We start from the raw sequence: 57671 nt of genomic DNA, 5'->3' as shown, positions 1-57671 counted from the left end.
GCTCTGCTTTCGCTACACAAAACAATTGTAGCTGCCGCTGCGCTTTCATTTGCTGAAAGAAGTTATATAAATATCATACACCTAACAGAAATTGTTAGAAAAGTAAAATGTATAAGTTTATTTGGTTATAGTTCATTTCATCATCAATATGTGGAGTTGATTTCCGTTCCAACTGAGTGTTTTCTAGGCTTGCGCTTTCGGTTGCGTACTTTTAGTGTAGAAAAAAATTGCCAACATTTTCATAGATTGATAAAATAAAATTGTAATTTTCTGAATTTTTGGAGTAATTACACATGGTGTGATGGTAATGAATATGAAAGATTTGGGGGGCTTATGATGACGATGTTAATGACTGACATTCTACAAAACTATGCTATGCAGCAACCAAATGGGATTGCAACGGTATACGATGGGACAAAGCTAAACTATAGCGAGTTTTACAAAAGTGCAGAAAAATTCGCAGCGTACTTACAAGAGCAAGGTTTTGAAAAAGATGATGTAATTGCACTTTATACACTCAATTCGGATCTATTTTTAATCGCTTATATAGGTGTTCAGTTAGCGGGCTATGTTGTCATGCCTATTAATACAAAACTAGCTGCTCCAGAGGTCGAATTTATTTTTAATCATTCCGAAGCTAAGGGACTTATTTATGATGAAAGGTTAGAGGATATACTTGCAACTATTACATTCTCATTTCAACATATTGTAGGGCTCAAAGAAATGAAAGACATCATTACAAACTATCCAGGTCAAAGAAAAGCTGTCAAATTGGACCCTCATGATACAGCCGTTGTTATGTATACTTCTGGAACGACTGGAAAACCAAAAGGAGTAATGCTAACACATAAAAATGTTGTATCAACTGCAAAAATATGGTCGTCATCAATGGGAATGACCAATGAGGATAGAATGTTTGTTTGTACGCCATTATTTCATTGTGCAGGTCTTCATGTATTTGCAATGCCGATGTTTTATAAAGGCGGTACGATCATTATAGAAGAGGCTTTTTCTTCGACCAAGACATTAGAGCAGCTTGCTGCTACAGCCGCCACAATTTTCTTTGGCGTTCCATCAATGTATACAATTATTTTAAACACACCTAACTTTAAGGAACATACATTTAAAAATTTACGTTTATTATGTTACGGGGCGGCACCGATGCCTTATGAGCTTGTTAAGCAAGTGAAAGAGGTATTCCCTAATGTGAAAGTACAAAACCTGTATGGACAAACTGAAAATTCTCCTGCGGCCACCTCTCTTTTAGATGCTGATGCATTGACAAAAATTGGATCTGTAGGAAAGCCACTAGCACAAACAGACGTCCGTGTGGTTGATAGCTTTGGTGAAACGGTGCCAGCAGGCGAAGTCGGAGAAATTTGTGTCAAAGGACCCCAAGTCATGAAAGGTTATTTACGTAATCCTGAAGAAACAGCTAGAACAATAAAAGATGGCTGGCTCTACTCAGGAGATTTAGGACGATTTGACGAAGAAGGATACCTCTATATTGTAGATCGTAAAAAAGATATGATCATTCGAGGTGGCGAAAATATTTATCCTATCGAGATTGAAGAAGTTTTATATCAACTGCCGGAAGTTTTAGAGGCAGCCGTTGTAGGTTTACCTCATGAAGTGTATGGCGAAGTCCCTAAAGCATTTGTCGTATTGAAGGAAAGCCAGTCTTTCGATGAAGAGGCGATTCTGGCTTATTGTCGAACGCAGCTTGCCAAATATAAAGTGCCACATGAAATTGAATTTTTAACGGAATTGCCACGTAATGCTTCGGGTAAAGTTTTGAAGCATACATTACGTCCAAAAGTTAGTACGTCATAACCTAAAATGAGTAAAACGGTTTGATGAAACTCGAAAGTAGCAAATGTAGTAAACCTTAAATCGGATGTGCACCGTGTGTGATTTTTTGGTTGCATACCTGAGGTCCTCTATTTAGTTAGATGTTTGGACAATCGCGGCAAGAAGTTAAAATAGGAACGTCTATGAAATTAGCGTATAATAGAGTCTGCGTTAAATTGAAATAATAGAATTGAAGTTATTGTCTTCAAACAAGATAGGAGCGGAATTTGTCTTGTGGACGAGGTATAAACGCCTTTTACTAATAGGTATGATGATAGTCATGCTACTTTCGAGTTGTAATCCGTTTTCTCAGCAGGATACGCAAAAAAATGGATTAACTGTACTAACGGTAGAGTTTAATAGTGGTGCACCCATACCTAATCTTTTTATAACTGCTACAGATGTAGAGAAAGGTGAGATAGTGGAGGATGCGATTGGCTCTGAAGAGGGTGAAGCAACATTTTCGAAACTTATAGAGGGACGCAAATATGCGATCGCTGCAACTACGCTTGAAAATAGTACAAAGAACGATGGTTATACGACAATCGAAAATTTTACATATGATGCGACAAAACCGTATTATCGATTAGAGACACATTTTTCAAGGGACGACCAAGAGCTGGATGTACCAGTGGTTATGCAAAATCCTGAATTACCACATGGCTGTGAAATAACATCATTAACAGCTGTATTAAATTATTATGGATTAGATGTTACGAAGCTAGAAATGGCTGATAACTATTTACCGAAGCAAAAAATTAGAGCTGAAGGTGGACAACGCTATGGCCCAAATCCGAATCAGGCTTTTGCAGGTAATCCTCGTGATAAATCCCACGGTATGTATGTCTTTGCGGCTCCTATTGTCAAAGCAGCACAGGCAGTACTAGCAGATAAAAAGGCAAACTTACGGGTGACAAATAAGAGCGGTGCCACGCAGGACGAAATTTTACAGCTTGTTCGGGAGGGAGTCCCAGTTGTGACATGGGTTACATTGGATTTATCAGAGCCCAAAAAAAGTCTAAAAAAGGGTTGGATTTATGAAGGTGAAACAGTACAGCATGAAGCGTTTATGAACTTACATGCTGTTGTTTTAACAGGACATTTAGGTGATAAAGTTGTTGTCATGGACCCATTAAAAGGCTTTGTCACTTATAATGTGGATCAGTTTTTTAAAAGCTATAGAGAGTTAGGTAAACAAGCTGTAGCCGTTCATAAATGATTCAAAGAGAGTTATAAGGAGTACAAGGAAGGTATGTTACACTTATAAAAAGGTTTATCACTAACATTTTAGGATGAAACCTTGTTATGATGAAAGTCTAAAAAAAGCTAAAGTGAGTTGAGTAGAATGGCTATTGAGCACGCTTTTTTACCGGTTTTATTAGGAGATGAAATGAATGCTTACGGCATGGCTAGAGCATTTTACGAGTCCTATGGCGTTAAACCACTTGCATTAAATCATACGAATATGGAGAAAATACATCAGAGTGATTTGTTAATATTTCGTGAAGTTCCAAGACTCCATATTGAAGAACGTTTTGTCGTTGCGTTACAGGCAATTGCAGAGGAATTTGCAGGTAAAAAATTGCTTTTATTAGCCTGCGATGAATTTTACGTAAAAAAAATTGTACAACATAAAGAGGAATTAGCGCAGTATTTTTTAGTTCCTTATGTGGATGCAAATCTTGCTGACGAGCTATTAACGCGTGAGAGCATGTATGCACTCTGTGAGAAGTTCGGCTTTCATTATCCGGCAATGCATGTTTGTACCGTCAATGACTATGAGGAATTTGACATTCCTTTTGAATACCCAGTAGTCATTAAACCTATGAATATGACAAAGTATGCTACATGTATTTTTCCAGGTAAGAAGAAAGTGTATATCGCAAAAGATAACGATGAAAAGGATGCTATTTTCCATGCCATTTATAAGGAATCGGCGTACCGAGATGACTTAATGGTTCAGCAATATATTCCTGGCGAAGATGCTCATATGCGCGTCGTCAATGCCTATGTTGGGCAAGATAGAAAGGTAAAACTGCTATCTGTAGGTAACCCAATTTTAGAAGAGCATTCTCCCGAGGGGATTGGTCGCTATGTAGCCATCATGACAGCATACGATAAAGACTTAATGGACCGCGTGAAATTGTTTTTGGAGGAAATAAGCTTCCAAGGCTTTGCCGCGTTTGATATGAAGTATGATGAACGTGACGGTCAATATAAGTTATTGAGTATTGAATTACATAATGAACTTTCAAATTATTATGTGACAGCTAGTGGCTATAATTTAATGCAATATGTTGCGGATGATTTTATCCGTGGAAGCAAACAACAGTTAACGTATGTTAAGAACAAGCATCTTTGGACAATTGTGCCGAATGGTGTACTCTTTAAATATGTGCAAAATGAACAGCTTGTGATGGAAGCAAAGAGCCTTATTCGCCAAGGAATGGCTACGGATTCCATCTTTAATTATAAGGATATGAATGCGAAGCGTTGGTTAAATATAACGCTAGATAATTTAAGTTTTTATCGCCAATATAAGAAATATTTTAACAACAAAGGTCTGTCAAACTAATGAAAAAACAAACTTTAGGTATAATTGGTGGCGTTGGTCCACTTGCAACGATGTTTATCGGTGAAATGATTGTAAGACGTACGAAGGCAACGAAGGATCAGGAGCATTTACATACAATCATTGATAATGATACAAATATTCCTGATCGTACGGCCTTTATTTTAGATAGTACAAAGGAAAACCCTGTACCCGTGATAGTCGCAGATGCTAAAAAGCTTGCTTCTGTTGGAGCAGACATAATTGCTATTCCATGTAATACGGCACATACCTTTTATGATGAGATTGTTGAAGGTTCCCCAGTTCCTGTGTTACATATGATCAGAGAAACAGCAAAGCGTGCCTCTGACTTAGGGGCAAAGCGTGTAGGGATTTTAGCGACAACGGGTACATTAACCTCAGGTATGTATCAAGATGCTTTAGAGGAATTTGGTATAACACCAGTTGTTCCAGACGATATGACGAAAGAAAAAGTCATGTCTATTATTTACGATTATGTAAAGGCTGGAAAAGATGTCTCACAGAAGGATTGGCAGCCGATAGAAGAGGCGATGCTTGCCCTTAATTGTGATCGTATCGTGTTAGGATGTACAGAATTATCCATCGTCAATCGAGATTTAAAATTAAGTGACAAATATCTCGACTCATTAATCGTTTTAGCAGAACGTGCTATTTTAGCATGTGGTTATGAAATTAATTAACATTGAATGAACGAAATAAAAATCTGTTCGCTTTTCGCAGGTAAGTTGTCAGCCTTCCAAGAAGCTCATGAGGGCTTAAAGACTGACAACCCCCCTTGCATTAGTCGTGCAGTTTTTTTTATCCGCAAAGACGGAGGGCAGGAAGATGCTCATCTCTAAAAATTGAAAAAGCTTCATTATTGAAACGTTTATATAAGGGTTTACGTACATATGAAGTAGGAACGTGATTAGTGTGTTAAACTAGTGTCAAGCAGATAGAAGGTGGGAAATTACATGTCAGTAATAAATTTATTAAATGAAGATTTACAAGCAAAATGGAAATTTGAAGAGCCGATGAAAATTCAAGAAGAAATGGTTCCAGCAATGCTTGAGGGCAAAGATATTGTGGCCGAATCGCCAACGGGATCCGGGAAGACTTTAGCATACGTACTTCCTTTACTGAATAAAGTAAACGGTTCAAAAAAACAAACACAAGGACTTATCGTAGCACCGTCTCAGGAGCTAGCAATGCAAATTGTAGAGGTTATCCGTGAATGGACAGCAGGTTCAGATATTACGGTTCAACAACTAATTGGTGGCGCAAACTCTGCACGTCAAATCGAGAAGTTAAAGAAAAAACCGACGATTGTTGTAGGAACACCAGGCCGTTTAAATGAATTAGCACGCGCTGGAAAATTAAAGCTAAAAGAAATTGAAACGGTTATTTTAGATGAGTGTGATCAGTTACTTAGTCGTGAATATCGTGTCGTAGTAAAATCTTTTATCGAAGGTTCAGCTTATGGGCGACAAGTAGTTGTTGTATCGGCAACAATTACCGAGGAAATTGAATTAGTGGCAAGTCGCATGATGTTTGAGCCAGTACGCTTCAAAATTAAACCGGAGGATATGTTGAAGGTTGGTAAAGTTGTACACTCTTTCGTGAAAGTCGAGGAGCGAGATAAAACTGATTTCCTACGCCGACTATCACATACGGAAGGTTTACGTGGATTGGCTTTCGTCAACAATATAGACCAATTGCTAATGAAGGAAACGAAATTACAATATCGTACGGCGCCGATTGTGACATTACATTCTGACATGAAGAAGGAAGAACGTAAAAAGGCTTTAGATGCTTTCCGTAAAGGAGAGGCGCGTATTTTAATTGCTACAGATATTGCTGCGCGTGGTTTAGATATTGCAGGTTTAACACATGTTATTCATGTCGATGTCCCAAGAACAATTGAACAGTATTTGCATCGTTCTGGTCGTACAGGTCGTGCTGGGGCGGATGGTGAAGTATTAACGTTATTATCTTATCGTGATGAAAAAACGTATAAAAAATGGACAAGAGAAATTTCTGGGAAACCAGTACAGAAAGTTTGGCATGAAGGTAAGTTAGTGGAGGGAAATTCAAAAACAATTGGACAAAAGCGAGGTAAATAATATGACGTTTGAAGAAAAATTACAAGCATATGCAGAACTTGCGGTAAAAGTCGGTGTCAATATTCAACCAGGGCAATACTTATTAGTGAATACATCCTTGGATGCATTAGATTTCGCCCGTTTAGTCGTAAAAGAGGCTTATAAAGCTGGGGCAGGACGTGTTCATGTTAATTTTTCAGATGATGAAATAGATCGAGCTTATTTTGAGTATGCCTCAGATGAGGAATTTAATCGTTTCCCAGAATGGGTAGTTAAAATGCGTGATGAGGTAATCGAACGTAAAGGAGCACTATTATGGATTGATGCTGCGGACCCTGATAAATTAACAGGGATTTCGGCAGACCGTCTAGCTACCCATCAAAAGGTATCGGGAGCTGCTCTGAAAAACTATCGCAACGCTGTAATGAAAGATTTAATCGCTTGGTCAATCGTTGCGGTCCCTTCGCCAAAGTGGGCATCGAAAGTATTCCCGAACTTAGCAGCTGAGGAACAAGTACCAGCATTATGGGAAGCTATTTTTAAAACTGTTCGTATCGGTGAAGGCAATGCTGTTGAAAACTGGCGTGATCACGTAGTGAATTTAGAATCTCGTGCGGACCTATTGAACAAGAAAAAATATGCGAAACTTCACTACACAGCACCAGGTACTGATTTAACAATTGCCTTAGCACCACAACATAAATGGCTTACTGGGGGTAGTAAAACGCCAGATGATACTATCTTTATTGCTAATATGCCGACAGAAGAGGTTTATACATTACCGATGAAACAAGGTGTTAATGGCTATGTAAGCAATACAAAACCATTAGTTTATCAAGGCAATATTATCGATGGCTTTAAACTAACATTTGAAGAAGGAAAAATTGTTAAAGCTGAAGCACAGGTAGGACATGATTTATTACAGGAGCTTATTCATGTGGATGAAGGCTCTTGCTATTTAGGTGAGGTAGCACTTGTACCGCATGAATCACCAATTTCCGCATCGGGAATTTTATATTTTAATACTTTGTTTGATGAAAATGCATCGAACCATCTAGCGATTGGCGAAGCTTATCCAACTTGCTTAGAAGGCGGAAGAGATTTAGAAAACGGTCAGCTTGAAGCGTTAGGTGCAAATATTTCAGTAACACATGAGGACTTTATGATTGGTAGCGGTGAGATGGACATTGACGGGATCTTACCTGATGGAACTGTCGAGCCAATTTTCCGTAAAGGTAGCTGGGCATTTTAAGCTCCCAATAAGAAAGGAGTAGGGCAGATGAAACAATTACTCGGCTTAATTGGTACAGTTATACTCATGATGGCGTTTAGTGTTTCATCTGCTTTTGCTCAGACTGAAAACTATTTGTCAATTGGAGATTCCTTGGCCGCTGGGCAAACACCTTATCAACAGATTGATACAGGCTACAGTGATTTAATCGCCATGAAATTGGGGATGACAGGGCAACTGAGTTCCTATACGAAGGAGCTCGCTTTCCCAGGCTTTACAACAGCTGATGTCTTAAAACGAGTACAATCAGAGGAAGCAAATGACTTACTAGCGAATGCCACACTTATTACCGTTTCGGCAGGTGCTAACGATTTACTGCGGCTAGTCCAGGTCAATCCTGCTGCCGGTACATTATCCTTTTCGCAGCTCCAAACGGATTTCGCATTAAACGTTGCCAGAAAAAATATGGTGGAGATTTTAGAGGAGTTAAAAGTGCGAGCCCCTAAAGCAAAGGTCTATGTAATGGGCTATTATTTTGCTTATCCAAACGCTCACGCTACGCAAAAGGTAGGCACAGATGCACAACTTGTAAAGCTAAATAAGATTTTACAGCTACAGGCAGAGCATGCTGGGGCAGTTTATGTAGACGTCTATGATGCTTTTGGGTTAAACGCTGCAAACCTTTTACCCAATACTTCTGACGTACATCCAAATTTTGAAGGCTATCGTCAAATGGCCAATGCATTTTTGCGAGAATACACTGGCAATAAAGCTTTAGCCATTTCTTCAAACGAATTGCCTAAGCCGAACCCTATTTCATTTGAACAGATTTTAGAGCAACAGAAAAAGGTACAGCAGAAACAAGAAGAACAAGAAGTAGAAAAAGAACAGTCAACTCCAACTGCACGCGTCATTCAAGGTTTTATTGGCTATACTTCTTTTCTAGAGAAGGCGAGAGCTATTAAAGAACATTTTAAATATTTGTAACAGGGCATCGGCGATGATGCTCTTTTTTATATTGAATATCTATAAAAATATAAGCGACGGATAGAATTGTCGGAGTGACGGAAAGGAATCCGGAGCAACGGATAGAATTGCCGAAGCGACGGAAAGAACCCTCAGAGCGACGGATAGCCCGCCCCGTCAGTTCCCCACGTTGGGATGAGGAACCTTTATCAAACTAATAAAAGGAAAAACAATCAATCCATCAGCCATGATAAAATGAAATAGACAGGAGGCGCAAAGAATGAAAATATTTCATACAGCAGATTGGCATTTAGGAAAGCTTGTACAAGGCGTCTATATGACCGAGGATCAACATTATATTTTACAGCAGTTTATGCTAGCCATTGATGAGGAAAAACCAGATGTTATCGTTATCGCAGGTGATTTATATGACCGTTCGATGCCCCCGATTGAGGCAGTGAATTTACTAAATGATATTTTGGCGGAAATAGTGCTCGATAAAAAAATCCCTGTGTTAGCGGTTGCAGGGAACCACGATAGTGCAGGTCGATTGAATTTTGGCAGTAGTTTAATGAGTGATAGTGGTTTACATATTAAAGGCCAATTTACGAAAGAACATGCACCGGTAGTTTTACATGATAAGTATGGAGAAGTACATTTTCATCTTGTACCTTATGCAGAACCGGCTTCAGTACGGACAATTTTAGAGGATGATTCCATTCGTTCTCATCAAGATGCGATGGAAAGAATTATTGAGCATATTGGGCAAAGTATAGATACTACAAAGCGTAATGTTTTTATTGGACATGCCTTTGTGACGAAGTATGGAGAAGAGGAAGCGAATACGAGTGATTCTGAGCGACCTTTATCAATAGGCGGCTCGGATTGCATAAATGCAGCGTTATTTAAGCCTTTTAATTACACAGCGCTTGGACATTTGCATAAAGCGCATTTTGTGTTGAATGAAACGATACGATACGCTGGCTCTCCATTGAAGTATTCATTATCTGAGCACTTACATGAGAAGGGTTTTTTAATAGTTGAACTAGATGAGCAGGGAGAAGTTAACGTCACAAAGCGAAAGCTTATAGCAAGACGGGATTTACGTGTGGTGGAGGGCTTAATGGATGATATATTGCAGCTGCCGCCAAGTGATGATTATGTATTTGTACGCTTAACAGATACAACGTCAGTAACTTCGCCGATGGAACGTATTCGTACAGTGTTTCCTCATGCGATGCATGTTGAGCGTAAAGTAATACGCCAAGAGGTACCGCATGAAATTCAGGCGCTTGAGACAGAGAAGGTAGAAGACATCGATTTATTTAGATCATTTTTTACAGATATCATTGGCGTACAGCCAGATCAAGATACAGAGCGTCTATTTACAGAGATGCTACAAGAATTATTAGATGAGGAGCGGGAGACAGTAAAATGAAGCCTTTAAAGTTAACAATTACTGCATTCGGTCCATATAAAAATACAGAGGTTATTGATTTTCAACAGCTTGGTGAACATCGCCTATTTGCGATTTCCGGAAAAACAGGTGCCGGGAAAACGACGATTTTTGATGCTATATGCTATGCACTTTACGGATCCGGTAGCGGTGAAGATCGTCAGGATACTGCTATGCTTCGAAGTGGGTTTGCGGACGATGATGTGTATACGGCTGTAGAGCTCGTTTTTGAAATGCATGATAGAGTCTATCAAATTTTACGTCAGCCAGGTCATATTAAAGCAAAAAACAAAAGTGTTACGGGTAAGAAAATTGAGCTGGCTGAAATCAAAGGAGACACGCTTGATTATAGTATTGTAGAAAAGCAGCAAACGCTAGAGGTAGATAAAAAGCTTCAGGACATAATAGGCCTTACAAAGGATCAGTTTAGTCAAATTGTTATGCTACCACAAGGAGAATTTCGTAAGCTACTAACCTCAGATTCTACGAATAAAGAAGTGATTTTGCGCAAAATTTTTAAAACAGACCGCTTTGGTGCCATGACTAAAAGACTTGATGCAAAACGAAAAGAAGCGGAAAGTGATTTATTGCGTGCTAAACAATTAAAGGAGCATCTCCTTGGCCAAATTGCTGGGGCTTTACCACAGCGTTCATCATCTTTATTTACTTGCATTACGAATAATACTGAAAATATGCATCAGTTGAAGAAGGCTTTGGAAGAGGAGCAAACTTATTATACGGAATGTATACAATTGGAGCAGCAGCGCTATAAAGAAGCTTATGCGCATCATCAAAAAGAGCAAGAATTTTATAGTATAGCAAAAACATTAAATGAACAATTTGATGAGCAAGCTAATCGTCAGAAACGCCTACAAGCATTGCTGGAAGAACAAGCTTTATATAGCGCAAAAGAACGTGAAATTGCTTTAGCAGAGAAAGCACAACGACTTGTCGCACTTGAGCAACAATGCATCGATTTACGTGCCGAGCAAAATCGTAAAGAACAATCCTATCAGCAAGCTATCACAGAGCAACAAAACGCAGAAGCTCAGTTAAAAATAGCACAAGAAAAGTTTAATGTTGAAGAGGCGAAAGAACCTGAACGTCAGCAAATTCTACAACATGAAATACAGTTGCAAGTATTATTACCAACATTCGAGGCATATGAAAATAATTTGCAGCAAATGCGAATAGCTGAACAATATGTTGCAACTGCAAATCTAGCAGTAGAAGATAATCGTAAAATCGTAGAAGCTGGACAAAAGCAAGTTCAGCAACTAACAAAAACAATTGAACAGTATGAAAAACAACTGGAGCCATATGAAAGTTATTTAGAACAGCTACCAAAGCTTAAAGAGCAAGTATCATTATTAGCGCAAGTTGAGAAATATACTAGAGCAGTTGAAACAGCGGAGCAGGAAGTAGTCACTACTAATGTCCATTATCAAGAAAGTAGGCAAGCTCTTCAAAAGTTGGAGCAGCAATGGATTGCGAGTCAGGCAAGTATTTTAGCACAGCAACTGAAGGACGGAGATCCTTGCCCAGTATGCGGTAGTACAACACATCTCGAAACACATCGTGAACAATTAGAGATGATCGAATTAGCGCAAGTAGAAGATTTACGAGGACAGGCAAGTACTGATGAGCGCAAGTTTATAGAGAAAGAAGCTTTATTAAATTCTACAAAGCATCTTCTACAAGAAGCACTCGGACAGTTAAAAATGAATGAGATTGAACAATCCAATCAAGCACAAATTGTAGCTTCCTTGCAAAACGTAGAACAACAAATAACAATCTTAAAAGTAGTGAACAATCAATTGTCTGATGTACGTATGCAACAAAAGGATCATCGTGCACGAATGGAACAACAACAAGAAAAGCAAATAAAACTAGAGCAATATTTAGCTGAGAAGACGAAGGAATTAACGAAACAACAAGCAATTGTGGAAGAGCAGCAAAAGCATATCCCAGAAAACCTTACGACGTTACAAGCATTAAAGCAGGAAATTGCGAATATAGGTTCACAAAAGATTGCCTTACAAACTGCCTGGAATCTCAGTCAACAAAACTTACAATCTGCCAAGGAAGCGGCGAATAATGCTAGAATGACCGTAGAAATAGCAAAACAAGCTTTTGAGGAATTAAAGCTGAAAATGGATGAAAAGCGCGAGCAATTTTCAGTAAGTATGGCCGAAGCAGGCTTTGAAAGCTATGAAGAATTTGCTACTGGGAAGCGAAGCGTGTTGCAAATAGAAGCTTTAAGGAAGGCTTGCAATGAGTATGCACTACAAATCCATACATTACAGGTACAAATTACTGAGGGAGAGAAGCATCTAAAAGGCCAAGAGAAACAAGATTTAATGGCAATGGAAGAAAAGTTAGAGATGCTTCGTGTAACCTATGAAGAAGCCTTTAAAGTATTGCAACAAATGGAAAGATTTGCGAAGGCTTGTGCGGACTTTATCGAAAAAGTTGAGGAGACCGAACAGGAGATTCGTTTACTTGAAAAAGAGGCGGGACAAGTTAAGGAACTGTATGCAATGCTAAATGGGCAAAATGTGAAAAAACTATCCTTTGAGCGTTATATTCAAATCAATTATTTAGATAAAATTACAGAGGCAGCAAATGTCCGGCTTTATCATTTATCTAACGGTCAATTTGAGCTACGGCGTTCAGATCGCTTAGAAAAGCATGCTAAGCAAAGTGGGCTTGGACTAGATGTGTATGATGCTTATACGGATCAATTACGAGATGTTAAAACATTATCAGGGGGAGAGAAGTTTAATGCATCATTAAGTCTTGCCCTTGGGATGGCAGATGTCATTCAAAGTTTTCAAGGTAATATTCGCATTGAAACGATGTTTATTGATGAGGGCTTTGGTTCTCTTGATGAAGAAGCGTTAAATAAGGCGATTGATACGCTTATTGATTTACAAGATTCCGGACGTATGATTGGAGTCATCTCACACGTTGCGGAATTAAAAGCTACAATGCCTGCTGTGTTGCATGTTGAAAAAGCAATGAACGGTCATAGTCAAACATATTTTGAAGTGAAATAACAAAGAGGCGTGTTTCCATTGTGTGGAAAAACGCCTCTTTATCATTTTTTAGTTACGTTAGGATTAGTTCTTTTCTTTGCAGCGATTACTTTTTTTACAATTGGGATAGCGATAGGTGCTAATTTTACGGCGACTTTAACAACTTTAGATACTTTCACAAAATAACAGCTCCTTTAGTACTTTCCGTTCAAGGTGAGATTGGAATGAAACTTATCGGACAACGCGAACAGCTTGTATAATGTTCCAGATGACAACTCCTATTGAAACAAGAAAGTAAATTCCGAATGAAACTAACCAAATGATAAGAAACTTATTACTACCTAAATCAGGGTCAAGATTGTTGAATGTTAAAGTTGAGAAGATAAAGACGGCAAATAAAATAATTCCGAAAGCGACTGGGATTAAATGTGATATTAGTGCTCGAATAGAGTGACTCTTTACATCGCTATCTTTTGCAACAAAGTAAACGATTAATGGCACAATAAACGGTGCGAATAAAATACTGAGATAACTAAAGGCAGATAAAATTTTTTGGTTCTCCATAGTAGTACCTCCTTTTTTAATATTTACGCATGAAAAACAGTAAAGTTTCAAAAAATTTTGTGGAAGAGGTTGTAATCATAACAGTGTTTGCGTACAATGAGGTTGTTCAACTAAATTAAGATGTAACGACCACAAGGGGGGCTGATGATGTCAGCTGAGACTGGGCACGTGATGCCTTGACTCTTTGAACCTGTAAGTTAACGCTTGCGTAGGGATGTGGATAGAAACCGACACTATTACGATGTGAGGCTCTGTCCTGGCATCGTTTTTTTATCTTTATTGATGCCAGGTAGGGACATATTTGCCAACTGATTTCTATTCCTGCTCTTGTATCCTACATCGGAACAAAGGAGAGAATATTTTTGGACAGTAAAAAACTTTTAATGCTAGTGGAGATTGCGATATTCGCAGCGATTGGTCTTGTGCTAGATCAGGTTTCCTTTAAAGTATGGGCACAAGGAGGCTCTGTTAGTCTAGTGATGGTGCCAATAATTTTAATAGCATTCCGATGGGGCCTTATTCCAGGCATGACAACGGGTTTACTCATTGGTGTAATGCAAACAATGTTTGGTGCTACAATAGTGCATTGGCTTCAAGGAACGCTAGATTATGGCATTGCCTTTACAGTAGTAGGCTTAGCGGCCGTTGTGCGTCGACCGGTGCTTGAGGCTGCAAAAGATTTAAACAAAAAGAAAATGGCGCTTTATATTATTTTAGGGACTGTATTAGCAGGCTTTTTACGTTATGCAGCACATACTATTGGAGGCGCTGTATTTTTCAAAGAGTATGCTGGTGATCAAAATGCGTGGATTTATTCAATTATCTATAATGGAACATATATGCTACCAGCAACGATTTTAACAGCAGTTGTCGGCGTCCTGTTATTTACAGCAGCACCTCAATTAATGCAACGAAAATCATAACTATTTTGCCCTTCACATGAGTGGAGGGCTTTATTTTTATTGAATTGAATGAAAGATTGTTGCTTTTTTAGCTAGTTAGGACTTGCATATATTAAAATGTATGTCATGTAAATAAGTTGATTGGAGTGGAGGCTGGGCGACTCCTTGGGGATTAGCGATATAGAGGAACGAAGGCTAAAAGCATCACGTCCTGTGATAACGCCTTCGTGACCAACATCCTGTTGCCCCGACGCCCCCAGGAAGCCCTGCTCTGTGCGAAAGCGAAGCGACAGCAACAATGTTTTATCTGTAGCGAAAGCGAAGCGTCAGCTACAAAGCGCCCAGCCGGAACGGAAATCAACTCCACGTTATGGAGATAAGCCTGTTTTCAGCACTTTACAATTTATGACGGCATATAATATTTAAAGCGTTTAGCGTTTTATGTATAAAAAGTTATGTTATATTAAATAGAGATATTAGATGAAAGGGACGTTAAAAATGATTGTAAAAACGCAAGAAGAGATTGAAGCCTTTAAAAAAATTGGCCGTATTTGTGCTGAAATTCGTGAGGCAATGAAGGCTGCTACAAAACCAGGTGTAACAACTCTTGAATTAGATGAAATCGCTGGCCGAATGTTTGCTGAGGCAGGAGCGGTTTCTGGACCTAAAGGGGAGTATGATTTCCCAGGATACACTTGCATTAGTGTTAATGAGGAAGTTGCACATGGTATTCCTGGTCAACGAGTGATTAAAGAAGGAGATATCGTCAATATTGACGTATCTGGTTCATTAAATGGTTACTTTGCTGATACGGGAATTTCATTTGTAGTAGGTGAAGGCTATGAGGATAAAGAAAAGCTATGTCGCGTAGCCAAAAGTGCTTTCGATCGTGCGATGACAAAAGTAAAAGCCGGATCAAAATTAAACCAAATCGGTAAAGCTGTTGAACGTGAAGCATATGCAAATGATTTAACAGTGATTATGAATCTAACAGGTCATGGTTTAGGTCGTTCATTACACGATGAGCCAAACCACATTTTAAACTATTATGATGCATGGGATTCTACAATTATGAAAGAGGGCATGGTGCTTGCAGTCGAGCCATTTATCTCAGCGAAAGCGGAGCATATTGTAGAAGCTGGTGACGGATGGACATTCGTTACGCCTGACAAATCATTCGTTGCTCAAATTGAGCATTCAATCATCGTTACGAAAGACAAACCAATTGTTTTAACTTCACTTGAAGAACAATAAAAAAGTTAAAATCCTGCTAACCAATTTATTTTTGGTAGGCAGGATTTTTTTTAATAAATAATATACCGACAAGAAGAACTCCACATAAAAATAAGGCTGCTGTTGTGACAAGTAGCTCATCAAAACCATTATGTAAAGCGACCCCAATATAGGACCAGATAAATACACTTGGAAAGATAATATCAAAATAATGGAATCGAATATGTAGCGCGATTGCTACTCCAATTGTTAGTAAAATAACTGCCCAAAGTGGATTACTAAGGCCAAAACCATTCCATTGATAAGATGTTAGCATAAAGCTTACATTTGTCATCAGACTAAATGTAACCCATCCGAAGTAAATCGAAAAGGGTAAACGACCTATGGGTGAATTATTGCTAAGAGGATACGTCTTGTACAACTTAAACAAATACAGTACTAAAATAAACGAACTGACAATGGATACGATAAATAGTTCGTGATGCCAAACCACAATTGCTAACGCCTGCATGATACATATGCTACTAAAGAGAACAGTCTGTTTCATAGATGTCTTTTTTAGATTCATTACTAACCAATAACCAAGTAACACGTAAACTACAATCCAAATCACATAACTAACATTAAAAGGTGCAAATATTACTGGAAAACGATTTGAAATTTCTAAAGAAGTTTGACCGTTTATTTTCATGAAATAGGATGAAAAGGTTAGGATGAGTGAGACAATATAAGTGATTGTCATCAAAAAAAATCGAGGCATGTTTTCCTCTCCCTTCGTGTTAAATTGTATAGGGAAAAGACAAATAAGTATAGGACTGTCACATTATATTTTCATTATAACGGAAATTTCCAACAATGTATCGTGTTGTTTCGCTAAAATTATCTACAATTTACCATTTGGATATGCACTTATATGTTTCTTTAGTACAATAGGATTATTAAAAGTAAGGAGTGAAGTTTTAATGACTCAAAATTTAAATGATCTAGATTTATCAGTTAAACTGGATAAGAAGATGTATAAAAAGAAATTAAAAGTACTCCAATATGAAATGTTAAATGCTCAACAGTTTTTATTAAACAATAAGATTGGGCTAATTCTAGTATTTGAAGGTATGGATGCTGCTGGCAAGGGTGGCGCTATTAAGCGTCTCATTGAACGTGCTGATCCACGTGGCTATATTGTACACCCAATCTCAGCACCTCAGCCTCATGAATTGCGCTACAATTATTTACAACGCTTTTGGAGAAAGCTGCCACAGCATGGACAAATCGCTATTTTTGACCGCTCGTGGTATGGTCGTGTATTAGTTGAGCGTATTGAAGGATTTGCAACAAAAGAAGAGTGGTCTCGTGCATACGAAGAAATAAATAATTTCGAAAAGATTTTAACAGCAGGAGATTATATTGTTATTAAGTTTTGGCTTCAAGTATCTGATGAGGAACAGCTTAAACGTTTTAAAGAACGCGAGGAAGATCCATATAAGTCTTGGAAGCTAACAGACGAAGACTGGCGAAATCGTGAAAAAACACCTCAGTATATAGAAGCTGCGAATGACATGTTTGAGAAGACTGATAAGAAAAATGCGCCATGGGTTCTAATACCAGGAGACGATAAACAATATGCCCGTGTACAAGTGCTAAAAGAAACACTAGCTCATATCGAACGCGAGGCACAAAAACGAGGCCTTCATTTAACGAATGTATTAGGCAAAGCCCATTTAGAAGATGCTGAATCGTCTAGCCTTGAATTGTTAGAAGAAAAACCTAAAAAACAAAAATCAAAACAAAAACAAAAAATGAAATAATGTTAGGGATGCTGTAACAACAAGACGATATGTTTTAGTTGTAGCAGCATCTTTTTTTACATACAATAAAGTAAAACTTCAATCAGTGGGCGTTTTACCCGCTGATTGTTAGTTGAACCAATCGGGCTTTTACGGTCAGTTAATCGACGACTATGTTAACTGAATCCCGTTTTAACGGGGAAGACATTTTTGTTTACTGACCGTTAAAGCGGGATAAAGTAAAACTTCAATCAGTGGGCGTTTTACCCGCTGATTGTTAGTTGAACCAATCGGGCTTTTACGGTCAGTTAATCAACGACTATGTCAACTGAATCTCGTTTTAACGTGGAAGACATTTTTGTTTACTGACCGTTAAAGCGGGATAAAGTAAAACTTCAATCAGTGGGCGTTTTACCCGCTGATTGTTAGTTGAACCAATCGGGCTTTTACGGTCAGTTAATCGACGACTATGTCAACTGAATCCCGTTTTAACGGGGAAGACATTTTTGTTTACTGACCGTTAAAGCGGGGTAAAGTAAAACTTCAATTCAGTGGTGGTTTCCCTATAAATTGGGTTAATCAACAGAAGTTGCGGATGACTTTTGTTAAAACGTCTACTATAAGCCCGTTCAGACTGGCGACTCCAGGAAAGCGCCCGGTCGGAACGGAAATCAACCACACGTTTTGGTGATGATCCACAAATTGAATGAACGCAGGCATTAAAATGTATTGATAATTATCGGAAGGTTAGTGTGGAAAATGGTGCTTAAAATTTGGAGATTATTGAGGAAAAAGGGTGAAAATGTGGTATCAATTCAAGGTGGGAAATGCTACATTCGCACATTTTATGAAAAAGATGCACAAAGTTTAACCGATCTCGTAAGTCGCAATAAATACTTTTGGTCTACATATGAACCGTTACAACGACCGGAATATTATACAATTAATGCTCAATATAAAAAAATTCAAGACAGCTTATATTTAATGGACTCAAAAAGGGAATTTACTTTCGGTATCTTTGAGCCAGGTACAAATAATCTAATAGGACATATAGCTATTTATGCAGTAAAACGTTTACCGTATTCCAGTGCGTTTGTGGGCTATGCGATGGATGAAATTTATGTTGGAAAAGGGATCGTGACAGAGGCGGTTAATATGGTCGTACAATTTGCATTCGAGCAAGTAGGCTTACATCGAGTGGAGGCTTATGTTTCAACACAAAATAATGCTTCTATCCGAGTCTTAGAAAAGGCTGGGTTTCAGCGTGAAGGTCTTTTGAGAAAGCTGCTGTATATTAACGGTAAATGGGTGGATCATTATATTTATGCACGTTTAGAGGGCCAATAAAAAGAAGCGTCTAACTTTCAAAGAGATGAAAGTTAGACGCTTCTTTTTTACTATTGTTTATTACCATCTACAATTAAATCAAGGCGACCTGTATTAGGATCAATCACTAATCCATGAACAGGCACATCTTTAACCATTAACGGGTGATTACGAATTGTATCGATGCTTTTCTTTACACTTGTTGATACGTCGCCAAAGCCACGTAAAAACTCTTTTAAATCAAGACCTGAGTATTCTATCGTGTTGATAGTTTCAGGGGTAATCCCTCTGGCAACCATTTTACTTAGCATTGCTTCTGGGTCAACTGCACTCATACCGCAGTCATAATGTCCAACAACATATACCTCATCTGCTTGTAGTTCATAAACAGCTACAAGTAAACTACGCATAATCGCACCAAAAGGGTGACTAACTAATGCACCAGCACTTTTAACGATCTTAACGTCGCCATTACGCAAATTCATAGCTTTAGGTAACAGCTCTACAAGTCGAGTATCCATACAAGATAAAACAACAATACGTTTATCAGGATACTTTGTAGTAATAAAAGGCTCATATTTTTTTTCTTGAACGAAATCTTCATTAAACTTTAGAATATCTTGTAACATTGTCATGAAAGATTGCTCCCTTCCCTAATAAAATATTTTAGAGCAAAATGATGAATATGCAAATAATAATGACAATATTCGCGCAATTTCTTGAAAAAAAAAGAAGTTTGATAATTTATTTAGTAAATCAAAATAATTAAAAATCAGTGACAACTGCCAGACGATAAAAAAAGAGGCTGATACAAAAAGAAAAAATGTTAGACCGAGATGCACACGGCCTAACATTTTTTTGATTTAGGAAGGAATATTTAACTCAGTGAAGTGAAAAAGTTATTACCCATTATCGCTATTTTTCAATATAACCGAGTTCTGTCCCAGCCTCTTTCAACGAAATTAAAATTTTTCATTTGGTTTTGGATCTACAGTTACTGAAGACTTAGTATCTAAACCGACTTGTAGGTAGTGGATGAAGAATCCCAATGAAATTAGTAAAACGGCTGAAAAGCCTAGTACAGTCGTAATGAACATAATAAAAGCTCCCCTCTACTAAAATAATCTACAATATTATCTAAAGTAATTATACAATAGGTTACTAGGAAAATCTAAGGAGAATTTATGACATCCATAACATACCTAGTCTAGACTATTATTAGTAGGGATAAATTACTTAAATTGTCCAGTATTTAATGTTGAAAACAGATTCTTTATACCTGTAATCGACAAAGGTTTATATATTAATTTGCCCATTAATGATTATAAAGTTATGTGTCAAACTTCTGTTGAACTCAATCTTCAATAACTCTTCAAAGAACGTTTCCATCCCAGCCTCTATACCACTATGAAATTGGTGATTGGTGTGGTACTACTGTTTTTTTCAAAACAATTTCTAGTCTTTACCCAGCATTAGCGCAACAATTTGCCTATTATATAATTTAACTTCAATTAGTAATTGTTTTATCACAAAAGAGAAGCGTCACATTAGTCTCGGTCTTTAGTTGGTGAAAGGAGTTCTTTGTGCAAGCATAAAGCCGAATCTAGGCGCAATTATGCCGGGGTAAAATTGATTAAATATGTGGAGAAATCAAATGAGTCTTTCGGTGCGTTTTCATAGCGAGTGTGAAAATGTTTTTTGTTTGATAAATCGACATTAAACTGTTTTTTCATTATTTTTATATGATATTTTAGTAATTATCTGAACTCGTTTTTAATCATCAGTCGAATTACTTAAATGGAAGTGTGGATTTTTTTGATTATTTACTCCTATTTTACAGACAATCTCAACATATTTTAGTAATTTTGTGTCGAAGGATAATAACAAATTCTTAACTTTTTTCAAATAAAGACAATTTAGTGTATTATTCTTAATTCAATATAATCAAAAATGGTCGAAAAGTGAATAAAAAGTAATTATTACATCGAAAAAAATGTGAAATACATTTATACTATATTTAAAATATGGAAAATTAGACGAAAATAACATTGTGATAGTAGATTTGGAGGTTTGAAAATGGATTTGTCGTCGGTAGTAGGGATAATTTTAGCGTTTATCGCGCTATTAACAGGAATGGTGCTGAAGGGTGTAAACTTAAGTGCGTTTTATAACCCAGCAGCTATTCTAATTATCATCTTCGGTACAATTTCCGCAGTAACAATTGCCTTCCCTATGAAGGAGTTAAAGCGTGTACCAAAGCTATTTAAAATTCTTTTTAAAGAAACAAAATTAGCAGGTGATATTGAAATTATTAAGATGTTTTCACAATGGGCAGATTTGGCTCGTCGTGAAGGTCTCTTAGCGCTTGAGAGTAAAGCTTCAGAAGTAGAAGACCCGTTTTTAAAAAATGGACTTACACTAGCAATTGATGGTCAAAATGCTGACTATATTCGTGATGTCTTGACAGAAGAAGTCGAAGCGATGGAAGAACGTCATGCTAGTGGTGCTGCAATCTTCACGCAAGCAGGTACATATGCCCCGACTTTAGGGGTACTAGGTGCGGTAGTAGGGTTAATTGCCGCATTAGCAGATATGAACGATATAGATAAATTAGGGCATGCCATTTCAGCAGCCTTCATGGCAACATTATTAGGTATTTTTACAGGTTACGTATTATGGCATCCATTTGCCAATAAATTAAAACGTAAATCTGCTGTAGAAGTAAAACAAAAACGCATGATGATCGAAGGTATCCTTTCAGTTTTAGAAGGGGAGGCACCTCGTGTTATCGAACAAAAACTATCTTCTTATTTAACGATGGAAGAACGTCGTCAAATTTCGAATGAAAGCGGGGCGGACGGCCTTGGCAAGGAAAGCTAAGAAAAAAAAGCATGAAGAGCATGTTGATGAGTCTTGGTTAGTGCCATATGCGGATATTTTAACGCTGTTACTAGCATTGTTTATTGTACTGTTTGCCTCTAGTTCAGTAGACCAAGAGAAGCTAGATAGAATGTCGGCGGTGTTTAATCAGGTGTTTGATGGTGGTACAAGCTTTTTAGAGCAGCCTGCACCGTTAGAAAGTCCGAATGCAGAAAGTGACCAAACACCAAAAACGCAGCAAAATTCGGCTTACTTAAAGGATCAGCAGGAGTTAGCTCAAATTAAAGATAGTGTAGATAATTTCATCGCTGTTCATGAAATGGAAGGTCAATTCGCAACAGAGATGACTGATGAGGGTTTACTTGTTACAATTCGTGATAGTATCCTGTTCGATCCAGGGAAAGCTGAGATTAAACCAGAATATAGGCAAATAGCTAAAGAGCTTGCAGATGTATTGGTATCTAATCCACCACGAAATATTATTATTACTGGTCATACGGATAATGTTCCAGCAGGTCCAAACTTTTCTTCTAATTTCCAACTATCAGCGATGCGTGCAGTGAACTTCGCGGAAATTTTATTGCAGAGTAACTCGAATTTAGATGATCGAAACTTTAGTACACAAGGTTTCGGTGAGAATCGTGCCGTTGCGCCAAATGATACTAAAGAAGGACGTGCGAAAAATCGTCGTGTAGAAGTGTTGATACAACCACTTGTCACTGAGGATGGTTCTGCCGTAAAAAATACTAAATAGAAAAAAGCTATTAGCAAACGGCTTTGGTGCCTGCATTGCTAATAGCTTTTTATTTACAAAACCCTATTTATTTACGTAAAGATCCTAATTCAGCAACGATTGCTTGCATCTCGCTTGGGCTAAATGTATCGCGCTTCATGATCATTTCGTATAAATAGACTAGGTCTTCGTAGTTAGCTTCATCGAAATTTTCCGATTTCATCGCATCAACATTAACCATGCGAAGCTTATCTTTCATTTGATCAACCATATAAATAACGTTTTCTTTTGACGGTACCGATAAATCCATTATTTAAACCTACCTTTCGTAATCCTCGAAAATATCATTTCATTGAATAAAAAAAATGTCAACACGTATTTGGGCATTGCTTTAAAAATAGACTGTTATTGGGTAGAATAAGGGCAGTAACAGTTTAATTATGGTTCACCACCATAGCTGTGGTTGATTTCTGTTTGGACGATGCGCATCGGGGCTGTACGAAAGCGTAAGTCGCTCAGTCTTCACTCCACTTATATATAAAGGCATACGTAAATCATACTTAACTTTTGGTGATGAGTCTTAATTATCCTTAAGGAATATACGCTTATCAAGCAGGAGGTATTTAATATGGGACGAAGTAAATTATTAGCATCCATCGTAGTTGGTGCCACAGTAGGTGCTGCATTAAGCATGTTAGACCGTTCAACGCGTGAAAAAACAATTGCTTCAACGAAAAAAATGAAAGAAGCAATATCGTATTATGCAGCTAATCGAGAGGAATTACAAGTACTGGTTGAGGAAAAGGTGCTGGCTGCTAAAGTGATGTGTGAAAATGTTTCAGAAAATGTCAACTCGATCATTGATAAAGTTGATGAATTTAAAGAATTACCTTCCACAATCGAAGGCATGATTAATGATACGAAATCAGCCTTTGCTTTACCTAATAAAGAATAGTTGTCGTTCGGGAGGGGATTTGAATGGAGAAGAAAAAAGCATCGATACATTCAGCAGTTGGTGTGGTGAAATCATTTGTCTCACCAGAAGAAGACACTGTAGATGTGATGACATCAAGAGGCTTTATGCAAGATTTAGTGCTACGCTTACGGCGAGTGGAAATATCAGCTCTTGCGGCGCAATTGGCTTATTTCTTTTTACTGTCTTTTTTCCCGCTATTAATTTTTCTAGTTACACTACTACCGTATTTGAATTTGAAGACGACGCAAGTGTATTCATTTCTAGTGAACATAATGCCGGACGAGGTATATAGGCTTGTTGAAAATACGTTAAATGAAATTTTAACAAATAGAAATAGTGGTTTATTATCCGTAGGGGTGCTTGGAACAATTTGGTCTGCGTCCAAGGGGATTAATGCATTAATTAGAGCCTTGAATAAGGCCTATGATACAGAAACTAGGGCTACTCTATTGGATCGAGGATTATCCCTAGTTTTCACCTTAGCATTTGTCGTTGTGATTGCTGTCGCTCTACTTTTACCGATTTTTGGGCAACATGTAGGGCATTTCTTATTTTCGATAGTTGGCATTGAGGAGCAATTTGAAATCATCTGGTATAGAATGCGTTGGTCAATACCACCGCTGCTTATTTTTATTGTTTTAATGGGGGTATATAGATTTGTTCCAAATACAAATCCTCGATTGAAGATAATGGGCGTTTGGCCAGGGGCATTGTTTTCAACTCTTGCCTGGGTGACAGTAACATTTGCTTTCTCTTTTTATATTAATAATTTCGCTAATTTTTCCTCTACATATGGCAGTATTGGAGGCGTTATTATTTTAATGCTTTGGCTATATTTCACGGGGATTATTTTAATTTTTGGTGGAATATTAAATGCGACGATGCAGAAAAAAGTATTGCAAAAGGAACTCATGAAGCAGAAGACATGAACGAAAAGTTAGGAATATCGAAAAGAACAGCCTCGTATCACGCTTTGTGATACGAGGCTGTTTGTTTTAGATGTTTTTATTAAGCATACGTAAGCCGTTTAAAATTACTAAAATGGTGCTTCCTTCATGTCCGATTACTCCTAGAGGTAAATCGACAATTTGTAAAAAGTTTGAGGCAATTAATAAAACGATAACGCCGATTGAGAAGAAAATGTTTTGTTTAACGATGCGTTGCATTTTACGTGATAAACGTACTGCATAGGCAATTTTTGATAAGTCGTTTTTCATTAAAACGACATCTGCTGTTTCTAAAGCTACATCTGTTCCTTCTCCCATAGCAATTCCGGTAGTTGCAGTTGCTAATGCGGGTGCATCATTAATACCATCACCGACCATCCCTACAAATTTATGTTGAGAAAGAAGTCGTTTCATCTCAGTCACTTTTGTTTCAGGAAGACATTCAGCAACATACTCTGTCACGCCTGCTTCTTTGGCAATAACCTTTGCTGTCTTCTCGTTGTCTCCTGTTAACATGACTACATTAATACCAAGCTCTTTTAATAATGACACTGCTTTTTTTGCTTCACTACGAACGGTATCTTTTAAGGCTGCTAATGCAACGATACCATCTTTGTCACGCATGAAAATAACACTTTTTCCTTCTGAGGCAAGGCTTTCTGCTACGCTATTTGCGAATTCATTTGCCTCGTCTAATCCAACAAAGTCTGGTTTACCAACAAGATACTCTATTTCATTAACGTAACCTTTAATACCCCAACCTGGGATATCTTCAATAGTGGTTTGTGGAAACTTTGTGATACCCTCTTTTCTTGCGAATAAAGTAATTGCTTGAGCAAGAGGGTGGTTTGATTGTGCTTCAATACCTGCAAGGATTGCCAGTGTGTTTTCTCGGTCTAATCCTTCTCGAACAATAAAATCAGTAACAGTTGGTTTACCTTGTGTTAAAGTACCTGTTTTATCTACTGCTAGTGCACGTAATGCGCCTAGATGCTCTAAATGTAAGCCTCCTTTGAATAGCACACCGTGTTTTGCGCCATTTGAAATGGCTGCGAGTGTTGCGGGCATTATGGAGGCAACAAGTGCGCATGGAGAAGCAACTACTAGAAGGACCATTGCGCGATAGAAAGTTGTTGTCCAGTCCCAGCCGAGTACGAAGTGGGGTAAAAACATCATTAGCGCAACAGCGAGTAGTGCAAATTTTACGTAAGTACCTTCAAATTTTTCGATAAACTGTTGAGAAGGTGATTTTTCACTCTGAGCACTTTGTACAAGTTGGATAATTTTTTGGAATAGTGTTTCAGAGTTTGGTTTTGTCATTTCCATCGTAATGGCACCATTTAAGTTCACTGTACCTGCAAATAACTCGTCGCCTTCATGTTTTGCCACTGGCAGAGGCTCGCCGCTTATCGCAGATTCGTCGATAGAAGACTGTCCTTTAAAGATTATTCCGTCTGCTGGTACACGTTCACCAGGTTTTATGAGTAGGTGATCTCCGATTTGTAATGTAGAGACAGAAACTTTCATTGGTTCAAAATTACCGCGAACAAGCCAAGCCTCTTCGGGTTGTAAATTCATGAGTGCAGAAATTTCACGATGACTTTTATTCATTGCGTATGTTTCAAGAGCGCCACTTACAGCGAAAATGAAAATTAGAATAGCGCCCTCTGTCCAATAACCGATTGCTGCAGAACCGATTGCAGCTAATACCATTAATAACTCAACGTTAAGCTCCTTATTTTCAATGGTTTCTTCAATACCTTCTTTAGCTTTAGCGAACCCACCAACACAAAATGCAACAATATATAAAATAATAGAAGCTGTTGTTTGCCCGTTCGTATCTAAACGCCATGCAAGCAAAATAAACAAACCTGCTATAAGGGCAGCGATTAATTCAGCATGTTCCTTGATTTTCTCAATTAAACTTATATTTTCTCGATTAATCTTTTCCACTTGTATCCCTCCTGATAATGAAAATCAATATCAAAACCTATATAAATCAATGTGTATACACTGCTTCTAATTGAAAATAGATTTCAATCAATCCCTTCTTAATTTAGAATTATTATAACAAAGGAATTTAAAAAAAGAAAGTAAGAAATTTGAAGGGATTTTTAATAAAAGGGGATAGAAGTAGTCCAAGAATATTGATATGGGGGTTAATTGATGTATTTTGAAATAATTTTGAACATAAGAAAAAGCACAGTTATTCATAGGAATATTCTGTGCTTTTTAAATTTGTGCAGTGAAAATGCCTTTCTTAAGGAATGCTTGCATTCCTTGCTATCGCCATAGCTTAAAAACATTACTACTTATCAATGTAACGTTTTATAAAAGAAATTTTCCCGATTAGAAAACACGTTCTGCATGTAGTGCAAGTTTTTCTAGGGATGATTTATCTACGTCTGCATGTAGTGAGTTACCGTGTGAGTCCATTGTTACAACAGCTGTGAACTTCTCAACGTTTAGGTGCCACATCGCTTCTGGAATACCGAATTCCATTAGGTCAACACCTTCAACGCCTTTGATGCAGTCTGCGTAATACTGTGCAGCACCACCGATTGCATTTAAGTAAACGCCACCGTGCTCTTCTAATGCAGCAAGTGTTTTTGGTCCCATACCGCCTTTACCAATTACAGCGCGGATACCGAATTTTTTCATGATGTCACCTTGGTATGGCTCCTCACGAATAGAAGTAGTTGGACCAGCTGCTTTTACTGTCCAGTTGCCTTCTTCGTCTTTTGCCATTACAGGGCCGCAGTGATAAATAACTTGTCCATTAAGATCAACTGGAGCATCATGGCTCATTAAGTGATGGTGGATGGCGTCACGGCCAGTATACATACGACCAGTAATTGAAACAACGTCACCCACTTTTAGAGAGCGAATTTGTTCTTCAGTAATTGGTGCAGTAAGTTCTACTACATCTGTAGAAGTATCTTCTGTTGTTGCTGCAACTTCATCTTCTTTAAATGTGATTTTTTCACCTTCTTGGTAATGCCAATTAATAATTTCACCAGTTTGAGGGTTGATGTCCACTGCCATACGACGGTAAGCCCAGCAGTTATAAGCTACTGATACATAGAATGATGCAGGGATACGGTGCATAACACCAATTTTACAGCCAAGTAATGTTGCTTCACCACCGAAGCCCATTGTACCGATACCAAATGTGTTAGCAGTTTTTACTACATAGTCTTCTAATTTAGCAAGATCAGGATTTGGATTTGTATCTTCCACATGACGGAATAATTGTTCTTTCGCTAAGTCGTAACCAGAAGAGCGGTCTCCACCGATACCTACACCGATGAAGCCAGCTGAACAGCCTTGTCCTTGTGCTTGGTATACTGAGTGAATAATACATTTACGGATACCATCTAAATCACGACCAGCGCGGCCAAGACCTTCAAGCTCGCAAGGTAGGCTATACTGAATGTTTTTGTTTTCACAGCCGCCACCTTTAAGGATTAATTTGATTGTAATATAGTCTTTTTCCCATTGTTCGAATTTCATAACAGGAAGACCGTCACCAAGGTTATTACCGCTGTTTGCGCCTGTTAAAGAATCAACCGCATTTGGACGTAATTTTGCATCTGCTGTAGTATCGTTAATAGCTTTTTTAATAGCTTCTTTAATTTCTAATTGGTTTACACCAACAGGAGTATAAATTTTGAATGTTGGTAGACCAGTATCTTGACAGATTGGTGATACATTATCTTCTGCCATAATAATATTATTTGAGATTGTGTCTAAGCTCATTGCAGCACGAGTACCAGCATTCTCAGCTTCTTTAGCTTTCTTAATTGCACGACGTACGTCTTTTGGTAGATTAGTAGATGTTTCAGTAATTAAATCGTAAAGACTTTTCTCCAAAGTTTGGATATTCATTTAGTATTGCCCCCCATAGAAAATTTGATTATTTCCACGTTACATTATACTCTTTTCAACTAATGAAAAAAAGAGTTCAACTCATTGCGGTCAGAATTAAAGGTCTATTCTTAAAAAGAGGTCATTTTAATGTGAAATTATGTAAACCGATCTATTGTTAAGGTTTTAATAAGGTAATGGAAGCAGGGGAATAAATAATATCTTAAGACGAATATAGTAGGAATCGAATACATTTTCTCGGGAGGCTGGTCATTAAGAGTCCAGCCAATCGAATCGTCCAGAAGGTAAATAGTTTTGGGAGGCCAAGCCGATCAGTTTTGAAGCGAAGCCGATCAAATCAAGAACCGGCTAGATCAAACTACGAAAAGCACTTGATTTATGCTCTTGCTTGATCATCTTTACCATTTAACGTAAGTTTCCTGCCTTATTCAAGTTTCATCGGAATAAAGATTGCTAGAAAAGAACGTTTGTTCTATAATAAATGTAAAATTTCTTTAAGGGGGGTCAGTATGAAGTTACTTAATTTACCTGAAGCATTTGAACAATATAGGGCAGTAATCGAGGAAACGATACAGCCTACCGTATTTGTTGAAACGGAAGAACGAAAAACTTCTTTATTTGAAAGTAAGTTTGAAGGCAATCCATATTTTCCGCTAGCAATGGAGTACCCGAAAAATCCAGAAGGGCGACCATTAAAATTATTGGCTCAAATTAATTTTGCAGATGTACCGAAGCATTTACCAAACTTTCCTGAAGAGGGAATCTTGCAGCTTTATATTGATGGCTACGACGATGTATTAGGGATGGATTTTGAAAATGGTCAAAATCAGGAGGGCTTCCGCGTTGTTTTCCACGAACATATTGTTAGTGATGAATCACAGTTAATACAAGATTTCTCATTTGTTGAAGCGAAAGAAGAAGAATTATACTTTCCAGTGGAAAAAGAAATGGCATTGTCCTTTGGAACAGGCTATGAACCATTATCAGCAAATGACTTCAGAAGTGAAAAACGATATGCGAAGATTCTTGCTAATATAGAAGAAGATGATCATTTAGTAGACTCATTTTATGAAACATTAAATAGTACAGGTCATAAAATCGGTGGATACCCATTCTTTACGCAAGAAGATCCAAGAGCTTATGGTGACTATACAGATTCAACAATTTTGTTGCTGCAAATTGACAGTGTAGGCGATCATATTCTGTGGGGGGATGTCGGGGTCGGCAATTTTTTCATCACAGAGGATGAGCTGAAACGTAAAGATTTTAGTAAAGTTCTATATAATTGGGACTGTTACTAACAAAAAAGCAAGTGGATGATTAGAGCCTCCACTTGCTTTTATCTTCATTAGTAATTATTGTTCACGAGCATTAAATTGCTCCATTTTGTCTTCTAGATCATCCATCATTTGAATTAAACGATCAATATCCTCTAATTCAGTTGTTTCAGGATCAATGGCATCTAAAACTTCTAAAAACATTTCAAGACGTTCTTTTAAGTAATTCATTTGCTGTTTTTTATCAGTGATTGGATTTGACATACATACACCTCATTTCATCCCCTCCATCTTAGCTGATTTGGGACTAAATTTCAATGTTTAGGTAAACGCCTAGGACTTAGCGATTATTTTGCAAAAATCAATAGACAGAATATTTACAATATTGAACGTGTGTGTTAAATTAATATTAAGAAAAAGTAAAGGAGCTGATTTAAAAGGTCAAAAAAACTCTAACTCGAAAAGGAGGGAGTTTAAACAAGTACTCGGCCAATAAAAAAGCCGAAATTCGTGTTTATACAATTAAATGGAGATAAGTGTTAGTTAGGCCTTAGCGTAAAATCACATGTGGTGAGCGCTAAGGCTTTTTGATATGCTGTTATTTGGAAGATTGATTTGATGTTGGAGGAAAAGATGACATACTTCTCAGATTACAGCAAAAAAAGATTTGCCATTTTAGTGTTAATTGTATCTATTTCAGGCTTTTCACAAGGGATGCTTTTACCGCTAATTTCAATTATTTTCGAACATGATGGAGTTTCCTCTGCGTTGAATGGATTGAATGCAACAGGTTTATACATAGGAACTTTATTAATCTCACCATTTATCGAGCAGCCATTACGAAAATGGGGCTACAAACCTATTATTTTAATTGGCGGGGCGCTTGTCTTCGTTTCGCTGTTAGCTTTTCCTTTATGGAAGAGTGTGACCTTTTGGTTTATCCTCCGCTTAGTTATTGGTGTGGGGGACCATGCATTACACTTTGCAACACAAACGTGGATTACAAGCACCACAGATCATAGAAGCTTAGGAAAGAGTATGGCTATTTATGGCTTGTCCTTTAGTACAGGCTTCGCAGTCGGACCTTTGATGGTGAAACTTATACAAGTTTCAGAGGCATTACCGTTTATTATTTCTTCAATTATGTGCTTATTTGCATGGGCTTTTGTATTCCTTTTACAAAATGAAAAGCCAGAGCGTTTAACGGGAGACCTACATGCGAGGGGCTGGCATCGTTATAAAATGGCCATTGTATTTGGGTGGATTGCATTTTTAGGGCCATTTGTTTATGGTTTTTTAGAGTCTTCATTAAATGCTTTGTTCCCTGTATATGCTTTGCGTAAAGGCTTTGACGTGAATATGATTCCTATTATTTTATCAGTCTTTACATTTGGTGGAATTGTAACGCAAGTGCCGCTTGGTGCAATAGCTGATAAAATAGGACGACGCTATGTCTTGATGATTGGCTCGTTTGGAGGGGCTGCTATTTTTGGGATTGCCAGTTTTTTAGAGCATTCACAAATGGCAGTAGCGGTCGCGTTTTTCTTTACAGGAACATTAGTCGGATCGATGTTTTCATTAGGCATTACTTATATGGCTGATTTAACACCAAAGGAGCTACTACCAACAGGAAATCTTCTTTGCGGCATTGCCCTTAGTATTGGTAGCTTAACAGGGCCATTTTTAGGAGGCGTTTATTTAGAATATGTAAATTACAGCTTTCTTTTATTAATGGCGTTGCTTTTGCTAGCTATAGCCATTGTTTTGCTAGTATTTGGGCGGAATAAAAATAAGGGACCGATGACGATGTAAATATTATCCTTAAAGCGGGGTCGCTCGGGTAAGCTGAAGAATTGAAGAGTAGACGATGTAATTGCTCGGCTCGGAAGTTTTTGCGCAATGTCTAATTTTGGGCAAAATAAAAGAGCGGGGCTCATCTTCCCGCTCATAAAACAAAAAACGCCCAGCAAATCCGTGCTGTTATGGCGTTTTTTGCGTGACAAGGATGTTCCGTCCAAGTCACATAGGTTTGGCACCTAGAATGATATTATACAGATAAGCAAACATAAAATCAAATACTATTTGAGATAGCAATATTTGGACTTTGGATTTTTATCTATATATAATAGAAGAACACTAGCTAGGATTACTAATTTATGAGGAGATTATCACATGCCAGAGTATAAAAAATTATCGATTCATCGTGCATTAACAGAATTAAAGATGCTAAATCACCGTATCGAAGCAGCAACGAATGAAGTGAGTTCAGTGTTAGCTAATCGTAAAAGCAATAGCAAAATTAATGGTGTAGAGATTCAAGAATATGAAAAGCAAATGCAAGCCTCATTCGATAAAGTAGTTAGCTTAATTGATTATCGCAATCAAATTAAGGCACTAGTTGTAGAATCCAATGCTAAAACAAAAGTAATAGTAGGAAAAGAAGAAATGACTGTAGCAGAAGCAATTGAACGCAAACAGTCCATTCAATATGAAAAGGAACTGTTAGAAGTCATGCAACAGCAGTATCGTTCAGCGATAAATACGGTTGCTAAAGAAAATGATGCGCTTCCAGCAAAGCTAGAAACATATTTAGTTAATATATTAGGAAATAAAGATAAACAATCTCCAGAGGAAGTCAAATTACATACAGACACTTTTATGAAAAGAAACGAGTATGAATTAATTGATCCGATGAATGTTAAAAAGAAAATAGAGACGTTAAGTAATCGAATTGAAGAATTCGAGTCAGAGGTTGACGCTGTATTATCGGAATCAAACGCGACGACATTTATTGAAGTGAAAGCTTAGTTAAATATGCATGGCCTAGCGAAAACGGAAAACGAAAAGTCGCTCGCGCTTCAAGACATGTGTGCGAGTTAAAACCTGAAACATGTCTTACTACAAAATGGATAGTTTAATAATCTGAGGTAAAAGCTCAAAGATTAAAGATAAAAGTCCAAAGTTTACGTTTCAAAGATCTTTCGTATTAAAGTTAAAAACTTAACGTTTAAAAATCTTTTAAATCCTGGATTACTGGTTAAGGTGTTGATTTTTCTGGACCGTCCGTCATCCACCAGGCAGCTGGAGCTGTGCATTACATAGAAAAATAATATACAAAACAGGCGTCTCTTAGTTTTAGGAGACGCCTGTTTTGCTTCTAAAAGACGCCTAGAGAATTCTCAAGACGTCCTTCTTCATTATTATTTATTGTTTAACACAAGCTTTGCAACACATTCCACTTGAGTGGAGTGTCACGAGATGTTGGTGGGTTTATCAACTTCTCAAACGCTTTACTTTGCTGTGAAACTCCCTACTCAAAACTTTTTTCAGCCACAGTTGAAGCATTAAAAAAACTGTTTTCATTAAGATTGGAAATGAAACCCACTGTCAAATATGTCGTTACATATTTGAGAGGTGTGTGATTCTGATAAAAAAAGTAATACTAATATTGCTATGTTTATTTTTAACTGGCTGTGCTGGGATGGCTGATTATACAATCGATTTAGAAAATGGATATCGAATTGACCGACTATCAGCTCATCAAATCGCAATCTATGGAGATAAGCCTGTACAATCTGATGATGAAACAATTGTAAATTATTTGTATGTTCCAGCTAAAGTGACAGATGTTTGGTGGAACAAAGATTATATAGTTACTAAACAAATAGTATTAGTGGTTGATGAAAACGGTTATGAAAAGCCACCTGAAAAGCTTTCTAATAAAGAAATTTCATATTGGATTATTGATGTAAATAATCATCAAGTTTTTGGTCCATTTGATGAAAAAGAGTTAGAAGCTGAAACAGATAATTTGGGATTAACAGAAAAAATATCCCTAACATCAATTGAAAAATTGAAGTAGATTAATCTTTAGAAGGCGTCATTCTTATAAGTTTTAACCCTTTTTTGTTGAACTTATTGTGACTACGAGCAGTTTAGTTTAATAAGAGACACTATGTTTTTTGTGTATATTTACTCAAAAGAGAAAATGATGTCAAAATATTATGAATAATGAGGAAATGAAAAAACAAAGGGGAGATAAAGGTTGAAAATATCAAGAAATCCAGAAACTGTACATACACCCGTAGCACCGTACATACACCAAATAGAGGTTACAGGCTAGTAAGTGGCTCACATTGTCGGGTCAATTAGGAATGGAAGTGGACGGAACAGTACCAGAGAATCCCTTAGAGCAATTGCAGGTAGCTTTGGACAACATAAAAAGAAATCTGGAATCTGCTAATATGCAAGTTAGTGATTTGACGAAAATGGTTTTTTATTTAGTGGGTGACTTTGAAGCAGAGAGAAGAAGAGCTATTATAGGGGACTTTTTAGGTGAACATCTCACTTGCACGACAATGATTTATGTAGTTGCTTTAGCTGCGCCAGTATATAAAGTAGAAATTGATGCTTGGGCTTGTAAAGATATTTAAAAAATATTGAGTCTTAAATTTAGGGTAATTTAATTAAATGCTGTAGTTAAAGATGATTAAGTTGTATAAACAGCACTTTTGCTTATTGAACTAACTGCGCAGGTTAGTTTAATAAGGTGTTTGTTTTATCATTAAACAATAAAGATAAATGATCAAAGAAAAGAAGTAATACAATTTAATATTTGTTTCGATAAACCGCAGCGTAAGATAAGAAAAAGTCATTCCCTCCACAAGCGGAGAGAATGACTTTCCTTCATAAATCGCAAAGCTACTGTTACAGTTTTGCCCAACGTTCCTCTAACCAGTTCATAAATTGTACACCTTTGTCGCCTTCATACGCATCAAAGACATCTAAGCGCATACGTTTTAGTTTATCCGCAAAGTCTGCCACTGTATGGTCCTTCGGCAAGCTCTTTTTAACACGCAGGAAAATTTTGTCTGTTCCTTTGATAATATCAAAACGTGCAGGTAATGGCTTCTCTACGTCCTCGCCAAGCGCCACAAGTGCTTCATAGGCTGCTAATTGCACCTTGTTGACAGTATCATGCTGCATACGATTTTTTAATAAATCTATGATTTTGTCATGTTGATAAGCCGATAACTTTTCGACTGCGTCTAAACGCTCTCGCCAGCTAGACGTATAATTGGCCTGTTTCTTTAATGTTTCATACTGCTCAGGTAATGCTGTTTCAAACTGTTTCAAGTAATTGCACCTCTTTTTTTAACTAGAGGAAAAATGAATTCTTCTTCTGCTTCTCTTATTATACGTTGTCTTGGTGAAAATAGCGAAGAATCGCTGGTAAGGATATATATAGAAAATGGTGAATTGCGATTTCATATAACTTTGAAAATTCACTGCAAATAAAGAAAGAAGGCAACAACCTGGAAGGGTAGTTGCCTTCTTTTAAAGGATTAATGTACTTTTTTTAATATAAGTTGAGCAACGCACTCTACCTGCGCCGTCTGTGCAAACATATCCACTGGCTGAATATACTCTACATCATAAAACTTCGACAATTCATTTAAATCCTTTGCTAAAGTTGATGGGTTGCAAGACGTATAAACAAAGCGCTTCGGTTTTAGCTTCAACACAGTGCGGATGAATTCTGGTGCTAGACCTGTGCGGGGTGGATCTACTGTAATAACATCTGGTGTAAATCCTTCCTTGCGCCATTTTGCTAGGACACTTTCGGCTGTGCCGACTGCGTATTTTGTATGCTTGAAGCCATGATTTCTGGCATTTTTACGTGCATCCTGAATGCTTTCTGGAATAACATCCATCCCACGAACTTCTTTTGCTTTGTCAGCTAGCCATAAACCAATTGTCCCAACACCGCAGTAAGCATCTACAACTGTTTCTTTGCCTGTTAATGCTGCTGCTTTTTTAATTTCATCATAGAGATGAACGGTTTGTGTTGGATTCAGTTGGAAAAAGGCGCGAGCTGATAAATCAAAGGCTAATTCGCCAAGCTCCTCGTGAATTGTTTCTTTGCCATCGAGGACAATCGTTTCATCGCCAAAGATTAACGATGTTTTCTCACGGTTTATATTTTGGGCGATCGATACGATGCTTGGGTCGATTTTCTTTATACGTGCAATGAGTTCAGCTAGATGTGGAATTTCTTTGCGTGTTGTCACAAGCACGACCTGCGTTTCACCTGTACGAATCCCTGTACGTACAACAATCGTACGCACTAGGCCATCAAGCGTACGACCATCGTAAATAGTAATATTCAGTTTTTGTAAAATTTTACGTGTGGCCACTGTAATTTTTGACGTAATTGGATGTTGCACAAGGCAATCATTGATGTTCAGTAACTTGTTGCTACCTTCTGCAAAAAGCCCTGCATAGACACGCTTACCTTCTTTACGTACTTGATATTGACTTTTGTTACGATAATTCCATGGATTATCCATCCCTAGCGTTTTGTGAACTTTAACTGTATTCGCTAAAGGCTTAGCATAGCGTTCTAGTGCTTGAATTACGATATCACGCTTTTCAATTAGCTGTTTTTCATATGTCATATGTTGAAGCTGACAGCCGCCACATTCATTGTAAACTGGGCAAGGTGCTTCCTGACGATATTTTGAAGCTTTGCGAATAGTGATTATTTCTGCTTCGGCAAAGTTTCGTTGTGTTTTAGTCACTTGTGCTGTAATTTCTTCACCAGGAATAGCGCCTTTTACGAATACAACATTACGCTTATAAAAGCCTACACCTTCACCGTTAATACCAAGTCTTTTTATTGTTAGAGGAAATTTTTGTCCTACTTCCATTGTTGTTTGCTGCGTCAAGCGTTCCACGTCCCTGTTCTTTTAATATCATCTCCCCATTATAACTAAGGAGCAGACGATTGCAAAGCGACAGGGAAATCTTCGTATTCTAAAACTAAATCGTCAAGGGATAAAAATGTGTAGCCTTGTTTTTTCGCTTCGGCAATAAACTTTGGAAGAGCTTCTGCATTATCTTGTGCAACTGTATGCATTAAAATAACAGCACCAGGGTGTAGCTGTTCCATTAATGCATTGTATGCGTAATCTGCGCCGCGACGCACATCCCTTTCCCAATCCTTAAAGGCAACAGACCAGAAAATATGACGATAGCCTTCAGCATTGCCTACCTCTAATAATTTCGCATTAAATGTACCTTCAGGTGGTCGAGCATATGATGTACGTTTAATACCTGTTAATTCACGTAACTTATCATCGAGTTTCTTCCATTCACTACGCATACCATCTGGCGTAAGCCTCGCCATATTTGGGTGCCCCCATGAATGGTTGCCGATCGTATGGCCATCCTTAACCATACGTTTTACTAAATCGGGGGCACTATCTAAATAATGACCAGTTAAAAAGAAGGTAGCTGGTGCGTGTTCCTTCTTCAATGTGTCCAAAATGCTTTCTGTAAACCCATTTTCATATCCATTATCAAAGGTTAAATAAGCAACTTTTTTATCAGGCTTTCCTTTATAAATTGCACCATACTTCTCAACTAGCTGATCAAGCTGTGCACCAGCCTCTGCTTGTTCACCGTTTTTCGCGCGTTTAAAGCCCCAATTGTGTTCATCAGAACCGGAGGCCGAAAATGGATTATAACTAATTGCCGCGGCAATAATAAAAGTAGCGATGACCGATCCTATAATATGCTGTTTCCACATAAAAACGCATCCTTTCTTTTTCATTAGAATGCGTTATTTTTAAAGAATTATCCTTGTTGATTTTATTCAAAAATTGCTTCTTTTAAATGAAGGAATTAAAGCCACTGAATGAAAATATGCCGACGCAACGCATAATTTTTTTAAAACAGTAGGTTGTACATGTTGATCTTCTAATATTAAAAAGGGCAAAAACCGCGCGAAATGAAAAATACCGGCGAACACCGAAATACCTAAAAAGCAATACCCACGAAAGATGTTATAATGGTACATAGTGAGGTGTTACGAATGCGTATTATTACGAAAATTGCACGTCAAAAAAACAATCCAGAACGTTATAATATATATTTGAATGAAGAATACGCTTTTCCTGTAGATGAGGCAATTCTCCTTCAATTTGGATTAACGAAGGGAAAAGCGCTTGAGGAATTTGATATTCAGGAAATTGCCTATGAGGATGAGATTCGAAAAGCTTTTAACAAAGGTTTAAATTTTTTGTCTTATCAAATGCGCAGTGAGCATGAGGTTAAGAAAAAGCTTCTTGCGTTAGAGTTTGGCGAAGCAGTTATTTTAGAAGCGATACAAAAGCTTAAATCATACGGCTTTTTAAATGATGAAACTTATTCCAAGGCGTTACTCGATACGAAAAAAGCTACGATGAAAAAGGGACCAAAGGCAATTCGGCAAGACCTTATGAAAAAAGGGATTGATAAAAGCTTACAGGATGAGGTACTTGCTACATATAGTCATGCGGAACAGGTTAAGCTTGCGACACTATTGGCTGAGAAAGTCATTCGATCAGAAAGAAAGAAAACTCCAACACAAATAAAAGCTAAAATTCAAGATTTTTTAATGCGAAAAGGTTATTCTTTTAGTGTTGTTGATGAGGTGCTTGGTCAAATAGAGATCGAGCAAGCTGAAGATGAATGGCAACAGCTTCTGGATGTACAAGGCGAAAAAGTTTGGAAAAAGTATTCATCGAAGTATACTGGTTATGAACTGAAAATGAAAATAAAGCAGGCACTCTATCAAAAGGGGTTTCCTATAGAGGTTATAGATCGTTTTATAGAAGAGAAGGAGAATGAGGAATGAACGAAAAAAATTATGCTGCAATGTCAGAGCACGAATTACGTGAGGAAATAGCCATGTTAAAGGAAAAGGCACGTAAGGCGGAACAGCTAGGTATTATTAATGAATTCGCTGTATACGAGCGTAAGTCTTTAATGGCTGCAGCTTATTTAGTGGATTTGGATACAATAATTCCTGGAGAAATGTATCGTATTGACGGTTCTGCAAATGAATTTTTCCAAGTGGATTATTTAAAAGGACGCTTTGCCTGGGGACATCGCTTAGGGGGCGAAAAATACCAAGAGGCGTTACCTGTTTCAATGCTATCTCCTGTAAAGGCGGGCAAATAAATGGAAGAAATAATCGAGAAACTAACGGCTGAGTTACTTGCAAAAAACCCGCAAATGTCAGTAGGACGTGCACGAGTTTGGATTGAGCTATTATGGAGTGATTTTGAATCAACTTCTGCAAAAGCTGGCTATGCTTACCGTGGTGCTGATTACACTGAAAATTTAGTGCGTCAATTAATTACCAGCTATGGTGATAAACTGCATGCATTTGCAGGACGTAATCCAAAATACGCACATTTACTTGATGCTAGTGATGATATGATGCAATAACAAAACCCTGACCATACATTGGTCAGGGTTTGCTGATGTTAATTACTTGCACCAACTTGTAATTTTTTCTGAAGTTTATCTTCTGTAAAAATCCAGCCAGTGTATGAAGTGATAATCTCATTGTCATCGTTTAAATGAGCGACAGCAACGAAAGGATAACGATTATCACTACGGTAACGCAGATCAATTAATCTTACTTCTGTTAAGCCATTATCAAGTTCCGAAATTTCCCAACGGTACAATGGTGAGAATGACACGAAAGCAGCAAGATTCGGATCTTTCAAAGCTATATCAATAAGGGGCGTTTTCGGTAAAGGTTTTATTTCGAATTTATCGTAAATATTAACAGTTCGCCCATATGCACGGCCCACGTAATAATGTGTTTTTGATTTTGCTGCAATTCGCCAGTGGAAGAATCGCATTGTAGGGGCTACAATAACATACTCTTCATCTTGAATGGTATTATGCACAGCATTTTTCACGGCCTTTTGGACTGCAAAACGTAAAATGTAATAAACGATAATAATAAGATACATGATACTAAATGTCCAAACGGGATTTACACCAAATGCCCAAAGTAAAATGCCGAGACAATGTAATGTAAAAATAATAGGATCAAAGGTATTAATGACACCTAGTGCAACCCATCTTCTAGAGAATGGTCGAAGGGCTTGTGTACCGTAAGCATTGAAGATATCAACAAAGACGTGAAGTGCTACAGCTAAAAATGTCCAAAGCCATAAATGAAACACATTTGCGTCTTGAATAATAATGGCTAAAACCGCTGTAATTAAGATAGGCCAAATAGCTACTGCAGGGAGTGAATGTGTAATTCCGCGATGATGTCGAATATAAATTGCGTTGTTGCGCAGTTTTAAAACTGTATCTACATCAGGTGCCTGTGAGCCGATAATCGTACCTGCCATTACTGCGGTAAAGGTTAAAGAATGATTTGCTACAACGGGGTCAGCTAATGCAAGACCACCGAGAGCTATACCCATAACGAAATGTGTGCCTGAATCCAAAAATATCCACTCCTTGTATGCATCAAAATAGAGTACAATTTGCATACATGTATATTTCAATAATCGTAATACTGATATTTCTCTATTTAGACTGTCGTCTAAATTTTAAACCTAGAAAAAATGATGGCGCTTTTTGTCGTTTATGATCTTTTCTTAATTGTATACTCTTTTTACCATAAATAAAATTGTAAAGACGCAGGAGGTCACTGTGAATTATCCATATGTAACAGAATTTCGACAATCTTTAGTCGAATGGTTTAATGTTGAGAAACGTGATTTACCTTGGAGGCATACTACTGATCCTTATAAAATCTGGGTATCAGAAGTGATGCTACAGCAAACACGTGTCGACACAGTTATTCCGTATTACAATCGTTTCATGGAAAGCTTTCCAACAATAGAATTACTCGCGGAAGCACCACAAGAATACTTATTGAAGCATTGGGAAGGCCTCGGCTATTATTCCCGTGCACGTAACTTACAAGCGGGTGTTCGTGAGGTATTAGAAAACTATGGTGGGGTAGTACCCGATAATCGCCATGAGATTTCAAAATTAAAAGGCGTAGGTCCCTATACTGCTGGAGCTATTTTAAGTATTGCCTATAATAAGCCCGAACATGCGGTTGATGGCAATGTTATGCGCGTTTTAAGTCGTGTACTTACTATTCATGATGATATTGCAGCTCCAAAGACTAAAAAGATTTTTGAAGCGGCAGTTGAGGAACTGATAGATCCTGAAAATGCATCATCCTTCAATCAAGGCCTAATGGAACTTGGTGCGCTTATTTGTACGCCAACTTCACCAAAGTGTTTATTGTGTCCAGTCCGCGAATACTGTACTGCTTTTAATAAAGGTGAGCCCGAAAAGTTACCTGTCAAATCTAAAAAAGTAAAGATGAAGCATATCACTTATGATGTACTTGTCTGCCAAGATGACGAAGGTCGAATTTTATTGGAGCAGCGTCCTGCAGAGGGTTTACTTGCTAATCTATGGCAGTTTCCAATGCTTGAACACGGTAAAGATTCAATAGATACTTTTAAAAATGATTATGCTATGAATGTTCAATCGCAACAGGATTTGCTAACATTTAAACATGTTTTTTCACATTTAACATGGCATATAAATAGCTATTTTATTAAATGTAATTCAGCAGTAAAGGGCGAATGGCTAACACGCGAACAAATAGAAGTATTGCCAATGTCCGTCCCAATGCTGAAAATTTGGCAAGAGATTAAGGATTAAAAAAATTAAGTTATTAAAAATTTATAGGCATAAAAGCATTCACCTCGGTACACAATAATGAGCGTGGAGGTGAATGAATCATGAAAAAGCAAAACAACCAAAATTTCCAACCGAATAAAAACATGCAACGTCAAAGTCAAGAATTTGGTTATGAAACAGATGTTAATGAAGTGCAAAAGCAAAATGCTAAAGCGGAGCAAAAAAAAGCTCAAGCTTCAGGTAACTTCAACAAAACTAACCAAGATCTTGGTGAATAACACTTTGTAATTGCATAATTGCATTTACCTCTAAGGAGCTGTCTAAAATCGAAAAGATTAAAAAAGGCGGCTCCTTTTTAATTTTTATATAGCATGAGGAGAAAATTGCTCGGGTAGCCGAGGAAACTGCTCAGATAGAACGGAGAACTGATCGGGTAGCTGAGGAAACTGCTCAGGTAGGCTGAAGAACTGATCGGGTAGCCGTGGAAACTGCTCAGGTAGAACGGAAAACTGATCTGATGCGAGAAAGAATGGCTCTATTTCAGAAAAAAATCCGATTTGATTATATAAATATAAGCAAAAAAATTCCCATTGGGTTGTTATTGTGATAAAATTCGCTTCAAATTAACGAAATTTTATACAAATTTTAAAGAGCGCAGGGAAATTTGTGGTTTTCTAACTACACCTTTCGCGTACACATTGCTATAATATACTAGAGACTGCTAGATTTAGGTAGCATAGACGAAAAGGTGGGCTTCAAAGATGGCAATACCGGTAGAAGGAGAAACGATACAAATACATAGTTATAAGCACAATGGCCGTATCCACCGTGTTTGGCAAGAAACAACGGTTTTAAAAGGAACGAAAAATATCATTATCGGTGCGAATGAACGGACACTTGTGACAGAATCCGATGGTCGTACGTGGCTAACGAGAGAGCCTTCTATTTGTTATTTCCATGCGGAGCACTGGTTTAATATCATTTGCATGCTACGTGAGGACGGTGTGTATTATTATTGTAATCTAAGCTCACCATTTGTTTTCGATAATAATGCCATTAAATATATTGACTATGATTTGGACATTAAAGTTTTCCCTGATATGTCTTATTCACTTTTAGATGAGGATGAGTATGAGCTACATAGTAAGGAAATGTCTTATCCAGATGTCATTGATAAAATTTTAAAGCGCAATGTCGATAAATTAATTAGCTGGATTCAACAAAAAAGAGGACCTTTTGCACCTGATTTCATCGATGCCTGGACAAGTCGTTATAAGTTTCAGCTCGATATGCAAGCAGATGATTGTTAGTTGCACCTATTAGTTTTACTAATGGGTGTTTTTTTATCGAAAAATAAGCAACTTGTTATGGTAATATTGTAATGTATTACAAATATTTAGGGGTGAATTATGAATACAGGCTATATTATAGGTACATTATTTTTTTTGACTGGTAGTTTTATGTTGTTTATGCACAGACTTGTAGCCGAGGCGGTCCGTTATTTGGGTCACTTTGTGAATGATACTATACATATGAATAATGAATTATACGTACCCTCTTTTGGGTTCATACTAGTAGGTGTGGTTTTTATAGTACTAGAATATGTATCAAAAAGATTAAAGGAAAAAATGTAAAAAGGATTGCTAGTTGCAAAATAGTTCGTGACTAAGCTAAATTAACTGTACTTCAAACAAAATATTGCTATAATACGTTTGGACATTCATTTTTTATGGATGTCTGTTTCTTTTTTTGTATGAAAAGATAGAAGGGGTTATTTGCTAAATATGTTTTCTGATAAGGATGTGATAATAAATTGAGTAGTATAAAGCGTTATATGAGATTTGTAAAACCATATACATGGGAAATTATTTTAACAGTTTTAATTGGGATAGTGAAATTTGCGATTCCATTATTTATTCCATTACTCATAAAAATTGTGTTAGATGATATTATCGCTGCAGATCATCTAACGGATGCAGAGAAGACAAAAGAACTGTTTTATTGGTTAGGTGGTACGATCATTGTATTCTTTATTATTCGACCACCAATTGAGTATTACCGTCAATATTTTGCTCAACATGTCAGCAACAAGGTGCTTTTCGATATTCGAAAACAAATATACGCACATTTACAGCGACTAAGTTTAAGATATTATGCCAATACAAGAGCTGGCGATGTAATTTCAAGAGTGATTAATGATGTGGAACAAACAAAAAACTTTATCATGACAGGCTTGATGAATGTTTGGCTCGACCTTGCAACAATTGTTATTGCTATCGGTATTATGCTTGCCATGGATGTGAAGCTTACGCTAGTAGCATTAGTTGCGTTCCCGTTTTATGCGTTTAGTGTGAAGTACTTCTTTGGGAAACTTCGATCTTTAACACGTAAACGATCACAAGCACTTGCAGGTGTGCAAAGTTATTTGCACGAACGTGTAGCTGGAATGAGCATTATTAAAAGCTTCACGCTAGAAAAACATGAACAAAAATTATTCGATGAAGCAAATGGTGAATTTTTAGAAAAGGCACTAGATCATACGAAATGGAATGCAAAATCATTTGCGGTGGTCAATACCATCACAGATGTAGCACCACTCCTAGTAATTGCTTATGCAGGTTACCAAGTTATTAATGGTCCCCTTTCAGTTGGGACAATGGTGGCCTTTATTGCCTATATCGAACGACTTTATGGTCCACTTCGTCGTCTTGTTAGTTCATCAACGATGTTAACCCAATCATTTGCATCAATGGATCGAATGTTTGAATTAATGGATGAACCCTATGAAATAAAAAACAAAGCTAATGCGTTAGAGCTACCTCGGGTAAAAGGGGAGGTCCGCTTTGACAATGTGAACTTTCAATATGAAGAAGATGGCGCGCGAATTTTAAACAATATCAATTTTACTATTAAACCTGGAGAGACAGTTGCATTTGTAGGAATGAGTGGCGGAGGAAAATCAACTATTATTAGTTTGATCCCTCGCTTTTATGACACTACAAGTGGAGCGGTGTGTATTGATGGCCATGATGTTCGAGATGTAACATTACATTCTTTACGCTCACAAATTGGCATCGTCCTACAGGATAATATCTTATTTAGTGATTCAGTAAAAGAGAATATTTTAATGGGTAAGCCAGGTGCTTCCGATGAAGAGGTTATTGCTGCGGCAAAAGCAGCAAATGCACATGATTTTATTATGAGTTTGCCAAATGGCTATGACACAAAGGTTGGGGAGCGCGGCGTGAAGTTATCAGGTGGACAAAAGCAGCGGGTGGCGATTGCTCGTGTATTTTTAAAAAATCCTCCTATTTTAATACTTGATGAAGCGACTTCTGCATTGGATTTAGAAAGCGAGGCACTTATTCAAGAATCGTTGGATGTACTTGCCCATGAACGTACAACTATTATAATTGCTCACCGACTTTCTACGATTACACATGCAGATAAAATTTTCGTTATCGATCATGGACAATTAATTGAAAGTGGTACGCATGAGCAATTAATGCAAAAAGAGGGGACTTACTTTAATTTATTCCAGGTGCAACATTTAGATTGAAGTGCAACGTTATAATAGAAAAATCTGGCTCACCATACTGTGGGGTTGATTTCCATTCCGGCCAGGCGCTTTGTTATTCTCATGATATATGTTTTAACAAAATGTCATCGCTATATTTTATTAATGAGTCAATAATCTAAAAATAGCTTTCCGTTTAACATAAATGGAAGGCTATTTTTTTGTCTTAATTATAAAATCTTATTAATTAATCAGACATTATTAATACGAAACTCGAACAATGTAGAAAATCTATGTTAATTGCAGAATAATAATGATTGAAAGAGCAATGGTTTTTGGTTAGAATTATCTGAAAATAGGGAATTGAGCGATAGTTATTTCAACTAAATAAAAATATGGGTAGGATGGAGCGATTGATCATGAGAAAAAAGCTGCTAGAAATAAAAGGTTTAAAGACAACCTTTTTTACAGATGATGGACAAATTCCTGCCGTAGATGATATCGACTTTTCTGTTCATGAAGGCGAAATTTTAGGGATTGTAGGGGAATCAGGAAGTGGAAAAAGTGTCACATCACTGTCCATTATGGGGTTAATACCGTCGCCACCTGGAAAAATAACGGGTGGGGAAATACTATTAGATGATCAAAATCTCGTAACATTATCGGATAAACAAATGCAGAAAATTCGTGGGAAAGATGTGGCGATGATTTTTCAGGAACCTATGACATCCTTAAATCCTTTATTTACAATAGGGGATCAGTTAAAAGAAGCCATATTAATTCACAATCCAAAATGGTCGAAAAAAGAAGCCTTTGCAAGGGCAATTGAAATAATGAAGCTAGTAGGTTTACCGCGTGCTGAGGAATTATTAAAAGATTACCCACATCAACTATCTGGGGGGATGCGACAACGGGTCATGATTGCAATGGCACTTGTCTGTGATCCAAAGGTATTGATTGCTGATGAGCCGACAACTGCTTTAGATGTGACGATACAAGCTCAAATCTTGCAGCTTATGAAAGATTTAAATAAACGTCTAAACACAGCTGTTTTATTAATTACACATGATTTAGGAGTAGTTGCAGAAACATGCGAGCGAGTTATCGTGATGTATGCAGGTCAGATTGTAGAGGAGGCACCAATTCAGGAAATATTCGTGAATCCAAAGCACCCCTATACACAAGGGCTTATTAAATCTGTACCAGATATGCGTTATAAAAAGGACAATCTTTACTCTATACCTGGTAGCGTACCTAAGCCTGGAAGTATTCAGGAAGGTTGTCGTTTTGCGCCCCGTTGTGAATTTGCAATGGAACGCTGTGTACAAGAAACACCACCTTTATATAAAGCAGCAGAGCAGCATAAATCAAGATGTTTTTTACTAGAGAAACAGGAGGTGGAGCAACATGTCGAAAGTGTTGTTGAAAGTTGATGGTTTGAAAAAATATTTTCCCATTCGGAAGGGTGTTTTGAGCACACAGGTTGGGGACGTAAAGGCAGTGGATGATGTTTCCTTTGAAGTCTTTGAAGGAGAAACATTAGGTATTGTAGGTGAGTCCGGGTGTGGTAAATCAACAACTGGTCGACTTTTAATGCGATTGCTTGAGCCAACGGAGGGTGAGATTGAATTCGCAGGCAAAATGATTTCGGAATTATCAAACAATGAGATGCGTAAAGCCCGTAGAGACATTCAAATGATTTTCCAAGATCCTTATGCCTCTCTTAATCCGAGACATAATATTGGAAAAATACTGGAGGAGCCACTTATTGTTCATGGCATGGGCAATGCTAAGGAACGGAAACAGAAGGTTTTAGAGCTTCTCGAAATTGTGGGGTTAAATGAATATCATGTAAAACGTTACCCCCATCAATTTAGTGGTGGTCAAAGACAGCGTATTGGGATTGCCCGTGCTTTAATGACGAATCCACGTTTAATTATTGCTGACGAGCCTGTCTCTGCACTGGATGTATCAATACAGGCGCAAGTATTGAATTTATTGCAAAACTTACAAAAGGACTTAAAGCTAACTTATATTTTTATTTCCCACGATTTAGGGGTTGTACGCCATATTAGTAATCGTGTAGGTGTGATGTATTTAGGGAAATTAGTGGAGTTAACAGCAAGCGAGGATTTATATGCTGAGCCACTTCACCCCTATACACAGACACTATTATCCTCGGTACCTGTTCCAGATCCTACGTTTGAACGTGAACAGCACATTATTTCTGGAGATATCCCAAGTGCTTCAAATCCGCCAAGCGGGTGCACATTCCATACGAGATGTCCATTTAAAAAAGAAGAATGTTCTCAAGTAGTTCCGAAAATGCAAGAAGTCAAACCGGGTCATTATGTTGCTTGTCATCTATACGATGCAATCTAACATTCAATGATATAAAAAAACTTAGGGGGAAATTCAATGAAGAAAAAGAAGTTTTGGACTTTGGGTGTAATGCTTATCCTTGTTCTTTCGACAATCTTAGCCGCTTGTGGCGGTTCAGATACTAAGGATACGGGTAGTAAAGATACTTCAAGTGGTGGCGATAAAGCTAGCGGCGGACCAAAAACATTAGTATATGGGCGTGGTACCGATTCAACTGCACTCGACCCAGCGACAGTGACAGAAGGTGAAGCGTTTAAAGTTACGATTAACATCTATGAGACTCTAATTAACTTTGGAGAGAAAGATGTAACATTGCAGCCTGGGCTGGCAAAATCTTGGGAACCTTCAGCAGATGGATTAACGTATACGATGCAACTTGAAGAAGGGGTTAAGTTCCATGACGGTACTAATTTTAATGCTGAAGCAGTCGTGAAAAATTTTGAGCGCTGGAAAGCTGGTGCTGATAAATTCCCATATTACTCCTCTCAATTTACGGTAGGTGGAAAGCAAGTAATTGAGTCGATTACTGCAGATGGTGATTATAAAGTTATATTTAAATTATCTCAACCACAAGCAACATTCTTGAAAAATTTAGCGATGTCTCCATTTGCTATTGCTTCACCAGCAGCATTTGAAAAAGATGATGATTCACTAAAGGATCATCCAGTAGGTACTGGTCCATTTAAATTTGTAGAGTGGAAACGAAATGATTCCATCACAATAGAGAAAAACCCAGATTATCGTATAGCAGATTTGCCGAAATTAGATAAAGTTATATTCCGTTCTATTCCAGAAAACTCCACACGATTCAATGAATTAACTAACGGTGATGTCGATATAGTTGATGGTTTAAGTCCATCAGATAAAGCTTCAATCGAATCAAATACAGATTTACAACTAATCGAACGTCCATCTATGAATGTTGGCTATCTTGGATTAACAGTAACTCGTCCACCTTTCGATAACGTAAAAGTTCGTCAAGCAGTCAATTATGCAATCGATAAGCAAACATTAGTAGATGCATTTTTTGAAGGCTTAGGCGAGACAGCAAAAAATCCAATGCCTCCACTAGTTGCAGGCTACAACGATGACATTAAAGGCTATGAATATGATCCAGAAAAAGCAAAAGCATTATTAGCTGAGGCTGGCTATGACGGTAAAGAAATCGAGCTATGGGCAATGCCTGTGCCACGTCCGTACATGCCAGATGGTCAAAAAATAGCAGAAGCTATTCAAAAGAATTTAGCAGACGTTGGTATGAAATCTAAAATTGTATCGTTTGAATGGGCTACGTATTTAGAGAAGGCGGAAAAAGGAGATGCGGATGCATTCTTACTTGGATGGACAGGTGATAACGGCGACGCGGATAACTTCCTTTATACTTTATTAGATGGGGATAACATTGGTTCTAACAACTATACATTCTATGATAACAAAGATTTACACAAAATATTAGTTGCAGCACAAACTGAAATGGATGAAGATAAGCGTAATGCTCTTTACAAGCAAGCTCAAGAGATTATCTCTAAAGATGCACCATGGGTTCCGATTGCTCACTCTACTCCGATTTTAGCTGCTAACACTAAAGTGACAAACTATATTGCACATCCGACAGGTTCTGACCGTTTAGAAGCAGTAGATATGAAGTAGGCATGAAGAGCTGCCCTAATAGGTTTTAATTTAAAAGGAATTTTAAAGAATCTGCTTGCTTTCTGCGGGTAAGCCGTAGAAAGTTAGCGGATTCTTTTTACTAGCTAGAGGTATTTTTTCTGTATGAAAGACCAATCAAACCGTTTGGTGAAGGCTGACCCTTTCTACAGTATGTGTAAAGACTTCAATGCTTTTCATGCAAAAGTATATTTTGAAAATAACAGAGGGGTGAAGAAAATGCTTCACTATATGGGAAGACGTTTATCTCAATTAATCCCAGTTTTGCTTGGAATGACTTTTATCGTTTTTATGTTAATTCGTGCAATTCCTGGTAATCCTGCACAAGTAATTTTAGGACAGCAGGCAACGAAAGAGGCGGTCGAAGCGTTAAACGCAAGTTTAGGATTAGATAAGCCATGGTATACACAATATTTTAGTTATTTAGGTGGCATTTTTCAGGGGGATTTAGGGGTATCATTACGTACTAAATTACCTGTATCTGAGGAAATTTTCCCTTATTTAGCGGCAACTGCTGAACTAGCATTATTTGCAATGATTATCGCCGTAATAGTTGGCGTAAATGCAGGTATTATTTCTGCATGGTTCCAAAATTCTTGGTTCGACTATGTGGCAATGGTAGTTGCTTTAATTGGGGTGTCTGTACCAGTCTTCTGGCTCGGTTTAATGGAACAATGGGCTTTCAGTAATCAGCTTGGTTGGTTTCCGACATCTGGGCGCGAAAATGTGAGGGATCCAATAACCGCCATTACTCATTTTTACTTACTCGATACGCTAATACAAGGCCGCTTTGATCAATTTACTGAAGTAATAAAGCGATTAGTATTACCGGGTATGGCACTTGCGACAATTCCAATGGCAATTATTGCAAGAATGACTAGGTCGTCAATGCTTGAAGTAATGCGCTCCGACTATGTACGCACCGCTAGAGCAAAGGGACAAAAAATGTTTATTGTTGTTTACAAGCATGCTTTAAAAAATGCAGTTATTCCAGTGTTAACAGTAATCGGTTTGCAAACAGGATTACTGCTAGGTGGAGCCATATTAACCGAGACAATTTTCAGCTGGCCTGGAATTGGTCGTTATATTTATGATGCCATTGGTTTCCGAGACTATCCTGTTATTCAATCAGGTATATTAGTAATTGCTTTTATTTTTATCATGATTAATTTAATTGTGGATTTACTGTATACGGTGATAGATCCACGGATTAAATACAAGTAGAGGGGGGAAGCGATAATGACTGGAGCAATAGATATTAAAACAGAAGTAGCACCAAGTCGTGAACGAGCGGTAGGTCCTTGGAGAGAAGGCTGGCGTAGCTTTAAAAAGAGCAAAATCTCCCTAGTAGGCGTAGGCATTGTATTATTTTTTGTTATACTTGCTATATTTGGTCCACTGATTGCTCCCGAAGGAATTAATGAACAAAATTTTTCGAAGCGTTTATCAGCACCCTCAAGTGAGCATTGGTTTGGCACGGATGACTTTGGTCGGGATATTTTCTCTAGAGTTATACATGGAGCTAGTATTTCATTGAAGGTAGGCTTCTTTTCAGTTATTCTATCTGCTGTTGTAGGTAGTTTCCTTGGCATTATTGCTGGGTATTACGGAAGATGGATTGATACGATAATCTCGCGTATTTTTGATATCCTGTTAGCATTCCCTAGTATTTTACTTGCTATTGCAATAGTAGCAGTACTTGGACCATCATTACAAAATGCATTGATTGCCATTGCCATTATTAACGTACCGAATTTCGGGCGTTTAATTCGTTCGAAAGTATTGAGTGTTAAAGAAGAGGAATATATTGTAGCAGCAAAGGCGATTGGAATGCGTGATTCACGAATTTTGTTCTCGCATATTTTACCAAACTCAATGACGCCAATCATTGTACAAGGAACGCTAGCGATAGCGACAGCGATTATTGAAGCGGCAGCACTAGGCTTCCTTGGATTAGGAGCGCAGGCACCGGCACCAGAATGGGGGAAAATGTTAGCGGATGCCCGCATATTTTTATTGAAGGCACCGTGGACGATGATTTTCCCAGGTTTAGCTATTATGTTAACGGTTCTAGGTTTTAATCTAATGGGTGACGGTCTGCGTGATGCGCTTGATCCGAAAATGAAAAGTTAATAAAAAAAGGGCGGAGAGATGGATAATACCAACTCTTCGCCCTTTTAACTGAGTTCTTCTATTTAAATAAATTCCTCTTCAAATTCCACATTAATTTCATGCCCATGATGAGTCTGATACGACACGATGAGCGTATCCAAATGCTCTAGGTTTTCTTCGTAATCTAAAATACGAGATAAAATATAAAGTAAGTGATAGCTCGAGAACTCTGTATCGCCTTCCTCATGCGCGTAACTAATCTGTTTAATGAATATTTCCATTAACTCGTTGCGCTGAACATAATCAATGTTTTTACTCCATTCCGAATGTTCGGGCTTTAATTTCCCCGTATACTTTAACAGGAGCTGCTCATGGTAAGTTAGCAAGAAATCAAGTCGCTCTTGAATCATTAAATGAAATTGCGTCGGTAGCTGTGATAATTCATTTTCATGATTATGAAGACGATGAAGAAGTTCTAAACTTTTCTTTGACGTTGTGATCATTTGACGATACACAACTAATTTACGTGCTTTTATATACTTTTTATTTTTAAAGTAATTACGCTCTTCCTTATAAAAAGAATACAGTGTATCCACACGTTGCATACGAGACTTAAATTTGCTTAAAGCTTCTTTTGTAGAAGTATGTTCAGATGCTTGACGAACGGCAAGTCGCGTCCATCGAATAATATCATCCTGTAAAAAATAAATCTTACGGAAAAGCTTTACCTCATATTTTGGCGGTAGGAAGAACAGATTGACCACAAATGCTGCCAACACCCCAACTAATATTGTAACAAAGCGAATAAGACCGAATGTAAGAAAGTCATCTCCTTGAATCTCCATAATAGCTACTACTGTAACTAATGCAAGAGACAACGATTTTTCAAGTTTAAATTTCAACATTATACCGATAGCAACAATGACTGCAATGCCGACTGCTACTACATGGTGACTAAAAAGCAAGCCAAAAATGACCGCGATGGTTGCTCCTATAATGTTGGCTTGTACTTGCTCAACAATTGTTTGATAGGAGCGATAAATAGATGGCTGAATCGCAAAGATTGCTGCAATTCCTGCGAAAACAGGTGAAGGTAGCTCTAGCAGCTCAGCGATAAAAAGTGCAAATACGATGGCGACACCAGTCTTAAATACACGGGCACCTAATTTCATAGAAAATGGATGTCCTTTCTGTTAAAAAATTTTAATTTCTTTCAGTATAAATCTCCCCCTTCAACAGGTGGCGAGATAAATACAGTTATAGATTCTTCAGTAAGTGCTCAAACATCCGATAAGCAAAAGCTTCCGGCGTATGTCACATATCCGAATCCTGCACAATTATGACGAGGCATAATTAATGCTTCTTTACATTATAGAAGGAAGTGCTCATAAAATACATAAATTTGTATGTCATTTACAAAGAAAGACGACTCATAAGGGAGTCGTCTTAAAAGTTTAATATCTAATTACTGTTCTAAAATGCTCTTCTCACTAAGCATTAGCCTTTGTAAATTACAATTGAGAAAATGCAAAGTCTACCGCTTTAATGGATTCTAGAATATCAGCTTCTGTATGTTCTGTTGTTAAGAACCATGCTTCATATTTAGATGGTGCTAAATTAATGCCTTGTTCAAGCATTAATTTAAAGAAGCGACCAAAGATTTCACCGTCAGAGTTTTCAGCCTGCTCATAGTTTTCTACTTTCACATCTGTAAAGTAAATTGTAAGGGCCCCTTTAAGGCGATTAACAGTAATTGTTACATTATGTTTTTGTGCTGCAGCCAGGATACCTTCCTCTAAAATGCCCCCAAGACGATCCATTTCATCATAAATACCCGGAGTTTGTAATACTTCTAGGCAGGCAATACCAGCTTGCATAGATGCAGGGTTTCCAGCCATTGTACCTGCTTGATAGGCAGGTCCAAGTGGAGCAACTGTATCCATAATCTCTTTACGACCACCATATGCTCCGATTGGTAAACCACCGCCGATTACTTTACCAAGTGCAGTTAGATCAGGTGTTAACCCTAATAAGTTTTGGGCACCACCGTAGTGGAAGCGGAAAGCAGTAATAACTTCATCATAAATAGTTAGTGCTCCTTTTTCCTTTGCTGTAGCATGAACTAATTCCAAGAAGCCAGGGTTAGGCGCGACAATACCGAAGTTTCCAACAATAGGCTCTATTAAAATAGCTGCGATTTGATCGCCCCATTGATCCATAGCTTCTGTAAATGCTTCTGGGTTGTTAAATGGTACAGTAATGACTTCCTCTGCTGTTGAAGTAGTAACACCTGCCGAATCTGGCGTACCTAATGTTGCAGGACCAGAACCAGCGGCTACTAATACTAAGTCAAAGTGACCATGGTAGCAACCAGCGAATTTCATAACCTTCGTACGGCCAGTATAAGCACGTGCAACACGAATTGTTGTCATGACAGCTTCAGTACCAGAGTTATTAAAGCGTACTTTATCCATAGATGGGATTGCTTCTTTTAGCATTTTAGCAAAAGTAACCTCGTATTCAGTTGGTGTCCCAAACAAAGTTCCATTTTCAGCTGCATGTGTAATAGCCTTAGCGATATGTGGGTGACCATGACCAGTAACGATAGGACCGTAAGCTGCTAGATAGTCGATATAACGGTTGCCATCAACATCCCAAAAGTAAGCACCTTTCCCACGAGCCATTGCAACAGGTGAACCTCCGCCAACTGCTTTATAAGAACGAGAAGGGCTATTTACACCACCAACGATATGCTGTAGCGCTTCTGCGTGTACTGCTTCTGATTTTGTGTGATTCATATATATTGCCTCCTAAATCTTTATACTCCATCTATTGTAGACCTATCAGTGCAAGAAATCCAAAGAAATTAAGGGATATGATTTGTTTTACTATTTAGAGTAAAATAGAGCGTACAGAGGAGGAGATTGATATGGCTTTAATAGAAGGTAAAAAAGCACCTGATTTTTCCCTTATAAATGAAAAAGGAGAAACAGTAAAGTTAGCAGATTTCAAAGGACAATATGTTATTTTATATTTTTATCCCAAAGATATGACTCCAGGCTGTACGACAGAGGCTTGTGACTTCCGTGATAAGCATGAGGATTTTAGTCAATTAAATGCAGTCGTACTTGGTATTAGCCCTGATGATGAAAAAAAGCATAGCAAATTTATAGATAAGCATGGATTACCATTCTCTCTATTAGTGGATGAAGATCATGCCGTAGCAGAAGCGTATGGTGTATGGGTGCTGAAGAAGATGTATGGACGCGAATATATGGGGATAGAACGTTCGACATTTTTAATCGATACAGAAGGAAATCTAATAAAGGTATGGCGTAAAGTACGTGTCAAAAATCATATTGAAGAAGTGTATACATATTTAGCAGAATGGGAGGCGACACAATGAGAATCTATTTTACGTTTGAACCAAGGCCAGATTTACGTGAGCCACTAGTAGCAAAATTTCCTCAAGTTGATTTTATTTTTGAAAATGGCTTATCAAACGAAGAGCTGCAACAAGCAGATGTACTTGTCACATACGGTGAAGATTTAAATGATGAAAATATTCAGTGTGCGACAAAACTAAAATGGATTTTTGTAGCTTCAGCGGGGATCGAAAAAATGCCCGCTCAAGCCATTATTGAACGGGGAATATTCGTTTCGAATGTGCGCGGCATTCATAAAACACCAATGGCAGAATCAATGCTTGCCCATATTTTGGCGATTAAACGTGCACTGCCTTGGATGTATGAACAGCAGAAAAAAAGTGAATGGTCCAAAAAAGCGAAACAAACCGAGTTACGGGACAGTACAGCGCTTATTTTAGGACCTGGAGCTATTGGCTCAGAAGTAGGTCGCTTATTACAAGCTTTTGGTGTTGTGACAATTGGCTGTAACCGCTCAGGGAATGAAGTATCATATATGAATAAGATGGTGAACTTTGATCAATTAATAGAAGCTTTGCCTAAGGCTGATATTGTTATTTCTGTACTACCTAGAACAGAGGAGACCACACATTTATTGAAAGAAGAACATTTTAAAGCGATGAAAAATGACGCCATTTTCATGAATTTTGGTCGTGGAAACTTAGTAGAAGAAAAGGTTTTGATACATGCCATTCAAGCAGGTGAAATTGGTCATGCCGTATTAGATGTATTTGAACAAGAGCCTTTAACTGAGAATCACCCATTATGGACATTACCGAATGTCATTGTGTCTCCGCATGTTTCGAGTCATTCATCTCGCTATGTTGAACGTAGTTTAGAGATCTTTAAACCAAGCTTAGAGAAATGGTTACGTGGTGAAACAGATTTAGAAAATAGGATGGATTTATCTAGAGGTTATTGACTTAATTCTAATTAAATTGAAATGTGTATGAATGTTGACAGAAGTAAGAGAAATTCGATACACTAATTATAACAATTATAAATTAATAATCTTTATGGAAGAGGTGCATGACGATGTCTGAAACGCATTTACAGGATGCACTTGACACGTTAAAAACAACTGGTGTTCGTATTACTCCTCAGCGTCATGCTATTTTGGAATATTTAATTCAAACAATGGCACATCCAACTGCCGATGAAATTTATAAAGCACTTGAAGGGAAATTCCCAAATATGAGTGTTGCGACTGTTTATAATAATCTTCGCGTATTTCGTGAAGTGGGTCTAGTGAAAGAACTAACATTTGGTGATGCTTCAAGTCGCTTTGATTTCGTTACAAATGATCATTATCATATTATTTGTGAATGCTGTGGCAAAATAGTCGACTTCCATTATCCTGGTCTCGACGAAATTGAACATTTTGCATCACAAGTAACAGGCTTTGATGTGCATGCACATCGTTTAGAAATTTACGGCACTTGTCCATCGTGTAAAGATGTACCTGCAAAAGTACAATAAAAAATTCCTAGCTCTTCAATGAGGGCTAGGAATTTTTTGTCTTATTATAAGATTGGTCGAACTCTTTTCCTTCTAGAGTTGGATCCAGCGTTAATGGTTCATTACAGTACATACACATATCTACACGGCCTAATACTTTTGTGTGCTTATGGCAATTAGGGCATTCCACTTGAACAGCTTTTGTTGAGAGCAGCCCTATCCATGCATAAACAACTGTACTACCAATGATACAAAGTACACCAAGGGTCATGAAAATTAATACTAGAATAGGATAGTTTTTAAAGAAGATTCCCCCATACATAACTACAAAGCCGATAAAAATAAGTGCTAATGCGAATGAACGGATTTTATTAATTTTACTTTTGTAAGGTTTCATTTATCATCTTGCCTCCCAATCTAAAATCTACTATAACATATAAGAACAAAGTATTTTAGCTTTGATAACGTGGAAAGAAGGAATACTTTTAGAGTATGTCGAAATTTTAACGAAATCAATCTCGCCTTGGCGTCATTGAGTCCGGTGAAAATCCGTGACACCCATTGAATGAAGATAAAAGGTCACAAGCAAATAGAGGGGGACTGAACATGGAACAAGTTTTGCGTCCAATATACCAGGAACGAGCAAGTCAGTCGAATACACTAGGCGTTATTTTAGTGGAAAAACGCGAGGAAAAAAGTAATGTTACAGATACCTTTGATACAATTTTACTTATTATTGTAAAGGAAGCGGAAAAGCCAGTCTTTTCGAAACATTATCTATATGAAGGAAATAAAGTAGCTTTACATACTGTTACTGAGAAAACAATACGAAAATGGCTACTAATTGGCTCAAATAAAAAAGTAGTCGATTGGATTTTCTTTGGTAGAGTATTATTTGATCGTAATGAATTTCTTCATAAATTAAAAATTGAATTACAGGAGTTTCCGTTTAGTGGTCGTAAAATTAAAACGGGCATTCAATTTTCAAAGCTAATTCGACGTTACTTAGAAGGAAAAGAATACTTTGATAAGGGGAGCTATCTCGATGCTTATAATCATGTTGTAGATTCGTTACATCATTTGGGCCGTTTATCTATCATTGATAGTGGACTTTATCCTGAAGTAACCGTTTGGGCACAGGTGAAAAAACTAGAACCGGCAATTTATAAATTATACGAAGAGCTTGTTACAAGTAATGAACCGATAGAAAAACGGTTAGAGCTATTGTTTTTAGCAAGTGAGTTTTTAATACATTCACGTACTCGAGACGGAGCTCAACATATTTTAGAAGTCATGCAAACAAAAGAGACTTGGACTATTCAGGAATTGCACGATCATGAGGAGCTCATGAACTACTCAGTAGATTTAGAAGTATTTGTTGAATATCTAGTGGACAAAGGCTACATTCAAATTGAACCTATCGTTGCGAAAAGTGAAATGATATTCCACCGTCATTATAAGGTAAATAAAGAAGCTCTAGAAATCGATCAAGGACTGTAGTATGCTAGTTATCGAGGTATGAAAAATACCTCGATATTTTTTTGAAAAAGTTGTTGACTTTTAATTTGTTGATATTGTATTATATTAATTGTCGCTAAGACATAACGAAAAACTCAACGAACGAAAAAAACTTTTGAAAAGTTGTTGACATGAATTGAGTTAAATGTTAATATTAAGAAGTCGCTGAAAAACAACGGCGACGATATGAACCTTGAAAACTGAACAAGCAAAACGTAATCAATAAAGTTTTTAGTAGCTAACTTTGAGTTGGTGAACAAAACACAATTTTGGACATCAAACATGATGCCAGCAAAACAATTTGAGCTAATCAAATTTCTTTTTATGGAGAGTTTGATCCTG

At 37.5% G+C, this 57671-nt stretch carries 53 protein-coding genes, 1 pseudogene and 1 riboswitch; of the genes and pseudogenes, 39 read left to right on the top strand and 15 right to left on the bottom strand.

The window, feature by feature from the left end; genetic code table 11:
- The first annotated feature begins 336 nt into the window (after positions 1–336).
- The 9 genes from MWJ95_RS20750 to MWJ95_RS20710 all read left to right on the top strand — a co-directional run bounded on the left by MWJ95_RS20750 (position 337) and on the right by MWJ95_RS20710 (position 13237).
- Positions 337–1833, top strand: a complete 1497-nt coding sequence (locus tag MWJ95_RS20750) for a class I adenylate-forming enzyme family protein (protein WP_249075503.1) — start codon at positions 337–339, stop codon at positions 1831–1833.
- 250 nt (positions 1834–2083) lie between these two features.
- Entirely contained in the window at positions 2084–3070 is a 987-nt protein-coding gene (locus MWJ95_RS20745) for a C39 family peptidase (RefSeq protein ID WP_249107138.1), read from the top strand.
- Positions 3071–3196: 126 nt separating this feature from the next.
- Positions 3197–4426 (top strand): carboxylate--amine ligase, encoded by a 1230-nt coding sequence (locus MWJ95_RS20740; protein WP_249107137.1) that lies wholly within the window; start codon positions 3197–3199, stop codon positions 4424–4426.
- Complete coding sequence (cuyB, locus tag MWJ95_RS20735) at positions 4426–5124, top strand: cysteate racemase (protein WP_249075506.1); 699 nt, start codon at positions 4426–4428, stop codon at positions 5122–5124. The genes MWJ95_RS20740 and cuyB overlap by 1 nt, the downstream gene beginning before the upstream one ends.
- Before the next feature lie 273 nt (positions 5125–5397).
- On the top strand, positions 5398–6546 hold the full coding sequence (locus MWJ95_RS20730) for a DEAD/DEAH box helicase (protein ID WP_249075507.1): 1149 nt from the start codon (positions 5398–5400) through the stop codon (positions 6544–6546).
- A 1-nt stretch (position 6547) separates the two neighbouring features.
- Positions 6548–7777: an aminopeptidase gene (locus tag MWJ95_RS20725; protein ID WP_249107136.1), complete on the top strand. Its 1230-nt coding sequence runs from the start codon at positions 6548–6550 to the stop codon at positions 7775–7777.
- Between the two features lie 27 nt (positions 7778–7804).
- Entirely contained in the window at positions 7805–8743 is a 939-nt protein-coding gene (locus MWJ95_RS20720) for an SGNH/GDSL hydrolase family protein (RefSeq protein WP_249107135.1), read from the top strand.
- Between the two features lie 259 nt (positions 8744–9002).
- Positions 9003–10160 (top strand): exonuclease SbcCD subunit D, encoded by a 1158-nt coding sequence (locus tag MWJ95_RS20715; protein WP_249075510.1) that lies wholly within the window; start codon positions 9003–9005, stop codon positions 10158–10160.
- Positions 10157–13237, top strand: coding sequence for an AAA family ATPase (locus tag MWJ95_RS20710; RefSeq protein ID WP_249107134.1), 3081 nt, complete (start codon positions 10157–10159; stop codon positions 13235–13237). Before MWJ95_RS20715 ends, MWJ95_RS20710 begins: the two co-directional genes overlap by 4 nt.
- Positions 13238–13447: 210 nt before the next feature.
- Here the strand turns inward: MWJ95_RS20710 and MWJ95_RS20705 are convergent, their stop codons facing one another.
- Positions 13448–13780, bottom strand: coding sequence for a magnetosome magnetite crystal formation protein family (locus tag MWJ95_RS20705; protein ID WP_249075512.1), 333 nt, complete (start codon positions 13778–13780; stop codon positions 13448–13450).
- Positions 13781–13904: 124 nt separating this feature from the next.
- Positions 13905–14012, top strand: a riboswitch (TPP riboswitch).
- A gap of 130 nt (positions 14013–14142) precedes the next feature.
- Between MWJ95_RS20705 and thiT the strand changes: the two genes are divergently transcribed.
- The 3 genes from thiT (at position 14143) to map (ending at position 15936) form a co-directional block, all read left to right on the top strand.
- On the top strand, positions 14143–14703 hold the full coding sequence (gene thiT, locus MWJ95_RS20700; RefSeq protein WP_249075513.1) for an energy-coupled thiamine transporter ThiT: 561 nt from the start codon (positions 14143–14145) through the stop codon (positions 14701–14703).
- 252 nt (positions 14704–14955) lie between these two features.
- Positions 14956–15108 carry a hypothetical protein gene (locus MWJ95_RS20695; RefSeq protein WP_249075514.1) on the top strand — a complete coding sequence of 51 codons (153 nt, stop codon included), beginning with the start codon at positions 14956–14958 and terminating at the stop codon, positions 15106–15108.
- Between the two features lie 72 nt (positions 15109–15180).
- Entirely contained in the window at positions 15181–15936 is a 756-nt protein-coding gene (gene map / locus MWJ95_RS20690) for a type I methionyl aminopeptidase (protein ID WP_249075551.1), read from the top strand.
- Positions 15937–15961: 25 nt separating this feature from the next.
- Here the strand turns inward: map and MWJ95_RS20685 are convergent, their stop codons facing one another.
- Positions 15962–16675, bottom strand: coding sequence for a hypothetical protein (locus MWJ95_RS20685; protein ID WP_249075515.1), 714 nt, complete (start codon positions 16673–16675; stop codon positions 15962–15964).
- Between the two features lie 202 nt (positions 16676–16877).
- On the opposite strand from MWJ95_RS20685, the gene MWJ95_RS20680 reads away from it, so the two are divergent.
- A complete protein-coding gene (locus MWJ95_RS20680) occupies positions 16878–17720 on the top strand; it encodes a polyphosphate kinase 2 family protein (RefSeq protein WP_249075516.1) in 843 nt (280 codons plus the stop codon).
- Positions 17721–18458: 738 nt separating this feature from the next.
- A complete protein-coding gene (locus MWJ95_RS20675; protein WP_249075517.1) occupies positions 18459–19046 on the top strand; it encodes a GNAT family N-acetyltransferase in 588 nt (195 codons plus the stop codon).
- Positions 19047–19096: 50 nt separating this feature from the next.
- Here the strand turns inward: MWJ95_RS20675 and MWJ95_RS20670 are convergent, their stop codons facing one another.
- A complete protein-coding gene (locus MWJ95_RS20670) occupies positions 19097–19660 on the bottom strand; it encodes a beta-class carbonic anhydrase (RefSeq protein WP_249075518.1) in 564 nt (187 codons plus the stop codon).
- A gap of 327 nt (positions 19661–19987) precedes the next feature.
- Positions 19988–20122 (bottom strand): hypothetical protein, encoded by a 135-nt coding sequence (locus tag MWJ95_RS24545; protein ID WP_283164800.1) that lies wholly within the window; start codon positions 20120–20122, stop codon positions 19988–19990.
- A 979-nt stretch (positions 20123–21101) separates the two neighbouring features.
- Between MWJ95_RS24545 and motA the strand changes: the two genes are divergently transcribed.
- Positions 21102–21905, top strand: a complete 804-nt coding sequence (gene motA / locus MWJ95_RS20665) for a flagellar motor stator protein MotA (RefSeq protein ID WP_249075519.1) — start codon at positions 21102–21104, stop codon at positions 21903–21905.
- Positions 21889–22659: a flagellar motor protein MotB gene (motB, locus tag MWJ95_RS20660; RefSeq protein WP_249075520.1), complete on the top strand. Its 771-nt coding sequence runs from the start codon at positions 21889–21891 to the stop codon at positions 22657–22659. Before motA ends, motB begins: the two co-directional genes overlap by 17 nt.
- A 67-nt stretch (positions 22660–22726) precedes the next feature.
- Here the strand turns inward: motB and MWJ95_RS20655 are convergent, their stop codons facing one another.
- Complete coding sequence (locus tag MWJ95_RS20655) at positions 22727–22948, bottom strand: DUF1128 domain-containing protein (protein ID WP_249075521.1); 222 nt, start codon at positions 22946–22948, stop codon at positions 22727–22729.
- Between the two features lie 318 nt (positions 22949–23266).
- Here MWJ95_RS20655 and MWJ95_RS20650 point away from each other — a divergent pair, with 318 nt between their 5' ends.
- Together MWJ95_RS20650 and MWJ95_RS20645 are read left to right on the top strand one after the other, a co-directional pair.
- Positions 23267–23593, top strand: a complete 327-nt coding sequence (locus MWJ95_RS20650) for a YtxH domain-containing protein (RefSeq protein WP_249075522.1) — start codon at positions 23267–23269, stop codon at positions 23591–23593.
- Between the two features lie 23 nt (positions 23594–23616).
- Positions 23617–24543: a YihY/virulence factor BrkB family protein gene (locus MWJ95_RS20645; protein WP_249075523.1), complete on the top strand. Its 927-nt coding sequence runs from the start codon at positions 23617–23619 to the stop codon at positions 24541–24543.
- A gap of 66 nt (positions 24544–24609) precedes the next feature.
- Here the strand turns inward: MWJ95_RS20645 and MWJ95_RS20640 are convergent, their stop codons facing one another.
- Positions 24610–26514: a heavy metal translocating P-type ATPase gene (locus tag MWJ95_RS20640; RefSeq protein ID WP_249075524.1), complete on the bottom strand. Its 1905-nt coding sequence runs from the start codon at positions 26512–26514 to the stop codon at positions 24610–24612.
- 396 nt (positions 26515–26910) lie between these two features.
- The gene (locus MWJ95_RS20635) at positions 26911–28449 is read right to left on the bottom strand and encodes a fumarate hydratase (RefSeq protein WP_283164802.1); all 1539 of its coding nucleotides are present in this window, start codon (positions 28447–28449) and stop codon (positions 26911–26913) included.
- 509 nt (positions 28450–28958) lie between these two features.
- Between MWJ95_RS20635 and MWJ95_RS20630 the strand changes: the two genes are divergently transcribed.
- Positions 28959–29750: a YwqG family protein gene (locus MWJ95_RS20630; protein WP_249107133.1), complete on the top strand. Its 792-nt coding sequence runs from the start codon at positions 28959–28961 to the stop codon at positions 29748–29750.
- Positions 29751–29804: 54 nt separating this feature from the next.
- Here the strand turns inward: MWJ95_RS20630 and MWJ95_RS20625 are convergent, their stop codons facing one another.
- The gene (locus MWJ95_RS20625) at positions 29805–29990 is read right to left on the bottom strand and encodes an SE1561 family protein (protein ID WP_049668848.1); all 186 of its coding nucleotides are present in this window, start codon (positions 29988–29990) and stop codon (positions 29805–29807) included.
- Between the two features lie 369 nt (positions 29991–30359).
- Between MWJ95_RS20625 and MWJ95_RS20620 the strand changes: the two genes are divergently transcribed.
- The 4 genes and pseudogenes from MWJ95_RS20620 (at position 30360) to MWJ95_RS20605 (ending at position 34159) form a co-directional block, all read left to right on the top strand.
- Entirely contained in the window at positions 30360–31538 is a 1179-nt protein-coding gene (locus MWJ95_RS20620) for an MFS transporter (protein ID WP_249075526.1), read from the top strand.
- Positions 31539–31898: 360 nt separating this feature from the next.
- The gene (locus MWJ95_RS20615; protein WP_249075527.1) at positions 31899–32534 is read left to right on the top strand and encodes a hypothetical protein; all 636 of its coding nucleotides are present in this window, start codon (positions 31899–31901) and stop codon (positions 32532–32534) included.
- A gap of 640 nt (positions 32535–33174) precedes the next feature.
- Positions 33175–33588, top strand: a complete 414-nt coding sequence (locus MWJ95_RS20610) for a DUF3997 domain-containing protein (protein ID WP_249107132.1) — start codon at positions 33175–33177, stop codon at positions 33586–33588.
- 183 nt (positions 33589–33771) lie between these two features.
- Positions 33772–34159, top strand: a pseudogene (locus MWJ95_RS20605) (RidA family protein).
- A gap of 274 nt (positions 34160–34433) precedes the next feature.
- Here MWJ95_RS20605 and MWJ95_RS20600 read toward each other — a convergent pair.
- From MWJ95_RS20600 to MWJ95_RS20590, 3 genes are all read right to left on the bottom strand, one after another.
- On the bottom strand, positions 34434–34862 hold the full coding sequence (locus MWJ95_RS20600) for a HEAT repeat domain-containing protein (protein ID WP_249075530.1): 429 nt from the start codon (positions 34860–34862) through the stop codon (positions 34434–34436).
- Positions 34863–35071: 209 nt separating this feature from the next.
- On the bottom strand, positions 35072–36454 hold the full coding sequence (gene rlmD / locus MWJ95_RS20595) for a 23S rRNA (uracil(1939)-C(5))-methyltransferase RlmD (protein ID WP_249107131.1): 1383 nt from the start codon (positions 36452–36454) through the stop codon (positions 35072–35074).
- Between the two features lie 44 nt (positions 36455–36498).
- Entirely contained in the window at positions 36499–37317 is an 819-nt protein-coding gene (locus tag MWJ95_RS20590; RefSeq protein WP_249075532.1) for a polysaccharide deacetylase family protein, read from the bottom strand.
- 285 nt (positions 37318–37602) lie between these two features.
- Between MWJ95_RS20590 and recX the strand changes: the two genes are divergently transcribed.
- Genes recX through MWJ95_RS20575 form a run of 3 tightly spaced genes read left to right on the top strand, consistent with a single transcriptional unit; the run spans position 37603 to position 39002 of the window.
- Positions 37603–38406, top strand: a complete 804-nt coding sequence (recX, locus tag MWJ95_RS20585) for a recombination regulator RecX (protein WP_249107130.1) — start codon at positions 37603–37605, stop codon at positions 38404–38406.
- The gene (locus MWJ95_RS20580; RefSeq protein ID WP_249075534.1) at positions 38403–38732 is read left to right on the top strand and encodes a YfhH family protein; all 330 of its coding nucleotides are present in this window, start codon (positions 38403–38405) and stop codon (positions 38730–38732) included. The genes recX and MWJ95_RS20580 overlap by 4 nt, the downstream gene beginning before the upstream one ends.
- Positions 38733–39002, top strand: a complete 270-nt coding sequence (locus tag MWJ95_RS20575) for a YfhJ family protein (RefSeq protein WP_249107129.1) — start codon at positions 38733–38735, stop codon at positions 39000–39002.
- A 38-nt stretch (positions 39003–39040) separates the two neighbouring features.
- Here MWJ95_RS20575 and MWJ95_RS20570 read toward each other — a convergent pair whose 3' ends face one another.
- Positions 39041–40027, bottom strand: coding sequence for a metal-dependent hydrolase (locus tag MWJ95_RS20570; RefSeq protein ID WP_249075536.1), 987 nt, complete (start codon positions 40025–40027; stop codon positions 39041–39043).
- A gap of 208 nt (positions 40028–40235) precedes the next feature.
- Between MWJ95_RS20570 and mutY the strand changes: the two genes are divergently transcribed.
- The 9 genes from mutY (at position 40236) to nikC (ending at position 50949) form a co-directional block, all read left to right on the top strand.
- On the top strand, positions 40236–41270 hold the full coding sequence (gene mutY / locus MWJ95_RS20565; RefSeq protein WP_249107128.1) for an A/G-specific adenine glycosylase: 1035 nt from the start codon (positions 40236–40238) through the stop codon (positions 41268–41270).
- An 80-nt stretch (positions 41271–41350) separates the two neighbouring features.
- Entirely contained in the window at positions 41351–41527 is a 177-nt protein-coding gene (locus tag MWJ95_RS20560; protein ID WP_079562726.1) for a gamma-type small acid-soluble spore protein, read from the top strand.
- 483 nt (positions 41528–42010) lie between these two features.
- Positions 42011–42559: a nucleoside tri-diphosphate phosphatase gene (gene ntdP, locus MWJ95_RS20555; RefSeq protein ID WP_100545160.1), complete on the top strand. Its 549-nt coding sequence runs from the start codon at positions 42011–42013 to the stop codon at positions 42557–42559.
- Positions 42560–43062: 503 nt separating this feature from the next.
- Positions 43063–44808 (top strand): ABC transporter ATP-binding protein, encoded by a 1746-nt coding sequence (locus MWJ95_RS20550; RefSeq protein WP_283164804.1) that lies wholly within the window; start codon positions 43063–43065, stop codon positions 44806–44808.
- Between the two features lie 377 nt (positions 44809–45185).
- Positions 45186–46199: an ABC transporter ATP-binding protein gene (locus tag MWJ95_RS20545; protein WP_249107127.1), complete on the top strand. Its 1014-nt coding sequence runs from the start codon at positions 45186–45188 to the stop codon at positions 46197–46199.
- Positions 46174–47148: an ABC transporter ATP-binding protein gene (locus tag MWJ95_RS20540; protein WP_249107126.1), complete on the top strand. Its 975-nt coding sequence runs from the start codon at positions 46174–46176 to the stop codon at positions 47146–47148. The genes MWJ95_RS20545 and MWJ95_RS20540 overlap by 26 nt, the downstream gene beginning before the upstream one ends.
- A gap of 36 nt (positions 47149–47184) precedes the next feature.
- Positions 47185–48798 carry an ABC transporter substrate-binding protein gene (locus MWJ95_RS20535; protein ID WP_249107125.1) on the top strand — a complete coding sequence of 538 codons (1614 nt, stop codon included), beginning with the start codon at positions 47185–47187 and terminating at the stop codon, positions 48796–48798.
- A 237-nt stretch (positions 48799–49035) separates the two neighbouring features.
- A complete protein-coding gene (locus MWJ95_RS20530) occupies positions 49036–50040 on the top strand; it encodes an ABC transporter permease (protein ID WP_249075554.1) in 1005 nt (334 codons plus the stop codon).
- Positions 50041–50055: 15 nt separating this feature from the next.
- A complete protein-coding gene (nikC, locus tag MWJ95_RS20525) occupies positions 50056–50949 on the top strand; it encodes a nickel transporter permease (protein ID WP_249075542.1) in 894 nt (297 codons plus the stop codon).
- Between the two features lie 62 nt (positions 50950–51011).
- Here the strand turns inward: nikC and MWJ95_RS20520 are convergent, their stop codons facing one another.
- Positions 51012–52100 carry an FUSC family protein gene (locus MWJ95_RS20520; RefSeq protein WP_249075543.1) on the bottom strand — a complete coding sequence of 363 codons (1089 nt, stop codon included), beginning with the start codon at positions 52098–52100 and terminating at the stop codon, positions 51012–51014.
- Positions 52101–52439: 339 nt separating this feature from the next.
- Entirely contained in the window at positions 52440–53726 is a 1287-nt protein-coding gene (locus MWJ95_RS20515) for a glutamate-1-semialdehyde 2,1-aminomutase (protein WP_283175797.1), read from the bottom strand.
- Between the two features lie 131 nt (positions 53727–53857).
- Here MWJ95_RS20515 and bcp point away from each other — a divergent pair, with 131 nt between their 5' ends.
- The 3 genes from bcp (at position 53858) to perR (ending at position 55832) form a co-directional block, all read left to right on the top strand.
- Positions 53858–54334 carry a thioredoxin-dependent thiol peroxidase gene (gene bcp, locus MWJ95_RS20510; protein WP_249075544.1) on the top strand — a complete coding sequence of 159 codons (477 nt, stop codon included), beginning with the start codon at positions 53858–53860 and terminating at the stop codon, positions 54332–54334.
- On the top strand, positions 54331–55275 hold the full coding sequence (locus MWJ95_RS20505) for a D-2-hydroxyacid dehydrogenase (RefSeq protein WP_249107124.1): 945 nt from the start codon (positions 54331–54333) through the stop codon (positions 55273–55275). Before bcp ends, MWJ95_RS20505 begins: the two co-directional genes overlap by 4 nt.
- 113 nt (positions 55276–55388) lie before the next feature.
- Positions 55389–55832, top strand: a complete 444-nt coding sequence (gene perR, locus MWJ95_RS20500; protein WP_249107123.1) for a peroxide-responsive transcriptional repressor PerR — start codon at positions 55389–55391, stop codon at positions 55830–55832.
- 25 nt (positions 55833–55857) lie between these two features.
- Here the strand turns inward: perR and MWJ95_RS20495 are convergent, their stop codons facing one another.
- On the bottom strand, positions 55858–56208 hold the full coding sequence (locus MWJ95_RS20495) for a YgzB family protein (protein WP_079564327.1): 351 nt from the start codon (positions 56206–56208) through the stop codon (positions 55858–55860).
- 209 nt (positions 56209–56417) lie between these two features.
- On the opposite strand from MWJ95_RS20495, the gene MWJ95_RS20490 reads away from it, so the two are divergent.
- Positions 56418–57311, top strand: a complete 894-nt coding sequence (locus tag MWJ95_RS20490) for a nucleotidyltransferase-like protein (protein ID WP_249075547.1) — start codon at positions 56418–56420, stop codon at positions 57309–57311.
- Positions 57312–57671 lie beyond the last annotated feature (360 nt).

This window comes from Lysinibacillus sp. Bpr_S20 (assembly GCF_023337835.1).
Classification (GTDB): Bacteria; Bacillota; Bacilli; order Bacillales_A; family Planococcaceae; genus Lysinibacillus.
This window is presented reverse-complemented; position numbering and strand designations above follow the sequence as displayed.

What these genes read in the sequence shown, in the direction of transcription:
- MWJ95_RS20750 (WP_249075503.1), top strand. Translation starts at nt 337, where the DNA reads ATGACGATGTTAATGACTGACATTCTACAAAACTATGCTATGCAGCAA.
- MWJ95_RS20740 (WP_249107137.1), top strand. Translation starts at nt 3,197, where the DNA reads ATGGCTATTGAGCACGCTTTTTTACCGGTTTTATTAGGAGATGAAATG.
- cuyB (WP_249075506.1), top strand. Translation starts at nt 4,426, where the DNA reads ATGAAAAAACAAACTTTAGGTATAATTGGTGGCGTTGGTCCACTTGCA.
- MWJ95_RS20730 (WP_249075507.1), top strand. Translation starts at nt 5,398, where the DNA reads ATGTCAGTAATAAATTTATTAAATGAAGATTTACAAGCAAAATGGAAA.
- MWJ95_RS20725 (WP_249107136.1), top strand. Translation starts at nt 6,548, where the DNA reads ATGACGTTTGAAGAAAAATTACAAGCATATGCAGAACTTGCGGTAAAA.
- MWJ95_RS20720 (WP_249107135.1), top strand. Translation starts at nt 7,805, where the DNA reads ATGAAACAATTACTCGGCTTAATTGGTACAGTTATACTCATGATGGCG.
- MWJ95_RS20715 (WP_249075510.1), top strand. Translation starts at nt 9,003, where the DNA reads ATGAAAATATTTCATACAGCAGATTGGCATTTAGGAAAGCTTGTACAA.
- MWJ95_RS20710 (WP_249107134.1), top strand. Translation starts at nt 10,157, where the DNA reads ATGAAGCCTTTAAAGTTAACAATTACTGCATTCGGTCCATATAAAAAT.
- MWJ95_RS20705 (WP_249075512.1), bottom strand. Translation starts at nt 13,780, where the DNA reads ATGGAGAACCAAAAAATTTTATCTGCCTTTAGTTATCTCAGTATTTTA.
- map (WP_249075551.1), top strand. Translation starts at nt 15,181, where the DNA reads ATGATTGTAAAAACGCAAGAAGAGATTGAAGCCTTTAAAAAAATTGGC.
- MWJ95_RS20685 (WP_249075515.1), bottom strand. Translation starts at nt 16,675, where the DNA reads ATGCCTCGATTTTTTTTGATGACAATCACTTATATTGTCTCACTCATC.
- MWJ95_RS20680 (WP_249075516.1), top strand. Translation starts at nt 16,878, where the DNA reads ATGACTCAAAATTTAAATGATCTAGATTTATCAGTTAAACTGGATAAG.
- MWJ95_RS20675 (WP_249075517.1), top strand. Translation starts at nt 18,459, where the DNA reads ATGGTGCTTAAAATTTGGAGATTATTGAGGAAAAAGGGTGAAAATGTG.
- MWJ95_RS20670 (WP_249075518.1), bottom strand. Translation starts at nt 19,660, where the DNA reads ATGACAATGTTACAAGATATTCTAAAGTTTAATGAAGATTTCGTTCAA.
- MWJ95_RS24545 (WP_283164800.1), bottom strand. Translation starts at nt 20,122, where the DNA reads ATGTTCATTACGACTGTACTAGGCTTTTCAGCCGTTTTACTAATTTCA.
- motA (WP_249075519.1), top strand. Translation starts at nt 21,102, where the DNA reads ATGGATTTGTCGTCGGTAGTAGGGATAATTTTAGCGTTTATCGCGCTA.
- MWJ95_RS20655 (WP_249075521.1), bottom strand. Translation starts at nt 22,948, where the DNA reads ATGGATTTATCGGTACCGTCAAAAGAAAACGTTATTTATATGGTTGAT.
- MWJ95_RS20650 (WP_249075522.1), top strand. Translation starts at nt 23,267, where the DNA reads ATGGGACGAAGTAAATTATTAGCATCCATCGTAGTTGGTGCCACAGTA.
- MWJ95_RS20645 (WP_249075523.1), top strand. Translation starts at nt 23,617, where the DNA reads ATGGAGAAGAAAAAAGCATCGATACATTCAGCAGTTGGTGTGGTGAAA.
- MWJ95_RS20635 (WP_283164802.1), bottom strand. Translation starts at nt 28,449, where the DNA reads ATGAATATCCAAACTTTGGAGAAAAGTCTTTACGATTTAATTACTGAA.
- MWJ95_RS20630 (WP_249107133.1), top strand. Translation starts at nt 28,959, where the DNA reads ATGAAGTTACTTAATTTACCTGAAGCATTTGAACAATATAGGGCAGTA.
- MWJ95_RS20625 (WP_049668848.1), bottom strand. Translation starts at nt 29,990, where the DNA reads ATGTCAAATCCAATCACTGATAAAAAACAGCAAATGAATTACTTAAAA.
- MWJ95_RS20620 (WP_249075526.1), top strand. Translation starts at nt 30,360, where the DNA reads ATGACATACTTCTCAGATTACAGCAAAAAAAGATTTGCCATTTTAGTG.
- MWJ95_RS20615 (WP_249075527.1), top strand. Translation starts at nt 31,899, where the DNA reads ATGCCAGAGTATAAAAAATTATCGATTCATCGTGCATTAACAGAATTA.
- MWJ95_RS20590 (WP_249075532.1), bottom strand. Translation starts at nt 37,317, where the DNA reads ATGTGGAAACAGCATATTATAGGATCGGTCATCGCTACTTTTATTATT.
- recX (WP_249107130.1), top strand. Translation starts at nt 37,603, where the DNA reads ATGCGTATTATTACGAAAATTGCACGTCAAAAAAACAATCCAGAACGT.
- MWJ95_RS20580 (WP_249075534.1), top strand. Translation starts at nt 38,403, where the DNA reads ATGAACGAAAAAAATTATGCTGCAATGTCAGAGCACGAATTACGTGAG.
- MWJ95_RS20575 (WP_249107129.1), top strand. Translation starts at nt 38,733, where the DNA reads ATGGAAGAAATAATCGAGAAACTAACGGCTGAGTTACTTGCAAAAAAC.
- MWJ95_RS20560 (WP_079562726.1), top strand. Translation starts at nt 41,351, where the DNA reads ATGAAAAAGCAAAACAACCAAAATTTCCAACCGAATAAAAACATGCAA.
- ntdP (WP_100545160.1), top strand. Translation starts at nt 42,011, where the DNA reads ATGGCAATACCGGTAGAAGGAGAAACGATACAAATACATAGTTATAAG.
- MWJ95_RS20545 (WP_249107127.1), top strand. Translation starts at nt 45,186, where the DNA reads ATGAGAAAAAAGCTGCTAGAAATAAAAGGTTTAAAGACAACCTTTTTT.
- MWJ95_RS20540 (WP_249107126.1), top strand. Translation starts at nt 46,174, where the DNA reads ATGTCGAAAGTGTTGTTGAAAGTTGATGGTTTGAAAAAATATTTTCCC.
- MWJ95_RS20535 (WP_249107125.1), top strand. Translation starts at nt 47,185, where the DNA reads ATGAAGAAAAAGAAGTTTTGGACTTTGGGTGTAATGCTTATCCTTGTT.
- MWJ95_RS20530 (WP_249075554.1), top strand. Translation starts at nt 49,036, where the DNA reads ATGCTTCACTATATGGGAAGACGTTTATCTCAATTAATCCCAGTTTTG.
- nikC (WP_249075542.1), top strand. Translation starts at nt 50,056, where the DNA reads ATGACTGGAGCAATAGATATTAAAACAGAAGTAGCACCAAGTCGTGAA.
- MWJ95_RS20520 (WP_249075543.1), bottom strand. Translation starts at nt 52,100, where the DNA reads ATGAAATTAGGTGCCCGTGTATTTAAGACTGGTGTCGCCATCGTATTT.
- MWJ95_RS20515 (WP_283175797.1), bottom strand. Translation starts at nt 53,726, where the DNA reads ATGAATCACACAAAATCAGAAGCAGTACACGCAGAAGCGCTACAGCAT.
- bcp (WP_249075544.1), top strand. Translation starts at nt 53,858, where the DNA reads ATGGCTTTAATAGAAGGTAAAAAAGCACCTGATTTTTCCCTTATAAAT.
- MWJ95_RS20505 (WP_249107124.1), top strand. Translation starts at nt 54,331, where the DNA reads ATGAGAATCTATTTTACGTTTGAACCAAGGCCAGATTTACGTGAGCCA.
- perR (WP_249107123.1), top strand. Translation starts at nt 55,389, where the DNA reads ATGTCTGAAACGCATTTACAGGATGCACTTGACACGTTAAAAACAACT.
- MWJ95_RS20495 (WP_079564327.1), bottom strand. Translation starts at nt 56,208, where the DNA reads ATGAAACCTTACAAAAGTAAAATTAATAAAATCCGTTCATTCGCATTA.
- MWJ95_RS20490 (WP_249075547.1), top strand. Translation starts at nt 56,418, where the DNA reads ATGGAACAAGTTTTGCGTCCAATATACCAGGAACGAGCAAGTCAGTCG.